This is a genomic window from Actinomadura sp. DC4, assembly GCF_030406325.1.
GTDB lineage: Bacteria > Actinomycetota > Actinomycetes > Streptosporangiales > Streptosporangiaceae > Actinoallomurus.
Genome location: NZ_JAUEQY010000027.1, coordinates 112,952 through 154,783, shown reverse-complemented (window position 1 = coordinate 154,783; position 41,832 = coordinate 112,952). Strand labels below are relative to the sequence as shown.

Sequence of the window (41,832 nt, the reverse complement as noted above, 5' to 3'; positions counted from 1 at the left end):
CATCCACCCGCGACAGCTCCGAACCATCCCCGCGGACCACCTCGTCCAGCGACCAGTCCACATGCGGCGCCAGAGCCTTCTCGCACTCGGCCATCCGCGCCGCGAACACCGGCGACTCCTCCAGCAGGCGGGCGCCCATCCCGGCCCACTGCGAACCCTGGCCGGGGAACACCAACACCGGGCCGGGGCCGATCTGTCCGGCCACGCCCGTCACGACGTCCGGATGCGCCACGCCCCGCGCGAGCGCCTCCAGGGCCGCCGCCCGGTCGTCGCCCACGACCACCGCACGGTGCTCGAACGCCGACCGGCTCCGCAGCAGCGACCAGCCCACCTCGGCGGGCGAGGCGGCCACCAGCTCCCGCAGGCGACCGGCCTGCGCCCGCAACGCGGCGCCGCTGCGGGCCGACACCACCCACGGCAGCACTCCGCCGGCGCCGTCGACCGGCTCCGGCTCCGTCTCGGGGACCTCTTCCAGGACCAGGTGCGCGTTCGTACCGGAGATGCCGAAGGACGACACCCCCGCCCGGCGCGGGCGGCCGGCCCGCGGCCACTCCCGGCCCTCCGTCAGCAGCCGCAGGCCGCTGGTCTCCCAGTCCACGTGCTCCGAGGGCTCGTCGATGTGCAGCGTGGCCGGCAGGACGCCGTTCCGCATCGCCATCACCATCTTGATCACCCCGGCGACACCCGCGGCCGCCTGGGTGTGCCCGATATTGGACTTGACCGACCCCAGCCACAGCGGCCGGTCGGCGGGACGGTCCGCGCCGTACGTCGCCAGCAGCGCCTGCGCCTCGATCGGGTCGCCCAGCGTCGTTCCCGTGCCGTGCGCCTCCACCGCGTCCACCTCGGAGGACGTGAGGCGGGCGTCCTCCAGGGCCCGGCGGATCACCCGCTCCTGGGCGGCGTCGTTGGGGGCGGTGAGCCCGTTGCTGGCGCCGTCCTGGTTGACCGCCGAACCCCGTACGACCGCCAGCACCCGGTGGCCGTTGCGGCGCGCGTCCGACAGACGCTCCAGCAGCACCAGGCCGACGCCCTCGGAGAAGCCGGTGCCGTTCGCCGCCGCGGCGAAGGCCTTGCAGCGGCCGTCCGGGGCCAGGCCCCGCTGACGAGAGAAGTCGACGAACGCGGTCGGCGTCGCCAGGATGGTGACGCCGCCCGCCATGGCCAGATCACAGTCGCCCCGGCGCAGCGCGTCGCAGGCCAGATGCATCGCGACCAGCGACGACGAGCACGCCGTGTCGACCGTCACGGCGGGGCCCTCCAGGCCGAGGGTGTACGCGACCCGGCCCGAGATGACGCTGGCGAGGCTGCCGGTGGCGATGTAGCCCTCGATCTCGTCGGGCGTGCCGGACCCGGTGTGATAGTCCTGGCTGGAGATGCCGGCGAAGACGCCCACGCTCGTCCCCCGCATCGAGTGCGGGTCGATCCGGGCCCCTTCGAGCAGTTCCCAGGCGGTCTCCAGCAGCACGCGCTGCTGCGGTTCCGCGGCCAGGGCCTCACGGGGGCTGATCCCGAAGAACGCGGCGTCGAACCCCGCGGCGTCCTCCAGGAAGCCCCCGTTCCGTACGTAGGTGGTGCCGGGGTTGCCGGGGTCCGGGTGGTAGAGGCCGTCCAGGTCCCAGCCGCGGTCGGCCGGGAAGTCGCCGATCGCGTCCCGTCCCGAGGCCACCAGCTCCCACAGGTCCGCGGGAGAGCTCACGCCGCCGGGGAGACGGCAGGCCATGCTCACCACGGCGAGGGGCTCCCGTGCCCGGTCCTCCACCTCGCGCAGGCGCTGCCGCGTACGGCCGAGGTCGGCGGTGACCCGCTTCAGGTACTGGCGGAGCTTTTCCTCCGTGGTGGACATCAGTCCTCACTCCCCGTGGAAGATCCGAGTTCCCGGTCGATGAGCTCGAACATCTCGTCGTCGGACGCCGACTCCAGCGCGTCGTCGTCGACGTCGCCGCCGGAGTCGCCCAGCTTCCACAGCAGGGCCTCCAGGCGCTTGGCCAGCCGGTTGCGCGTGTCCCCCTCGGGGCCGAACCGGTCGATCACCGCCTCCAGCTTGTCCACCTCGCCGAAGACGGGGGCCGACGGATCCGCCTCGGCCGGGACCAGCCGCTCGCGCAGATGACCGGCGATGGCCGCCGGAGACGGATAGGTGAAGGCGAGGGCGGCGGGCAGGCGCAGCCCGGTGGCCGCCGCCAGCCGGTTGCGCAGCTCGACGGCGGTCAGCGAGTCGAAGCCCAGGTCCTTGAGCTGGGTGTCGGCGCGCAGCGCGTCCGGATCGGCGTGCCCGAGCACGGCCGCCGCGTTCGTCCGTACGAGACCGAGCAGCAGGGAGAGCTGGTCGTCGGAGGACAGCCCGGCGAGCTGCCCGGCCCAGTCGATCCCCCGGTGCCCGTTCTGGACGGCCCGGCGGGCGCCGCCGTCCGAGCCCAGGGCGCGCAGCAGGGGCGGCAGGGTGTCGGCGGGCCGGCTCGCCACGTCCAGGTTGATCGCGACGAGGTGCGGCCTGCCGTGCTCGTACGCGCCGTCCAGCAGCGCCAGGCCCTGCTCGTCGCCGAGCGGGATGATCCCGCTGCTGCTCATGCGGTGCAGGTCGGTGTCGCTGAGTTCGCCGGTGATGCCGCTGGCCGACTCCCACAGGCCCCAGCCGATCGACAGGCCCGGCCTGCCGGCGGCGCGGCGCCGGGTCATCAGGGCGTCGCAGTACGCGTTGGCGGCGCCGTAGTTGGCCTGGCCGGGGCTGCCCGACGTGGCCGCCGCCGAAGAGAACACCATGAAGAAGCTCAGCCGCAGGCCGGCCGTCGCGGCGTCGAGGTTGGCGGCTCCGCCGGCCTTGACCCGCCAGACGTCGGCCATCTGCTCGGGGGTCAGCGCGGTGACCAGGCCGTCGTCGACGATTCCCGCGGCGTGGACCACGCCGGTCAGCGGGTGCGCCGGGTCGATCCCGGCGACCAGGTCGCGCGCCTCCGCCGGATCGCCGACGTCGGCCGCCACGATCGTGACCTCCGCGGGCAGGCGGGCGGCCAGCTCGGCCGCGCCGGGCGCGTCGGGCCCGCGGCGGCTGACCAGCACCAGATGCCGGACGCCCCAGGTCCGTACGAGGTGCTCGGCCGCCAGCGCGCCCAGCGTGCCGGTGCCACCGGTGATCAGTACGGTGCCCTCGGGGTCGATCGCGGCGGGGACGTCCAGCACGAGCTTGCCGGTGTGCCGGGCCTGGCTCATGAACCGGAACGCCTCACGTGCCCGCCCCAGCGGCCACGCCTGCACCGGCAACGGCCGCAGGCCGCCGGACACGAACAGCTCCCGCAGCTCGGCCAGCATCGACGCGATCCGCTCGGGCGACGCGTCGGTCACCAGGTCGTAGGCCCGGTACCAGACCTCGGACACCTCACGGATGTCGGTCTTGCCCATCTCCAGGAACCGCCCGCCCTCGGCCAGCAGGCGCAGGGACGCGTCGGTGAACTCGCCGGCCAGGCTGTTGAGCACCACGTCCACGCCCCGGCCGCCGGTGGCCGTACGGATCTTCTCCTCGAAGTCCAGGTCGCGGGAGGAGGCGCGATGGGCATCGTCGATCCCCATCTCCTCCAGCAGCGTGTGCTTGGCGGGCCCGGCGGTCGCGTACACCTCCGCCCCCAGATGCCGGGCGATCTGCACCGCCGCCCGGCCGACGCCGCCGGTCGCGGCGTGGATCAGCACCGACTCGCCCGGCGCCAGCCCGGCCAGGTCGACCAGGCCGTACCAGGCGGTCAGGAACGCCACCGCGATGCCGGCGGCCTCCCGGAAATCCCAGCCGTCCGGCATGGTGACCAGGCTCCGCGCGTCGGCGACCGTCACCGGCCCGAACGCCCCGCCGAACAGGCCCATGACCCGGTCGCCGGGCGCCATGCCGGTGACGCCGGGACCGGTCTCCAGGACAAGTCCGGCGCCTTCTCCGCCGATGCCGCCGAGGTTCGGGATCATGCCCAGCCCGATGAGCACGTCCCGGAAGTTGATGCCGGCCGCATGGACCGCGACGCGTACCTGACCGGTCTCCAGCGGCTCCAGCACCTCGGGGCAGGCCGCGACCGACACGTCCTCCAGCGTCGAGACGTTCTCCGCGACCAGCCGCCACGCCCGTTCCCCGGCCGGGCCGGTCAGCTCACTCGGCGTGCCGGCGCGTACGAGACGCGGCATCAGCACGCGGCCGTCGCGCACGGCCACCTGCGGTTCACCGGCGGCGAGCGCCGGACCGGCCTCCGCGCCTTCGTCGAGGTCGACCAGGACGAACCGGTCGGGGTTCTCCAGCTGCGCGGAGCGCACCAGGCCCCAGACCGCCGCCGCGTCCGGATCGGGAGACTCCCCCACCGCGCCCCGGGTGACGACCGCGAGCCGCCGGTCGCCGGCCTCGTCGTCGGCCAGCCAGTCCCGTACGGACCGCAAGGCCTCGTCCGCCGTCGCGGCCTCGGCGATCGCGAACTCCTCCGCCGAGGCGGCGTCCGTTTCGGGGGCCGGCAGCCACTCGACCGCGTACAGGCCGTCGACGCCGCGGGTGCGGAACTGCCTCGGGTCGACGGGCCGCATCGCGAGCTGCTCGACGCCGAGCACGGGCGACCCGGCGGCGTCGGTCACCGTCACCCGGAGCCCGTCCCCCTCGGCGGGAGACAGCCGGACCCGTACGCCGCCGGCCTCCCTGGCCCAGAGCGCGACCCCGTTCCAGGCGAAGGGCACGTAGGTGCGGTCGTCATCCGGCCTGGCCGCCAGCAGCGCCGGGTGCAGCGCGGCGTCGAGCAGTGCCGGGTGGAGGCCGAATCCGGCCGAGTCCGCCGTCTCGGGCAGGACGATCTCGGCCAGCAGGTCGTCGCCGTCGCGCCAGGCCGCGCGCATGCCCTGGAACGCGGGCCCGTACTCGTAGCCGGCGTCCGCGACGCGCTCGTAGAACCCGTCCACGGCGAGCGGCTCGGCGCTCGCCGGGGGCCACTGGCCGCCGAGCGCCTCCGCCGTTCCGGCGGGCTCCGGCGTCAGCAGGCCCTCGGCGTGGCAGACCCAGTCGGCCTCGGGGCGGGAGAAGATCCGTACCTGCCGGCGGCCGTCCTCCTCGGCCGGGCTCACCACGATCTGGATCGGGAGGCTGCCCGACGCTGGGAGCACCACCGGCGCCTGCAGGGTCAGCTCCTCCACGCCCGCGCAGCTCACCTCGTCGGCCGCGCGGAGCGCCCATTCGACCAGGGCGGTGCCCGGCAGGAGGACGGTGCCGAGGATGCGGTGTTCGGCGAGCCAGCTTCCGCTGTCGGCGCCCGGGAGCCGGCCGGTCAGGACGTGCGTGTCGCCGTCCGCGAGCCGTATCGCCGCGCCGAGGAGCGGGTGCCCGGCCGCGTCCAGGCCGAGGCCGGTGGCGTCCCCGGCCCGTCCCTGCCCGGCGGCCAGCCAGTAGGTCCGGCGCTGGAAGGGGTAGGTGGGCAGGTCGACGATGCGGGGCGGCGGGTCGGCGGGGAACCACGGGGTCCAGTCCACGTCCACCCCGCCGGCGTGCAGCTCGCCGAGGGCCGCGCCGAGCGCGATCGCGTCGGGCCGCTTCGCGTTGAGTACGGTCAGCGCCCTGGCGTCGTCCGCGGTCTGCTGGACCGCCGTGGCCAGGACCGGGTCCGGTCCCAGCTCCACGAAGACCCCCGCGCGATCGGCGATGGCCGACACGGCGGGGTGGAACCGCACCGGCTCGCGTACCTGCCGCACCCAGTAGCCGGGCTTGGTGATCTCTTGACCCGCCGGCTCGCCGCTCAGGTTGCTGACCAGCGGGATCGACGGCTCGGTGAAGGACAGCTCGCCGATGGCGGCCGCGAACTCCTCCAGCATCGGCTCCATCAGCGCCGAGTGGAAAGCGTGGCTGACCGACAAGCGTTTGGTCTTGCGGCCCCGTTCCTTCCACTCGGCCTGGACCCGCTCGACCAGGTCGGCCGGGCCGGAGACCACGACGCTGCCCGGTGTGTTCAGTGCCGCGACGCTCACGCCTTCGGGCAGTTCGAGCTCGTCGGCGTCGGCCTGGACGGCGACCATCGCGCCGCCCTCGGGCAACGCGCCCATCAGCTTCGCCCGCGACCCCACGAGCCGTGCGGCGTTCTCCAGGTCCATGACCCCGGCGACGTGCGCGGCGGCGATCTCACCGATCGAGTGACCGATCACCGCGTCCGGCCGCAGCCCCATGGACGTGAGCAGCCGCGCCAGGCTCACCTCGACGGCGAACAGTCCCGCCTGCGCGTACGCGGTGTGGTCCAGCACCTCGGCCGGGCCCTCGAACACCACGTCCCGCAAGGGCCGTTCCAGGTACGGGTCCAGCAGGCCGCAGATCTCGTCGAACGCGCTCGCGAACAGCGGGAACCGCTCGTACAGGCCCGCACCCATCCCGACCCGCTGGGAGCCCTGGCCGCTGAACAGCCACACCGGCCCGCCGCTGACCGGCTCCACGACGCCGGCCGAGGCGAGCCCTTCCAGCAGTTCCTCGCGCGACTCCCCCACCGCCACCAGACGGTGCTCGAACGACGACCGCGACCGCAGCAACGACCAGCCCACGTCGACCGGGTCCGCGTCCACCCCGGCAAGCGCGCCGACCTGCGACTCCAGCGCCTCCGGGCTCCGCGCGGACACCACCCACGGCACCAGGCCGCCCCGCCCGGTCTCCTCGACGGGCTCGGTGCCGGCCGCCTCGACGATCAGGTGCGCGTTCGTCCCGGAGGCGCCGAACGAGGACACCCCCGCCCGGCGCGGACGATCTCCGTCCGGCCACGAGACGGACTCGGTCAGCAACCGCACCCCGCCCTCGGACCAGTCCACGTGCGGGGACGGCTCGTCGATGTGCAACGACACGGGCAGTACGCCGTGCCGCATCGCCATCACCATCTTGATGACCCCGGCCACGCCGGACGCCGCCTGCGTGTGCCCCATGTTCGACTTGATCGAGCCCAGCCACAGCGGCCGGTCCTCCCGCCGGTCCCGCCCGTACGTCGCCAGCAGCGCCTGCGCCTCGATCGGGTCGCCCAGCGTCGTCCCGGTGCCGTGCGCCTCCACCGCGTCCACGTCGGAGGTCGCCAGCCCGGCGGACGCCAGCGCCTGCCGGATCACCCGCTCCTGCGACGGCCCGTTCGGCGCGGTGAAACCGTTGCTCGCGCCGTCCTGGTTGACCGCCGAACCCCGCAGCAGCGCCAGCACTCGATGACCGTTACGCCGCGCGTCCGACAACCGCTCCAGCAACACCAGACCGACACCCTCACCCCACCCCGTACCGTCCGCCGAAGACGAGAACGACTTGCACCGCCCGTCCCGGGCCAGGCCCCGCTGCCGGGAGAACCCGGGGAAGAGCCCGGAGGTCGCCATCACGGTGACCCCGCCGGCGAGGGCGAGGTCGCACTCGCCCTGGCGCAGCGCGTTGGCGGCCAGGTGCATGGCGACCAGCGACGAGGAGCACGCGGTGTCCACCGTCACCGCCGGTCCCTCCAGGCCGAGGGTGTAGGCGACCCGGCCGGAGATCGCGCTGCCCACTCCGGGCATCACGTAGCCCTCGAGCCTGGCGTCGCCGTCGGCCGCGCCGTTGGCGTAGTCGTGGTACATCACGCCCGCGTAGACACCGGTCGGCGTGCCGTCGAGCGAGGCCGGGTCGATCCCCGCCCGCTCAAGGGTCTGCCAGGCGGTCTCCAGCAGGAGCCGTTGCTGTGGGTCGGCCGCCAGCGCCTCGCGCGGGCTGATGCCGAAGAACTCGGCGTCGAACTCCCCCGCGTCGTAGAGGAATCCGCCTTCGCGGGTGTGGCTGGCCCCCGGCTGGTCGGGGTTCGGGGCGAAGAGCCGTTCCAGGTCCCAGCCGCGGTTGGCGGGGAACTCCCCGATCGCGTCGCCGCCCGAGGACACCAGCTCCCACAGGTCCTCCGGCGAGCCGACGCCGCCGGGATACCGGCACGCCATCGACACGATCGCGATCGGGTCGGCCGCCGAGGCGACCGCCCGTACCGGGACGACCGGGGCGTTCTCGCCGTCCAGCCGCGTGCCGAGGTACCGGGCGAGGGCCCGCGGGGTCGGGTGGTCGAAGGCCAGCGTCGCCGGCAGGCGCAGTCCGGTGGCCGCCGTCATCCGGTTGCGCAGCTCCACCACCGTCAGCGAGTCGAACCCGAGGTCCTCGAACTTGGCGTCCTCGCGCACCCCCTGCGGGGAGGCGTGGCCGAGGACGGCCGCCACGTGCTCACGGACGATGCCGGCGAGCACCTCGGAGCGGGCGTCGGCGTCGAGCCCGGCCAGGCGCGCGGCCAGGGCGGGTGCGCCGCCGTCCGCGGCCGCCCGCCGCCGGGTCCGCCCGGCCAGGCCGCGCAGCGCCGGCGGCAGTTCGTCGGCGGAGGCCCCGGCGACGTTCAGGTCGGCGGCCACGACGTTGGCCTCATCGAGTCGCCAGGCGGCGTCCAGCAGGGCCAGGCCGCGTTCGGCGGACAGCGGGCGTACGCCGCGGAGCCTGGCCAGGTCGGCGGCGGTCAGGTTGGCGGAGACGCCGCTGGCGTCGGCCCACAGACCCCACGCCACGGCCATGCCGGGCAGGCCGGCCGCGCGGCGATCGGCCATCAGCGCGTCGCAGAAGGCGTTGGCCGCCGCGTAGCCCGCCTGGCCCGCGTTGCCGATGACGCCGGCGGCCGAGGAGAAGACCCAGAAGAACCTCAGCGGCAGTTCGCGGGTCAGCTCGTGCAGGTTCCAGGCGCCCAGGGCCTTCGGCCGCCAGACGTTCTCCAGGCGTTCCGGCGTCTGGGAGGTGAGGACCGCGTCGTCGACCACCCCGGCCGCGTGGACCACCGCGGTGAGGGGGAACTCCTCCGGGACGCCGGCGAGCGTCTCCGCCAGTGCCTCCCGGTCGGCGACGTCCACGGACGCCACGTCGACGTGCGCCCCGAGGGCGCCGAGCCGTTCGCGCAGCTCCGTCACGCCCGGCGCCTCCGCGCCCTGCCGCGACAGCAGCAGCAGTCGGCGTGCGCCGTGCTCCCGTACGAGGTGCTCGGCCACCACTCCGCCGAGCATGCCGGTGCCGCCGGTCACGGCCACGGTCTCGTCCTCGGTGAGCGGTGGGGGCGCGCCGGCGTCCTCCGCGCGGCCGGCGGCGTGCGCGAGGCGCGGCACCAGGACCTGGTCGCCGCGCGCTCTGAGCTGCTCCTCGCCCGCGGCCAGCCCCCGCCGTACGGCGTCCGCCACGTCGGCGTCGCCGTCGGCGTCCACCAGGACGAACCGGCCGGGGTGCTCGGCCTGGGCACTGCGGATCAGGCCGTGGACCGCGGCCTCGGCGAGCCCGCCCCGGGTGACGAACGCCAGCACGGCGTCGGCCAGCCCCGGCTCGGCCAGCCATGCCTGAGTCGACGCGAGGACGCGTTCGGCCGTGGCCCGCGGGTCGTCCTCGGTCCCGTGCACCTCGGCGAGCATCACCTCCGGCGGGCCGGCCTGGATCGCCGCCTCCACGAGTTCCGGTCCCACCGGCTCGGGGCCCCGTACGGCGATGCCCTCGGCATCGGCGCCGGCCTCGCCGAGGGGCGTCCAGTCCAGGGTGAACAGGCCGCTCGCGGCGCGCCGTGCGGCGGGCCGGAACCGGCCGGCGTCGACCGGCCGCATCCACAGCGCCTCGACGGTGAGCACCGGCTCGTCCGCCGGGTCGGTCACCAGGACGCGCAGGACGCGTTTGTCCTGCTCCTCGCCTTGGGAGAGGCGTACGCGCACGGTCGTGGCGCCGACCGCGTGCAGTGACACGCCGTTCCAGACGAACGGGATCCAGACCTTCTCATCGGTACGGCCGGCGAGCAGCGCCGGGTGCAGCGCCGCGTCGAGGAGCACCGGGTGGATGCCGAAGCCGTCCTCCTCCCCGGCGGCCTCGGGCAGTTCCACCTCGGCCAGCAGGTCGCCCTCGTGCCGCCAGGCCGCGCGTACGCCCTGGAAGGCTGGGCCGTAGTCGTATCCGGCCGCGGCCGCGCGCTCGTACAGATCGTCGACTCCGAGCGGCTCCGCGCCAGGCGGGGGCCATGCCCGCGGCTCCATGTCGCCGGGCACCTCGTGCGGACCGAGCGTCCCCGAGGCGTGGCACTCCCACCCGTCGGCGTTCTCATCGTCTCGCCGCGAGAAGATCTGCACCTCGCGGCGGCCGCTCTCGTCGGCCGCGCCGACCACGACCTGGACGCGCAGTCCCTCGGGGCCGGGTAGTACGAGCGGTGCCTGCAGCGTCAGGTCCTCGACGGTCGCGCAGCCGACGCCGTCGGCGGCGCGCAGCGCCCACTCGACCAGGACCGCGCCGGCCACCACCGTCGTCCCCGAAACCACATGGTCGTTCAGCCACGAGCCGCCCGAACCGCCGAGACGGCCGGTCAGGAGGAAGGCGTCGCCCTGGGCCAGCTCCACGGCGGCGCCCAGGAGGGGATGGCCCGCGGGGGTCAGGCCGAGGCCCGTGGGGTCGCCGCCCTTCTTCCAGCCCGACGACCAGTACCGCTGCCGCTGGAAGGGGTAGGTGGGCAGGTCGACGATCCGGGGCGGCGGGTCGGCGGGGAACCACGGGGTCCAGTCCACGTCCACCCCGGCGGCGTGCAGCCGCCCCAGGGCCTGTCCGAACGCGATGGCGTCGGGCCGTTCACCGTCGAGCACGGCGAGCGCCCTGGCGTCGTCCACCGTGTGCCGGACCGCCGCGGTCAGCACCGGGCCCGGTCCCAGCTCCACGAAGACCCCGGCCCGATCGGCGACCGCCGACACCGCCGGGTGGAACCGCACCGGCTCGCGTACCTGCCGCACCCAGTAGCCGGGCTCGGTGATCTCCGCACCGGCCGGTTCGCCGCTCAGGTTGCTGACCAGCGGGATCGACGGCTCCGCGAAGGACAGTTCACCGATGGCGGCCGCGAACTCCTCCAGCATCGGCTCCATCAGCGCCGAGTGGAAAGCATGACTGACCGACAACCGCTTGGCCTTACGGCCCCGCTCCTTCCACTCGGCCTGAACCCGCTCCGCGAGATCGGCAGGCCCGGAAATCACCGTGCTGCCCGGCGTGTTCAGCGCCGCGACGCTCACGCCCTCGGGCAGATCGAGCTCACTCGGGTCGGCCTGGACGGCGACCATCGCCCCGCCCGCAGGCAACGCGCCCATCAGCTTCGCCCGCGACCCCACCAACCGCGCCGCGTTCTCCAGGTCCATGACCCCGGCCACGTGCGCGGCGGCGATCTCACCGATCGAGTGACCGATCACCGCACCCGGCCGCAACCCCATCGACAGCAGCGACCGCGCCAGACTCACCTCGACCGCGAACAACCCCGCCTGCGCGTACGCCGTGTGGTCCAGCACCTCGGCCGGACCGTCGAACACCACGTCCCGCAACGGCCGTTCCAGGTACGGGTCCAGCAGGCCGCAGATCTCGTCGAAGACGCTCGCGAACACCGGGAACCGCTCGTACAGGCCCGCACCCATCCCCACCCGCTGCGAACCCTGGCCGCTGAACAACCACACCGGCTCACCGCTGACCGGCTCCACGACGCCGGCCGATCCCAGGCTCGCGAGCAGTTCCTCCCGCGACTCCCCGACCCCCACCGCGCGGTACTCGAACGACGACCGCGACCGCAGCAACGACCAACCGACGTCGACCGGGTCCGCGTCCACCCCGGCCAGCGCGCCGACCTGCGACTCCAGCGCCTCCGGGCTCCGCGCGGACACCACCCACGGCACCGCGCCGACCGGCCCGGCCTCCTCGCCGGCCTCCTCGCCGACCCCCTCGACGATCAGGTGCGCGTTCGTCCCGGAGATGCCGAACGAGGACACCCCCGCCCGGCGCGGACGATCTCCGTCCGGCCACGAGACGGACTCGGTCAGCAACCGCACCCCGCCCTCGGACCAGTCCACGTGCGGAGTGGCGTCCGCGGCGTGCAGCGTGGGCGGGAGCACGCCGTTGCGCATCGCCATGATCATCTTGATCATGCCCGCGACGCCGGCCGCGCCCTGCGTGTGCCCGATGTTGGACTTGACCGAGCCCAGCCACAGCGGCCGGTCCTGTGAGCGGCTCCGCCCGTACGTCGCCAGCAGCGCGTCGGCCTCGATGGGGTCGCCGAGAGGAGTTCCGGTGCCGTGCGCCTCGACGGCGTCCACCTCGGACGGGGAAAGCCGCGCGTTCGCCAGCGCCTGCCGGATGACGCGCTGCTGTGAGGGGCCGTTCGGCGCGGTCATGCCGTTGCTCGCGCCGTCCTGGTTGACCGCCGAACCCCGCAGCAGCGCCAGCACTCGATGACCGTTACGCCGCGCGTCCGACAACCGCTCCAGCAACACCAGACCGACACCCTCACCCCACCCCGTACCGTCCGCCGAAGACGAGAACGGCTTACACCGCCCGTCCCGGGCCAGGCCCCGCTGCCGGGAGAACCCGGTGAACACCTCGGGCGTGGCCATGACCGTCACGCCGCCGGCCAGGGCGAGCGTGCACTCGCCCTGCCGGAGCGCCTGGGCCGCCAGGTGCGTCGCGACCAGCGACGAGGAACACGCCGTCTCGATCGTCAGCGCGGGGCCTTCGAGGCCGAGGGTGTAGGCGACCCGGCCCGAAAGGACGCTGGGGGCGTTGCCCGCGTAGCCCTCGGTCGTTCCCTCTCCGCGCGCGCCGTCGCCGGTGGTGGCCGTCCCCACGTACACGCCGGTCGGGGTGCCCTTCAGCGAGGCGGGGTCGACCCCGGCCCGCTCCAGGAGCTCCCACGCCGTCTCCAGGAGCACCCGCTGCTGAGGGTTGGCGTCGAGCGCCTCGCGCGGGCTGATCCCGAAGAACGCGGCGTCGAACTGGTCGGCGTCGTCGAGGAAACCACCGTCGCGTACGTAGCAGGTGCCGGGGTGGTCGGGGTCGGGGTGGTAGAGGCCGTCCAGGTCCCAGCCGCGGTCGGCGGGGAACCCACCGATCGCGTCGCGGCCCGTGGAGACGAGTTCCCACAGGTCCTCCGGCGACCGCACGCCGCCCGGGAACCGGCACGCCATCGCCACGACGGCCACCGGCTCGGTGTGCTGCTCCTCGACCTCCTGCAGGCGCTGCCGCGTGTCGTGCAAGTCGGCCGCGACGCGCTTGAGGTATTCGACGAGTTGCTGTTCAGTCGCCATTCGAGGTCACCCAGCCACTAGCACGTTGATGACAGTCCGAGTTCGTCTCTGATGAAATGCCGCGGCCGCACGCCGGTTCTCATCGTCGGCGGCAGGGCTAAAGGAACACTGAACCTCGGCCGTCACACACATCTGCACGCCGTTGACCTGCGGAGATAGACTTCCGTCATGAGCTTCCGGCAGATGGAGTATCTGCTGGCCGTCGTCGAGGAGGGTTCGTTCACCCGGGCGGCACAGCGGCTCTCCGTCTCCCAGCCCGCGCTGTCACACCAGATCCGCGCGCTGGAGCGCACCGTCGGGCATCCGCTGCTCGAACGCCTCCCGGACGCCGTACGGCTGACGCCGATGGGCCGAGCGTACCTGCCGCACGCGGTCGCGGCCCTGCACAGCGCCGGGGAGGCCCAGCACGTCGGGCGGCCCCGCGGGGACCTGGACCGGATCGGGCTGCGGATCGCCACGCTCTACTCCGTCGCGCTCGGCATCATCCCGCCGGCCGTCCTGGCGTGGCGACGGCTCTACTCCGACGCCCACGTCGAGCTGCTGGAGTTCGGCAACAGCGGCGACCTGGCCAACCTGATGAATTTCGGCGGAGCCGACGTCGCGGTCAGCGCCGCGCCGCTGCACTGGGACGGGCCCGTGTGCGTGCTGGGCCGGGAGGATCTCGTCGTGGTGCTGGCCGCCGACGACCCGGTGGCGGCCGACGGCCGTCGTACGATCCGGCTGAGCGAGCTCGCGGAACGCCCGTGGGTGCTCTACGCGCCCGACAACGGGCTCGCGGCGGTCGTCGCCCAGGCCTGCTCAGTGGCCGGGTTCATCGCCCGGCCCGCGGTGCACACGCACCACACCTCGACGGCCGTCCAGCTGGCCGCCGCCGGGCTCGGTCCGGCGCTGGTGCCGAGAAACATGATCGAGGCCGATTTCCACGGGGTTCAGCTGACCCCGGATCCGCCGGTGCACCGCGAGATCGTGGCGTTCACCAGCACGGCCGAGGTACCCCACATAGCGGCCTTCATCGACATCCTGATCGAGTACGGCGCCGTCCGGTCACGCATGCCCCGTCACACCGGCTGAGCCGGAGAGGCGGTAGAGGATCTCCCCGGCGTCGTGCACGACGAGCGTGCCGGGGTCGCGCGCCCACTCCTCGATGTCGATCGAGGCCGGGTCGAGGTAGGACAGCGACAGGCCGCGCGTGGTCTCGGCGTCGATGCCGGTGGCAAGGGTGACCTCGATCCGGCAGTGCTCGCCCTCGGCCGGGTCGTACGTGCCCCCGCCGCGCAGGTGCGTGGAGTGGGCCAGCACGCCCCACGGCATCTTCTCGAAGCGGTCCCACTGCTTCACGAAGTAGTCACGGCAGTGGTAGCCGACGGCCCCGATCGCCTCGCCGTGCGTACGGCTGACCTCCGTGACGTGCGGGGCGTACAGCACGACCTGGCCGCCGTCGGCGACGACCGGCTCCACCTTGTACATGCCCTTGGCCGCGGTCCAGATCTCGTCGTAGCGCCGCGACACGAGGGACAGCACCCGCTGGACCGGCGCCGAGAGGTACTTCACGTCGACCTGGGCCGCGACGTCGGCGGCGGCCGCCCAGGCGTCCTCGGTGCCGCCGTACGTGATCGCGTGCAGGTTCGTGGTGCCGGACTCGACCACGAGGCCGAAGCAGCGCAGCTCGCTCGGCACCTTGGCGGCGGCTCGGTTGATCAGCGCGCGTACGGGCGTGACGCCGCGGGTGCCGATGATCTCGGCGCTGGTGATCAGCGCGCCGAGCCAGTGCGAGACGTCGATGACCTCCTGGCCGGAGACCCCGGGGAAGAGGTACTTGTTGCCGCCGGAGAAGCCCACGACCTCGTGCGGGAAGACCGGCCCGACGACGAGCGTGACGTCGCTTTCCACGACGGCGCGGTTGATCCTCACCTCGACCGGGTCGGTCAGCCGCCCCTGGGAAAGCTCCGCGAGCTCCTCCCCCGTGATCGTCCCGACCGAGGTGAGCATGGCCGGGTCCCACCACTCGTGGTTACGGACGGTCACACCCGGATAGCGCCGCCCGCTCTCGCCCGGCGGGTGGCCGAGCAGGGCGGCGAGCCGCTCCTCGCTCATCGCCGGGTGGGTGCCGAGGGCGACCATGAACGTCAGCTCGGCGGCACGCCCGTGCAGGGCGGCGTGCACGCCGTCCAGCAGGTCCGGCAGCGGGCAGCTGCGGGTGGCGTCGGGGACCAGGACGCACACCTTCTTACCGGTGTAGTCGTCCTCCGCCAGCGCGGAGCGGACGAACTCCGCGACGGCGGCCGGGGCCAGGATCTCCTGCGGAGAACCGAGAACACGGGCCATGAGGGGGCTCCCTTCCGGCGGAGTCGGGCACGTCCCAGTATCACCGTACGGTCCGGCCCGCGGCGATCACCGTACGGACGTCCAGCGTGATGTCACCCGGCCGCCAGGCGAAGGTGATCAGGTCGGCGGGCGCGCCCGGCCGGAGCACCCCCCGGCCGCCGGTGAAACGGCCGGGGTTGGCGGTCGCCAGGCGCAGCGCGTCGGACAGCGTCAGGTCGGCCAGGGTGATCGCGGTCGCCACCCCGTCGGCCAGCGAGCGGGACGCGCCGGCCAGGAACGGCGTGCCGACGCGGGACAGCCGGCCCGTCTCGGACAGCTCCACCTCTCCGCCGACCGGCGTCCGGTAGCGGCCCGGCGGCATCCCGGCCAGCGACGTGGCGTCCGACACCAGGTGGGAGCGCTCGATCCCCTTGGCGCGCAGCATGGCGCGGAACGGGTCGGCGCTCAGGTGGTGCCCGTCGGCGATGAACCCGGCCTGCAGCCGGTCGTCGGCGAGCTGGGTCCACAGGTGGTTGGGGTGCCGGGGAAGCGTGGCGTACGTCGCGTTGCCCAGGTGGGTGGAGAGGACGGCGCCGGCGTCCGCGGCGCGGGTGATCTGCTCGGGCGTGGCGTGCGTGTGCCCGACGGCGCAGCGGACGCCCATCCGGGTGGCCTGGGCGATCAGGTCGATCGCGGCGCCGTCGTGCGGCGAGACGGTGATCATGCCGGCCAGGCCGCCCCACCGGCGCAGCTCGCCGGCGTCGGCCGGCCGGACGCTCCCGGGGTCGTGGGCGCCGCGCGGCCCGTCCTCGGGCGACAGGAACGGGCCCTCGACGTGCGCGTACGGGATGGCGTGCGCGACGAGCGGGTCCGCGGCGCGGGCCCGGGCGATCATCGCCAGCGCGGCGGCGATCCGCTCCTCGGGCGCGCTGACCAGGGTCGGCACGACGGTCGTGACCCCGGTTCGGCGCACCGCGCGTACGAGGTCCGCGACGGTCTGCTCGTCCATGTCGGGGGCGTTGACGTCGTGCCCGCCGAAGCCGTTGACCTGAAGATCGACCAGGCCGGGCGCGAGCCAGAGGTCCGACGGTTCCGGTGCCGGGGCGATCGCGGCGATCCGGCCGTCCTCGACCGTGACCCGGAGGGTCCGTCCGCTCGCCGGGTCGCGGCCGGTGATCGTCCGCGCCCCATCAGAGGGCATCGGGCGCGGACTCCTCGTCGAGGTAGATCGTGCAACGGGGGTGGGTGCGCAGCGCGCTGGCCGGCATCCGCCCGTCGATCGGGCCGTGCAGCGCGGCGTCCACGGCCGCCCGCTTGCGCGCGCCGGGCACCATGCAGAAGATCTCCTCGGCCGCCAGCAGTGCCGGGACGGTCAGCGTGATCGCCCGGTGCGGCACCTCGTCCAGGTCCGCGAAGCAGCCGTCGTCCACCTGCTGCCGGCGGCTGACATCGTCCAGCTCCACGATCTTGACCAGGGAGGGGTCGTGCAGGTCGGCGGGCGGGTCGTTGAACGCCAGGTGCCCGTTGACCCCGATGCCCATGCAGGCCAGGTCGACCGGCGCGGCGGCCAGCAGCCCGGCGTACGTCTCGGCGGTCACCAGCGGGTCCCCACCGGGGTCGATCAGGTGCGCCCTGCCGATCGGAACACGGTCGAAGAGCACCTCACGCAGCCAGGTGCCGAACCGCTGCGGCGCGGCCGGATCCAGCCCGAGATACTCGTCCATGTGGAAGGCGGTCACCCGGCTCCAGTCGATGCCGGGCCACCCGGCCAGCGAGCGGAGCGTGGCCTCCTGGCTCGGCGCCGAGGCGAAGATCATCCGCACTTCGGGCCGGGCCTCCAGCCGCCGGATCAGCGCCGCGGCGATGTCGGACGCCGCGGCCTCGCCCAGCGCCTCGGGGCCGGGCAGCCGGCGGAGCCGGGGTTCGTGAACCTTCTCGCGCGCCACAGGCATGTTTCTCCAGCTCGGGAACACCGGCCACGATAGAACCACCGAACCGGAGGCGACGCGCCGGGGTGCGGCCTGCCCGCCCGTACGGGCGGGGGGTGACGGGCCGGGCCGGGGTGCGGCTTGGCCGCCCACACGAGCCCGAGCCCCCGCGCCGCGATGCGGCCAGCAAGCCGGGGGCTGCCGCGCCGGGGCGGGGTCTGCCCGCCCGCACAAACCGAAGGTCATCGCGCCGCGACACGGCCCGCCCGCCCACACGAGCCAGGGGTGACAGGCCAGGGTGCGGCCGCCCGCCCACACGGGCCGGGGTGACGCGCAGAGGTGGGGGGGTGGCCGTCCGTCCGTACGGGCCGCGACGGTGGGGGACTCCGTCGCGGCCCGTACGACCACGTGACCGTGGGGGCGGTCAGTCGGATCATGACCGGGGGGCCATCCGGTGGAGAGCCTGGGGGGCGGCGACTCGCTTTGTTCCTCCGACTACACCCCTACCTTCGCCTGCCGGGGGGTCCATCGTCAGCGCGGCCAGCCTCCATTTCGGTGCCATGCCAGCGGTAACGCCCATCTTCCAGGTGGCCGTGATGCGCCAACGGACACGTTGGCGCGTGCCGCGCCTCAGCCGTAACCACCGTCGCTCCGCGTTACAACTGTCCCACCCCTGTGCACCCCCTAGTACCCCCTTATCCGCTCCGTGGAGGCCACTAAGGGCTGACCGGGCGGCGCGAAGCCGACTAGCGTTCTTCAGGGCCGCGCCGACAGGAAGGACGTCACTTCACCATGACGACACTGCCCACCGCCCCCGACACGTGGATCCGGCGCTACCACCAGGCCCCCAACGGCACCGTGCAGCTCGTCTGCTTCCCCCACGCCGGGGGGTCGGCGAGCTTCTACTTCCCGGTGTCCACGGCGCTGTCGCCGGGGGTCGAGGTCTCGGCCGTGCAGTACCCCGGCCGCCAGGACCGCCGCGCGGAGCCCAACATCGACAGCCTGCCGGCCCTGGCCGACGCGATCTTCCCCGTCGTACGCCCGCTCGCGGACCGGCCGCTGGCCTTCTTCGGCCACAGCATGGGCGCCCTGCTCGCGTACGAGGTGGCCCTGCGCCTCGAGGCGGACGGCGCTCCCCCGCTGACGCGGCTGTACGTCTCGGGCCGCCGCGCGCCGTCGAGATACCGGCCGGACGCCGTCCACCGGCAGGGCGACGCCGGGATCGTCGCCGAGCTGCGGCGGCTCAGCGCGACCGACTCCGAGCTGCTCGGCGACCCGGAGACCCTGGAGATGATCCTCCCGGCGATCAAGAGCGACTACAAGGCCGTCGAGACCTACGAGCACACGCCCGGCCAGTCGGTGAGCTCCCCGATCTACGCGCTGATCGGCGACGACGACCCCAAGGTGACGGCCGAGGAGGCCAACGCCTGGGCCGAGCACACGACCGGCTCGTTCGAGATGCGGACCTTCCCGGGCGGCCACTTCTACCTCGTGGACCAGAGCGCGGCGGTCATCCGCCTCATCGCGACGGACCTGTCCACGAGCCGCCGTTCCTGAGGCAGGAAACGCCTCCCACTGCGGCGACGTGGGTGATCGCTGGGCCCCAGCCCCCGGGAGCCCCGGCGAGACCCGCGTCGTCCAGCACCGCCCCCTCGCCGGCGACGGCCGCCGTTACGCCGACCCGCGCCGATGACGCCGGTGACCTTCCCTGGCGACGTTCTCATCGCCTGCCAAGCGCACTGAACGCCGCCGGTGACGCTCTTCACGTCGTGTAAGGGGAAATCCGCACCCACCTCGACGACGAGGAGTCAACGCGGCCAATCCCCCTCTGCAGCGACAAAGCACCCTTCCCGAGGCCGGGCGTTTCGGCCAGTGAACAAATAAGCGATCGTTCTTGGCCATCTCACCGCGAATCCCCAGGGAGAACAACAGGGACGGGCCGATCCGGAAGTGACCGGCGGACCGACCCAACCGGACAAAACGGAATCACGAAAAAGTTCCCGCGACCTCGCACTCTCCGAGCGCACTTATACCTTCGCCGTTTGCATCTTTCAGAGCAACTTTCACGAAAGCCCGCCGCGGCCCGCGGAGTGGCGCCGCGCGTCCTCGCGAGAGCAGATCACCCCGACCCCCGCCAGGGCGGCTTCAGTTAAGTCGCCTTACCATTCCACACAGGGCGGCGGCGCCGGATCAATGCCGCCGGGTGAGCAAATTAACATGGCCGGATAATGCCACTCAGTCCTCGATCCACTCATGCGACGCGGCGAGCGCGATGACGCGTTCACGCAAACGTACGATCTGTGCCCCGGTGAGTTCCGGAACGGCCTGGATGAACGCCTCGGTGAGCTCCTGGCGGAAGTCGGCGGTGGAGAGGATCTCACAGGTCGCCTCCTCGTCAGGCCCCCGCTCCACCCGTGCCGGCGCAGGCCTGGGCGGGCCCGAGGGGCCGCCGCCGGCGGCGGCGCCCGGAACGAGCCGAACGTCGTAGCCCTTCAGGCCCCGCCCGCTCTCCATCACCTCGAACTCGACGTTCACCCCGGGCGAGAACACCCATTTATCGTCGAGAAGATCGTTCACGTGAACGAATACGTCCTCGCCACCATCCTCAGGTGCGACGAAGCCGTATCCGCGCACTTCGTCGAACCGCACAACACGTCCCCTGGCCACCGCGCCAACCCTCTCCATGAGCGAGTGTCGCGGACGATTTCCAAATTGATCGTTTTTCACCGGCCGCAACCCCACTGCCCGTCGTCGGGACAAGCCTACGACCCAGCGTATCGAGGGCGTTCACCGGCCCCGAGTACCACACGTCACAGCGGTGACAACAGTGGATTCTGCGACGTCGGCGATGATGCCCTTTGTGGCCGTTTTGAGGCACCTGTTCCGATGTGACTCTGATCGTCCGGTACTTTGACGTCCTATGGTCTGATTATCTACCAATGACCCGGCTGCGCTATGTATCCGGGCGAATACCGCCTGTTCCTTGCGTTGACCATAGTTGTGATGCAAACTGACAACTAGTGGACCGTGCTAAAAAATAGTCGATTGTTCAATTAGCTCTTGGGCGGTCGCTCGCATACACGCAGAGGTGATGTCGCCAGGGCGAGAACGCAACACGTGCCGCCGCCGACCCGCCTGGCAGGAGCAAAGGGAATAATGGCCCTATCGCTGTTCGCGCACACTACTCGCAGCACCGCAACGAAAGCCCTGAGGCGGGCTCGTCACGCCGCCGTCGAGCACACCGTCTTGTGCGGGAAGGGCGGATCTCCAGTGCACCGTCAGCGCCGGAGCCCATTCAGAGGACTAATCCAATGAGCCTGGTAGAGCGCGACAGTCAGCTCTCTCAGTTAACACAGCTCTTCAGCTCCTGCCAGCTCGGCCAGGGGGCCGTCGCCGTCGTCAGCGGCCCGGTGGCCGCCGGCAAGAGCCAGCTTCTCTACACGTTCGCCAGCCAGGCCATCCAGGAAGGCGCCGTTGTCCTGTGCGCCAGCGGCTCTCTCGCCGAGAGCTCGCTGCCCCTGGGCATGCTCGGCCAGCTCCTCCAGAACGCCACCCGGCCACCGGATGACAAGCCGGCGGACGTGGGCGAGCCCAGCCACATCTCCTCGGTCCTGCCCGCGCTCGAAGCGGGCGAGCAGGAGCGCGTGACCGCGATGGAGCAGGTCCGGGAGGCGCTTCTCGGCGTCGCACAGGACCGCCCGATGATCATCGGCATCGACGACGTGCACGACGCGGACATCTTCTCCCTCCAGTGCCTTCTCTACTGCGTGCGCCGGATCAGGTCGGCTCGCGTCCTGGTCATCCTCACGTCCACCGAGTCGAGGCTGGAACGCTCCACTCCCTTTATCGAACTCCTCCGGCTTCCGCACTGTCATCGGATCCGATTGTCGCCTTTGTCCGAGTATGGGGTGGCCACGGCCCTTTCGGAGCATCTTGACTCCCGTGTCGCCGAGCAGTCCGCGTCGGCCTGGCACAAGGCGAGCGGCGGCAACCCTCTCCTGCTCCGCGCGCTGATCGACGACCACCAGGTCCCGGCCGGGCCGGCCCCGGACAAGCAGTCCGTCTCGCCGCTCGCCGGCCGCTCGTACCGCCAGGCGGTGCTCAGCTGCCTGAAGCGCGACGAGTCGGGGATGCTCAGAGTCGCCCACGGCCTGGCGATCCTCGGCGAGGACGCGACACCGAAGCTGGTCGGCGAGCTGACCGGCATGGACCCGATCTCGGTCAACGAGTCCATCCACGCCCTGGAGTCCGCCGGCCTGCTCGGCGCCGGCCGGTTCCGTCACCCGCACGCCCGGGTGGCCGTCCTCGCGAGCCTGGCGCCCGAGGACCGCGCCCACATGCACCAGGACGCAGGACGCCTCCTCTACAACACGGGGGCCGCGGCCGTCGTCGTCGCCCGCCACCTCATCGCCGCCGACGACGTCCCGGAGCCGTGGGCCTCGCCCGTGCTCCGCGAGGCCGCCCGGCACGCGCTCACCGACGACCGGCCCGAGCTCGCCGTCGAGTGCCTCGAGCTGGCCGACCAGGTGACCTGCGGCGGGTCGGAGAGCACCGCGATCAAGGCGCTGCTGACCGCGGCGGAGTGGCGGATCGACCCCGCACGCGCGCTGCGCCACCTCCCGGGGTTCGTCGACGCGCTCCGCGCCGGCACCCTCAACGACCGCTACGTCGTCGTGGCGATCAGGTTGCTGCTCTGGCACGGCCACCTCGACGAGGTCATGGCCATGCTGGAGCACATCGCCGAGCGCGCCGAGACCGAGGCGCCGCCGCACTCCGTACGCGACTGGCTGAAGGTCCTGTGCCCCCCGCTCCTGTCGCACGTCGCCCTGCCGGAGCCCGAGCCCGCGGCGCTCCGGTCGTTGACCACCCCCGTCGAGACGGCCGCCGCCACCGCGCTGAGCTCGGTCCTGTCGGGCGACGCCGGCGGCGACGGGGTCAGCAAGGCCGAACAGGCCCTGGAGTCCCTCCGGCTCGACGACTCGGCGCTCGAACCGATCGTCACGTCCCTGCTGGCCCTCATCTACGCCGACGAGCTCGACAAGGCGACCACCTGGTGCGACGGCTACCTCGAAGAGGCCGCCGTACGCGAGGCGCCGTCGTGGCGGGCCCAGCTCAGTGCCGTACGGGCCGAGATCGCGCTGCGGCGTGGTGACCTGGCCGGCGCGGACCGGCACGCCTGGCAGGCGCTGCAGCAGATGTCGTCGGCCGCCTGGGGCGTCGGCATCGGCCTGCCGCTGGGCAGCCTGATCCAGGCGAGCTGCGCTCTCGGCAAGGCCGAGGACGCCGAGCTCGCGCTCGGCACCCCGACGCCCGAGTCGCTGCTGAAGAGCCGTTACGGCCTGCACTATCTGTACGCGCGGGGCCGGCACCACTTCTCGGTCAACCGGTTTCGCGCCGCCCTCAACGACTTCCAGACCTGTGGCGAGCTGATGGTCGCCTGGGACATGGACCTGCCCGCGTTCATCCCGTGGCGGTCCGAGGCCGCCGCCGCCCACCTGCGCATCGGCAACCAGGCGCGGGCACGGCAACTCGTCGAGGCCCAGCTGGAGCGCCCGGGCGCCGGCCAGGGCAGGGTCCGCGGCATCACGCTGCGCCTCCTCGCCGCGACCAGCGAGCTGAAGGGCCGTACCGCGCTGCTGCGGGAGTCGGTCGACATCCTGAACGACTGCGGCGACCGGTACGAGCTCGCGCACTCGCTCGCCGACCTCAGCCAGGCCTACCAGGCGCTGAACCAGCTGAGCTGGGCGCGTTCGACGCTGCGGCTGGCCGCGCAGGCGGCACGCGAGTGCCAGGCGGAGTCGCTGCTGGACACCATCGTCGCCGCCGAGGAACCCTCTCCCCCTCAGCCGGACCAGGACCCGGCCGCCGAGGAGGGCATGGCCCCGCTGAGCGACGCCGAACGCCGGGTGGCCATGCTCGCCGCCCGCGGGGACACCAACCGCGAGATCGCCCGGCGGCTCTACATCACCATCAGCACGGTCGAGCAGCACCTCACGCGGGTCTACCGCAAGCTGAACGTCGCGGGACGTGAGGATCTGGCGGTCCGCCTCCACGCGGTCACGACGGTGGCCTAGTCCGGCGGCCCGAGATCGGGATCCAGGCGGGTGGACGGGTGACGGATACTGGCGTCGTGCGGGGTGACGACGAGGAGTTGCTCCCTGGTGGCCGGATGACGCAAGGCCTCGTGCGTCGTGGCGATCGGGTGTTGCGGCCCTTGGGGTCCTGGTCACCGGCGGTGCATGAGTACCTCCGTCATCTGGAGAGCGTGGACTTCGCCGGTGCGCCCCGCGTCCTCGACGTCGAAGAGGATCGGGAGGTGTTGACCTACCTGGACGGGGAGGTGGCCGTCGACCCTGCCTGGCAGCCGGGCCGCGGGCACCGCCTCCCGGACCACGCCCGTAGGGATGAAGCACTGATCGCCGCAGGCCGGTTGATCAGCGAACTCCACCAGGCCTCACGCGGGTTCCATCCCATGCACACCGACTACCGCTTCCATCCCTGCCCGCCTCGCCCCGGCCAGATCATCTCCCACGGTGACCTCGGCCCCTGGAACACCGTCTATCGCCAGGGCCTGCCCGCGGCGTTCATCGACTTCGACAGCGCCGGGCCCGTTGACCCGGTGGACGAACTCGCCGCAGCGGCGTGGAACTTCGTACCCCTGGCGCCCGGCCGGCTCCTGCAGGAGGCCGGATTCGACCCGCTCCCCGACCTGCCGGCCCGCCTGCGCCTGTTCGTCGACGCCTACGGCCTGCCGGACCGCCGTGCCATCCTGCCCGCACTGCAACGCAGCATCCTGCCCGCCGTCGAGCGCGTCACGGCCCGGCCACTGTCCCCGGCCGAGACCGCCGATTCCCTGGAGTATCTGGCCCGGGAGCTCCGTTGGCTGCACACCGTGGTCCCCGTTCTCGAACGTGCCCTGTGACTCCGACGACCAGCGGACGAGTCGGCGGCGGGCCGTCGCGATTTAAATGGTCACGATATATGCGGTGAATCAGCCCCTAATTGACCCCTAGGATGAGGTCCCCTTAGGGGCTGACTATCCCCTCTATCCGGAATAGGTTGGAACTGTCAAGCTCGAACGAGCGGGCCGATGACTCGCTTTGCCTCCGATGGCGACGTGAGGGAGGAGTGCCGGCATGGAAGAGCTCATCAACGTTTCGTTGGAGGGCGGACCGGAATCCATACCGCGAACGGTCAGCGTCGAAAGGTCGAAGTTCCAGGACGGAAAGCTGAAAATCGAGCATCTCGGCGGCTACGAGCACTTCGAGCGCGCCGTCTCGGGTGAGGGCGGCGTGAGCGGAGGCCCGGACGGCGCCCTGCCAGAGATCTTCCGGTGGACGCTGCGGACGAAGATCGCCGAGTGACCCGGCGTTCGTGACCAGCGGCCCATCGGGCCCCTGATCGGGCACGTCTCCGCCAGCGTCGTCGGAGGCGTGCCCGATGTGTTTCGCCCGCCGGATCCCGGTCCGCGACGCCGTGAGTGACCAGTGACGCACCCGTCTTCGGAAGGGTGCGTCTTCTCACCCCGGTAGCCCAATTGGTAGCGAGGCAACGGACTTAAAATCCGTCAGGTGTGGGTTCGAGTCCCACCCGGGGTACTCCCGCCTTTTCGAGAAAGCACACGGCAGCCATTACCTGACGCGACGATGAACGGTCGGACGCCGCGTACGGAAAAGGATCCGCACGCGGCGTTCTATACGAAGTGTCAGACCGCCCATTCCAGTTCGTAGTCGGCGGTCAGAATTCCCTGCTGGAGCTCCTGCAACGCCCGGCAGGGCTCCAGTCCCAGCTCATCGTTGATGGTCTGCCGGACCGACCGGTAGACCTCGAGCGCGTCCGCCTGGCGTTCGGAGCGGTAGAGCGCGAGCATGAGCTGACGGGAGAACGCCTCCCGCAGCGGGTGCTCGGCGGTGAGGGAGTACAGCCGCCCGACCAGCTCCCGGTGCCGGCCGAGCTCGAGCTGCGCGTCGATCAGCATCTCGGTGCACTCGAGGCGCGTCTCGCTCAGCCAGGTCACGAATCCCTCCACGATCGGCCCGTAGGACAGATCGCCGAGCACCGGGCCGCGCCACATCTCCAACGCGTTCTCGAAACAGGCGCTCGCCTCTTCGTACCGGCGGTCCCGTATGTGGTCCCGGCCCCAGCCGACGAGCCGCAGGAAGGACTGGTAGTCCAGCTCGTCGGTCCCGCTGCGCAGGACGTACCCGGGCGGCCGGGTCACGACCGGGCTGGCGGAGCTGCCGCAGCGGTTCAGGAACTTGCGGAGCTGGGAGACGTACACATGGATGCCGGCGGTCGCCCGGCGCGGCAGGCGGTCGCCCCAGATCTCCGTCATCAGCTGCTCGGTGGCGACCACCTCATCCGAGCGGATCAGCAGCACCGCGAGCAGGGTCTCGATCTTCTGTGCGCCGATGGTGGCGCTCTTGCCCTCGTCGCCGACGACGCGAAGGGGTCCCAACAGCTCGTATCTCACCGAGTTCTCCTGTTCGCGAGTGGCGCCCGCCCAGGTGCGGGACGGTGATGGCACGGTCCAAACGTGGATGTGACAGTCGGCGACAGAAACCTTGTGCCACGCGGGGGTTGGCTCATTGTTCTTCCGTCCGGTTCACAGTGGGATGTTCCCGTGGCTTCCGCGGACCGCGGCGGCCGCCGCGAACGCCTCGGCGAGTCTGCGGCGCGAGTCCGCAGGCACGATCACCTCGTCGACGACCCCGATGTCGAGCGCGCGGATGACGCCCCCGGAGCCGCGTTCGTGTTCCTCGACCAGGCGGGCGAGCAGCGCCGCCCGATCGGCGTCGTCGGCGGCGGCGGCCAGGCTCCTGCGGTGCAGGATGCCGACCGCGGCCTCCGCGCCCATCACCGCGATCTCGGCCTCCGGCCAGGCGAAGACCCGGGTGGCGCCGAGAGCGCGGGAGTTCATCGCGATGTACGCGCCTCCGTAGGACTTCCTGGTGATGAGGGTGATCCTCGGCACCACCGACTCCCCGAAGGCGTACAGCAGCTTGGCTCCGCGGCGTACGACCCCGTCCCACTCCTGCCCGACGCCGGGCAGGTAGCCGGGCACGTCCACGAGGACGAGCATCGGGACGCCGAACGCGTCGCACATGCGGACGAACCGCGCCGCCTTCTCCGCGCTCAGCGAGTCGAGGCAGCCGGCCTTGCGCAACGGGTTGTTCGCGATCACCCCGATGGTGCCGCCGCACAGCCGGCCGAAGCCGACCACGAGGTTGGGCGCCCAGCGGGCCTGGAGTTCGAGGAAGGAGTCGGGGTCGAGGATCGCGCGCACCAGCGGCCGCACGTCGTACGCGCGGCGCGCCGAGTCGGGGAGCAGCCCTCGCAGGTCGGGCCCTGCCTCGCAGCGGTTCGGGTGGAAGACGCCGCGCTCGGCCAGGAGCAGGGTGGTGCGGCGCGCCTGGTGGATCGCGTCGGCCTCGGAGTCGGCCACGACGTGGACGACGCCGGACCTGCGCGCGTGGGTGTCGGGGCCGCCGAGGCCGGTCATGTCGACGTCCTCGCCTGTGACGCTGCGTACGACGTCGGGCCCGGTGACGAACACGCGGCCCTCGTCCGACATGATCACGACGTCGGTCAGCGCCGCTCCGTACGCCGCGCCGCCGGCCGCCGGGCCGAGGACCACGGAGATCTGCGGCACCTTGCCGGAGGACCGGATCATCGCGGCGAAGACCCGGCCGACACCGTCGAGCGCGTCCGCGCCCTCGGCGAGCCGCGCTCCCCCGGAGTGCCACAGGCCGATCACCGGGCTGCGCTCCCGTACCGCCGTGTCGATCGTGTCGACGATGCGGCGGCAGCCACGGGCGGTCATGGACCCGCCCATCACCCGAGCGTCGGTGCTGTAGGCGCGTACGTCGACGCCGCTAATGCGGCCTTTCATCGCGAGCACGCCGCAGTCATCGCTTTCATGAAGCGGCACCGCTGAATTAACGTCCAAAAGACGCGAAAGGCGGAGCGCGGGATCTCGATAATCTCCCGTGCCCTCATCGAGAACGAGCTGATCCGTCGTCACTTGCACCACCGCGCCGCGACCGATCGGATCATTGACATGCAGCAACCATAGAAACTAAAGGGACGATTACGCCACCCCTAACTCGCCCCCCTACCCGCGGCCCCTACCAATCAACTCGCGAAGTAAGGGTGGCGCGGGGAACCATCGTGTGACCCCTTCCGGCGGCCGCGCGGGCTCAGGTCTTCGCCTTGGCGGCGTACACCGCCTCGGAGTCCCGCCAGTACAGGACGTCCCCGTACGCGACCAGGCCTTCGGACATCTCGGTGGGGCGTCTGCGCAGCACCTTGCCTGTGACCTGGTCCAGCGACACGATGGCCGACAGGCTCGCGAGGTGCACGGCCCCGGGGGTGATGGCCGGGCGCTCGTAGGTGGCGTTCAGGCCGCCCTCGTGCCAGCGCTCCGCGCCGGTGGCCGTGTCGAGCGCGAATAGCGTGTCGTTGTCGAAACAGAAAGCCGTGTTTCCGCTGACCACGGGCAGCAATGCCGGCGCACTGAAGCTTTTTCCGCTGAAGTGGTGCTGCCAGCGAAGCTTTCCGTCGCGTGCTCCCAATGCCGCCAAACCGCCGCGGGCGTCCGCGAGATACAGGACGTCACCGACCACTGACACGGCGGAGGGGGCGCCGCCGGACGTGGTCAGAGTGGTCATTTTCCATTTCTGCTCGCCCGTGGCGGCGTCCAGGGCGAACAGGAGATTGCCTCCCGTCACGACGTAGAGAATGCCGCCGGAGAGGATGGGGGCCGATTCGACCTGTGGCGGCAGCGGGCCCGACGCGTCGAGCGTGTGCCGCCAGCGGGCCCGCCCGGTCGCGGTCTCGATCGCGAACACGATCCCCCTGCTGGTGCCGATGTAGACGGTCGTGCCGCCGGCGACGGGGTTCGCGTTCACCGACTCGCCGGTGTTGAACGCCCAGCGCCGCTGGCCGGTGACGCCGTCATAGGCGACGAGGCCCTCTTCGGAGTCCCTCCCCCCGGCGAACAGCAGGCCGCCACCGACCACGGGCTCGGGGTCCATGGTGATCAACTCGGCCATCACGTACCACAGCTGCGAGCCGTTCGACCGATCGATGCCCTGGAAGGAGTTCGGGCCGTTGGTGTAGACGACCCGGCTGCCGGCGATGACGTACAGCTCCTGGCCGGCGGTGGGAGGCTGCACGCCTCGGGCGGTCCAGCGCGGCTTGCCCGTCTTCGGGTCGAGGGCGACGAGGTTCTTGCCGTCGATGTCCTCGGTGACGAAGAGCATGCCGCCCGCCATGACCGGGCCGCTGGTGGCCTCCCCGCTCGGGGGCTTGTAGGTCCAGGTGCCCTCCGGCGGCCGGTTCGCCCGGTCGATCAGCACCGCGGCCCCGCCCGCCAGGACGGCGGCGCCCGCGAGTCCCGCGCCACCGAAGATCAGCGTCCGCCGGCCGAGGCCGGGACGCGGCGGCGAGGGCAGGGGTACCGGCCGGGTGATCTCCGCCGCGACCGTCGGCGGAAGCCAGCCGACGCCGTAGGGGGGAGCCGGCGACGCCGTGGCGAGGCGTTTCAGGACGTCTTCGGGGGTGGGCCGGCGCTCCGGGTCCTTCTCCAGGCAGGCGGTGATGAGCGCGCCCAGCTCCGGCTCGGTGACGCCCTCCAGCCACGGCGGCTGGTGGACCACGCGGTAGAGCAGGTCGTGCGGCGCGCCGAAACCGAAGGGCCCGTGGCCGGTCGCCGCGTACGTCAGCACGGCGCCGAGGGAGAAGACGTCGCCGGCCGGGCCGCTCTCCGCGCCGGTGGCCTGCTCGGGCGACAGGTAGCCGGGCGAGCCGATGGTGGCGCCCGTACGGGTCACCGCGCTCGCCTCGGCCGCCCGCGCGACACCGAAGTCGATCACGCGCGGTCCCTCGGGCGTGAGGAGGACGTTGGACGGCTTGAGGTCGCGGTGCACGACCCCGGCCTTGTGGATGCCGGCCAGCGCCTCGGCCAGGCCCGCGCCGAGCGTGGCCACGGACCAGGCCGGCAGCGGGCCGGACCCCTCCACGACCCGCTGGAGCGAGTATCCGGGCAGGTACGCGGTGACGAGCCAGGGTGTCGGCCCGATCGGATCGGCGTCGATCACCGGCGCGGTGAACGCCCCGCTGACCGCGCGCGCCGCCGCGACCTCGCGGGCGAACCGCGCGCGGAACTCGGGGTCCCCGGCGAGCGCGGCGTGCACGACCTTGACCGCGACGGTACGGCCGCCGGCCGAGCGCCCCAGGAAGACCGTGCCCATGCCGCCGGATCCCAGCCGGGCCAGCACCTGGTAGCCGCCGACCGTACGCGGGTCGGCGGGACGCAGTGGTTCCACTCAGGCTCCTTTTGCGGTGTACGCGTAGATCCGCCCGGTTTCGCAGGCGACGTGGACGAGGCCGTTCGCGATGGCGGGTTCGCCGCGGACCTCGCCGCCGATCCCGCCCTCCCAGCGCACGCGCCCGGTGGCCGCGTCGACGGCGGTGAGGCCGGACCCGGCGGAGAAGCAGACCAGCCCGTCGCCGACGGCCGCCCGGCCGACGCTCTGCTCCCCCGTCGGGACGCTCCAGCGGGTCTTGCCGGTCGCGGCGTCCAGGGCGTTCATGTTCCCGCTGCCGTCCGCGACGTACACGACGCCGCCGCTGACGTACGGCAGGCCGATGCTGGTGCCGCCGACGAACTTCCAGCGCTGTTTGCCGTCGGCCGCGCCGAGGGCGTACAGCTCGCCCTCCTTGTCGGCGCAGTACACGACGCCGTTCGCCGCCACAGGGGCGACCGCGCCACCGGGCATCGACGCCTTCCACCGGGTCTTTCCGGTCACGGCGTCCAGGGCGTACAGCGCCGTCGTCGTGTCGGCGAAGACGGTGCCGCCGGTCGCGAACGGGCGTCCGCTCAGGACGTTGCCGATGGCGCGGCTCCAGCGCGCGGCCCCGGTCGCGGCGTCCACCGCGTGCAGGGCGCCGTCGCCGCCGCCGATCCAGACGAGTCCGCCGCTCACCGCGGGCATGCGCGCGTCGAACGGGACCGTGAACCGCCAGTGCTCCTGGCCGGTCACGACGTCGAAGGAGTAGAGGAGGCCGTTGGTGTCCGGCCAGCCGACGTACAGGCGGCGCCCGGCGATGACCGGCGTACGCCACGTGGCGGCGCCCGCGCCCCGGTCCCCCACCTTGTGGTGCCAGCGCTGTTTTCCGGTGCTCGCCGTCAGGCCGTACAGGTTGCCCTCGTCGCCGCTGACGACGACGATGCCGGAGCCCACGCCGAGACCGTCGTAGGGGTCGCCGGGAAAGCTCCGTGACCAGCGGCGCTTCGGCTCGCCGGGCGTTGCGGTAGGGGTGGGGGTGGGGCTGAGGACGATCGGGGACGGCGACGCGGCCGCGTCTGAGCCGCCCGTACGGGTCAGGAGGGCGACCGCGACACCGCCGGTGGCGACGGCCGCGACGGCGCCGCCGCCCAGCGCGAGGAACCTGCGCCGGCCCGGCGCGGGCAGCGTCGCCGGCTGCTCCGCGCGGGCGATGCCGTCGGCGACGCTGTCGGGCAGCCAGCCGGTGCCGTGGAGCACCTCGGCGGCGGGCGCGTGCGCGGCCAGCCGGCCGAGCACGTGGCCGGGGTCCGGCCGGTTCCAGGGGTTCTTGTCCAGGCAGGCGGCGAGCAGCGCGCGCAGCTCGGGATCCTGGACGCCGTCCAGCCGGGGCGCGTCGTGCACGACCCGGTAGATCAGCGCGGGCGCGCCGCCGCGCCCGAACGGGCTCTCACCGGTGGCCGCGAAGGTCAGCACCGCGCCGAGCGCGAAGACGTCACTGGCCGGCCCGGTCGCTCCCCCGACGGCCTGCTCGGGCGCGAGGAACCCGGGCGAGCCGACCACCGAGCCCGTACGGGTGACGACGGCCGCGTCGGCGGCGTGCGCGATGCCGAAGTCGATCAGCCGCGGCCCGTCGGGGGCGAGGATCACGTTGGCGGGCTTGAGGTCGCGGTGCACGACGCCGACGCGATGCACCGAGACGAGGGCCTCGGCCAGGCTCGCGCCGAGCGCGTACACGGCCGGAATCGGGAACGGCCCGTGCCGGATGACCGCCTCGTGCAGCGTCATCCCGGGCAGGAAGGCGGTGACGAGCCAGGGGCTGCGGGCGTTCGGGTCGGCGTCGATCACGGGCGCGGTGAACGCCCCGCTGACCGCACGCGCCGCGGTGACCTCGCGGGCGAACCTCGTACGGAACGAGGGCTCGTCGGCCAGCTCGGTGTGCACCAGTTTGATCGCGACCGGCAGCCCGGCCGGGGAGCGGCCGAGGTAGACCGTGCCCATTCCTCCGGCCCCCAGCCGTCCCAGCAGCTGGTAGCCACCGATCCGCCGCGGATCCTCCGCCTGCAGCGGGTCCATCGCGTTCCTTCCACGCAGATGCCACGCCCCCGTCGCGCGCGCTGTCCGTGATCATGCCAGCCGGGGCATGGGTCCGGTTTGCGCATTGCGAGAATTTTTGTCCGTTCGCTGGCAATGTGGGGCGCGTTCGCGGCGCAGACCGGCGCGACGCTTTCAGCCGCTGCCAGGCGGCGAGGTCTCCAGGAATCCTCCGACCGCCTCGGTGAAGGCGTCCGGTGCGGTGACCCAGGGGTAGTGCGCTCCGGGCAGCACGACGCCGGTCCCGCGCGGGAAGATCCCGGCCAGCTCGGCCGCGTGCGCGGGCAAAGGTCCCGGATCCCGCTCTCCCGCGATCACCAGGACCGGCGCGGTGACTCTCGCCAGGCCCGCCCGGGTCTTCCCGGCCGCGGGCATGCCGGTGTGGAAACGCGTCGCCGCCTCGGCCGAACGTTCGGCGAACCGGGTGGCGTGCGCTTCGGCGGTCTCGTTCCACGGGCTGTAGAAGAACGGCTGCGCCCGCAGGCGCCGGCTCTCATCGCCCGCGTCCCACGCCTTGAGGTCGGGCAGCCGGCTCTCGTACCAGCTCTCATCGGCCCGGCGCTCGATCTGGGCGTACCACTGCTCATCGGTTATCTCGATCCCGGCCGGATGGACGCTCGGCGTGACCAGCACCAGGTGACCGATTCGCTCGGGATACCGGGCCGCGTACAGCAGCGCCAGCCCGCCGGCCGCCGAATGCCCGAGCAGGTCCATCCGCTCCAACCCCAGATGGACGCGCAGCGCCTCGACGTCCGCGACCATCCGCCCCATCGCGTACGTTTCCGGATCAACCGGCGCCGCGGACTCGCCCGTCCCCCGGTTGTCCAGCAGGAACAGCCGGCGCCGGGCCGTCAGGCCGCCGAGATCCCCCAGATACCCCGAGGACCGCCCCGGCCCGCCCGGCAGGCAGACCAGCGCCGGCCCTTCTCCCCGCTCGTGGCAGACGAGCACGGTTCCGTCATATGACGCGAAACTGACCATGCCCGTGATCTTCGCATCGGACCCGCATCGCGAGAATTTCTGTGGGCGGTGTCGATTTCGGCGGTGCTCGCGTGTCGTCTCTGTGAATCACGGTTCAGAGAGGACTTGATCATGGCCGAACGTTTCGAAGTGACGTGGGAGGGCGCGCTGCCCGCGAGCCCGCAGGCGGTGTGGGACGCGTTCACGGCGCACACCACCGGATGGCTCTGGGAGATCGCGTACGAACCGCGCCTCGGCGGCGCCGAGCAGGGGCTCAGCGGGGGCGGCGGCACGGTCACCGCGTGGGAGCCGCACCGCCACTTCACCACCGCCGCGTCCGGCGGCTTCAACGAGCTCGACTACGTGCTGGAGCCGCAGGGCCCGGGGACGTACCTGCGCTTCCGGCACCGGGGTGAGTTCGGCGAGGACTACGACCTCAACCTCGACGCCTGCCGGCGGCACACGGCGTTCTACTACCACTCGCTCGGGGAGTACCTCCGGCACTTCGCCGGGCAGGACGCGGCGTACACGACCTTCGACGTGCCGTGCGGGTTCGCGGAGCTGCGCCGGGCGCTGGGGGTGGCCGGCGGGGTGAAGGTGGGCGACCGCGTACGGTCGGGACCGGTCGACGGGGTGGTCGACTACGTGACCGACACGTTCCTGGGTGTACGGGGCGCCTCGGCGCTCTACCGTTTCTACGGCCGCGACCGGTGGGGGTGGCCCGTCGGCGTGGGGGTGCACGAGTTCTCCCTGAGGTCCTGGCTTTCCGAGGTGGTGGCGTGATGACGCAGTACGCGGTGCTGATCTTCGAGGGTTCGGCCGACCTTCCACCGGAGGTCGTGGAGGCGCACGAGCGGTTGCCCGAGCGGATCGCCGCCGCGGGCGGCCGGATCGTCGCCGGGCTCGCGCTGTCGCCGAGCGACACGGCGACCTCCGTACGGGGCGACCTGATCACGGACGGCCCGTTCATCGAGACGAAGGAGGCGATGGCCGGGGTGTTCGTCCTGGAGGCCCGCGACCTGGACCACGCGCTGGCGCTCGCCCGCATGACCCCGGTCGTGGACGGGGGCGTCGAGGTACGGCCGATGGCCGGCTTCGTGGTCACGTGAGCGACGTCCCGGAGGCGGTCGCCGCGGCGCACCGCCGCGAGTGGGCGTACGTGCTCGCCGCGACGGTCCGCCTGACCCGCGACCTCGACACGGCCGAGGACGCCGTGCAGGACGCGTACGTCCAGGCGCTGCGCACCTGGGAGACGGACGGGGTGCCGTCACGGCCCGGGGCGTGGCTGACGACGGTGGCCCGGCGGAACGCGCTGAACGTCATGCGGCGCGGACGGACGCTGACGGCCAAGCTCCCTTTGCTGCTGGGCCCGGAGGAGGCCGACATGGAGGCCGCGGTGGAGATCGAGGTGGAGATCGACACGATCCCGGACGACCGGCTGCGGCTGATCTTCACGTGCTGCCACCCGGCCCTGGCCCGTGAGGCGCAGGTCGCTTTGACGCTGCGGCTGGTGTGCGGGGTGGCGACGCCGGACATCGCGCAGGCGTTCCTCGTCCCCGAACCGACGATGGCCGCCCGCCTGACGCGGGCCAAGAAGAAGATCGCCGCCGCGCGCATCCCGTACGCCGTGCCCGCGGCCGGCGATCTGCCGCCGCGGCTCGACGCGGTCCTGTCCGTCGTCCACCTGCTCTACGCCACCGGGCACACGGCCCCGTCGGGCGGCACTCTCGTACGGGACGAGCTGACCGCCCGCGCCGTGGACCTGGCCCGCATGCTGCGGCTGCTGCTGCCGGCCGACCGGGAGGTCGCCGGGCTGCTCGGGCTGCTGCTGGCCAACGAGGCCCGCCGCGCGTCACGGACGTCGGCCGACGGGCGGCTGCTGCGGCTGGACGCGCAGGACCGGTCACTCTGGGACACGTCGCTGGTCGCCGAGGCCGACCGGCTGGTGGTCTCGGCGCTGACCGGGGGTCCACCGGGGCGCTTCGCCCTGCAGGCCGCCATCGCCTGCCTGCACGCCCAGGCGAGCTCGTACTCCGCGACGGACTGGCCGCAGATCGTGACGTTGTACGACGCGCTGCTGCGCGTGTGGCCGTCGCCGGTGGTGGCGCTGAACCGGGCGGTGGCGGTGTCGATGGTGTCCGGTCCGGAGGCGGCGCTCGCGGAGATCGCGGCGCTGGAGGAGGACGGGCGGCTGGCGGGCTACCGGTACCTGCCGGCGACGAAGGCGGACCTGCTGCGCCGCCTGGGCCGCGACGCGGAGGCGTCCGAGGCCTACCGCGCGGCGCTGGCGTTGAGCGACAACGCCGCCGAGCAGGAGTTCCTGAACGACCGCCTTCAGTCGTCCTGAGCCCGGCCCGCGGACCCGCACGGCTCAGACGCCGGCCCGTGCGGCATTCTCGTCGCATGACCGAAAGAAGAGGCGCGGTTCGTACGCGCGGCGTTCGGAGTGATCTCGTGCTGCGGCCGGATCGGCAGAAGGCGCTGGTCACGCTGGTCGCGCTCGCGGTGATCAGTGTGGGCATCGTCGCCGCTGTTTTGGCCGGCGACGCTCCGACGGTGTTCGCCCCGGTCGTGGGCGGCCTGTTCGCCGTACCGATCGTCCTGGTGGTCACGGCCCTCGTCCGCGGCCGGATCACCCTTACGGCGCAGGAGATCGTCGTACGGGGCCTGGGCACCCGGCGCCGGTCACGCGCACACGTCACCGAGGTGGTGCGGGCGACCATCTCCGCGCCCCGCGCGGGAGCCACCGACAACCTGTTCCTGCTCGACGCGCACCGCAAGCCGGTCATCAGGGTGTCCGACACCAACTACACGCGCGGGCAGCTCGACCGGCTGGTGGACGCACTCGGCGTGCCGTGCGGCGGTCCCCGCGGCCCGGTCAGCGCCCAGCAGCTCGCCGAGGCGTACCCGGGCCTCGTGTCGCGGGCCGAACGGCATCCCTACCGGGTCGCCTTGGCGGGCTTCGCGCTCGGCGTGGTCATCGTGCTGGCGGTCGTCGGCGTCGCGTTGGTGTCCTGACCGCGGTCAGGCCGTGGCGGCCGAAGCGCCGGGGGTGTTCAGGGCGATGACGGTGGTGGCGGCCGCGCAGATCAGGCCCGCCAGCAGTACGGCCGCGTCTCCCGCGTACGTGCAGGCCAGGACCGCGACCGCCGTCACGGGCAACGTCGCCTGTGCGGTGCCGGAGGCGTGGTGGCGGATGTGGATCAGCCACACCATGGCGAGGTAGCCCGCCGTGGGCACCGTCACCGCGGCGTTGGCGCTCACCGCGGAGATGTGGGCCTCGCCGATGGCGTGCTCGACGACGACCTCCAGACCGGCCCCGATGGCGGCCGCGGCGGCGAAGACCACGTAGTGCCCGTACCCCCAGGGGATCGACTGCCGGTTCGACCTCAGGTACGTGTGCGCGGGTACGGCGAAGTAGATCCACCAGGCGGCGAAGACGATGAGCAGCCCGCCCGCCGCGGTCGGCAGCAGCGTGTCCAGTGCGTGGTGCTCGTCGAGACCGGACTTCACCGCCACCGTCGCGGCGGCGATCGTCTCGCCCAGCACGATGATGGTGAACAGGCCGTAGCGCTCGGCGATAATGTGCTCCGGATGCCAGGAGGTCTGGTGGTCGCGCTCGGCGATGACCGGGACCGAGAGTTCCGCGAGGGCCAGGAGCGCGAACACCCACCTCTGGCCGTCCGCCGGGGCGAAGAGCAGCCCTACCCAGCCCGCCTGGCACAGCAGGAGACCCGCGGCGTACCGGCGCGTGGTGCGGGCGGCCGCCCCCGTCTCTCCTCGTGAGGCCCGGAGCCACTGACTCGTCAGCGCCGCGCGCATGAGGATGTAGCCGACCACGGTCAGCGTCCAGTCCCCGTCGTCGAACGCGCGGGACACCCCGGCGGCGAACACCAGGACGCCGGCCATCTGCAGCAGGGTCAGGAGCCGGTACGGGACGTCGTCACAGTCGTACGCGGAGGCGAACCAGGAGAAGTTCATCCACGCCCACCAGATCCCGAAGAACACGAAGAGGTAGCTGAGGACCCCGCCGAAGTGGTTCTCCGCGAGGGCGTGGACGAGGCTGATCCCGGCCTGGGCGACGGCGACCACGAAGCACAGGTCGAAGAAGAGCTCCAGCGGCGTCGAGGTCCGATGCGCCTCATCCCGCCGCCGCGCCGTCATCCGGGCCACGATCCGCCCGGTTCGCTCGGTCGGGCTACTGACACTCATCGACTGACTCCTGGGACGTACGGCGCGGGGTGGTCGCCCGAAAGTATCCGAAAACCAGCCCCTGACCAGCGTCAGGGACGGCCACGGCCCACAGGCGGGCCGATCCGCAAAAGTACGGATTCCCGCGAAACACTTTCTGTCAGGAAGACAAAAAGCTACTCTTCCCCCATGACCGACGACCCGTGGGTTACGCCCGTCGTCATGATCGCCGTCGACCTGGTGATCCTGACGCTGCGCGAGTCGCGTCTGCAGGTGCTCCTCATCGAGCGCGGCGTCGATCCGTACAAGGGCGCCCAGGCCCTGCCGGGCGGCTTCCTGCGGCACACCGAGGAGGACCTCGCCGTCGCGGCTCACCGGGAGCTGTCAGAGGAGACCGACCTCGACGTCGAGACGCTGCGGCTGGAGCAACTGGGGGTGTACGGCGAGCCCGGCCGCGACCCCCGCGGACGGGTGGTGTCCGTCGCCTATCTCGCGATCGCGCCGCGCCTGCCGGAACCCACCGCCGGCACCGACGCCGCCGACGCCCGATGGCAACGGGTCGACCAGGTGCTCTCCGGGGAGCTGGCGCTCGCCTTCGACCATCGCCGGATCGTCACCGACGGCGTCGACCGGGCCCGCGTCAAGCTGGAGCACTCCGCTCTCGCGACGGCGTTCTGCGGGCCGACCTTCACGATCACCGATCTGCAGGACGTGTACGAGGCGGTGTGGGGCATCCCCCTCGACCCCAGGAACTTCTACCGCAAGGTCCAGAAGACCGAGGGATTCATCGTCGCGGCCGGTACGGAGCGGAAGGCCGCGACCGGCCGACCGGCCCGGCTGTTCAAGGCCGGCCCGCGCGAAGTCCTCTATCCACCGATGGTCCGGCCACCCGAACCGAGCACGAAGGAGCCGCACAGTGAGCCGTAGTCCGGTCGTGATCCTCACGGCACTGGACCTGGAGTACCAGGCCGTCCGCGAAAAATTAGTCGACCCACGCCTGCGCAAGCACGCGCAGGGCACCCGTTTCGAAGTCGGACGGCTCGCCGGCGGCCGGTGCGAGGTGGCACTGGCTCACGCCGGCAAGGGCAACCAGTCCGCCGCCGTGCTCGCCGAGCGCGCCATCGCCGCGTTCACGCCGGCCGCCCTGCTGTTCGTCGGGGTCGCCGGCGCCCGGCGCTCCCACGTCGCGCTGGGAGATGTGGTGGTGGCCACGCACATCTACGCCTATCACGGCGGCACGAGCGAGGACGACGGCTTCAAGAGCCGCCCCCGCGTCTGGGAGACCTCCCACGCCGTCGACCAGATCGCCCGGCACGTCGCCCGGAGCGGCTCCTGGGCGCGCGATCTTCCGGGCGAGACCCCCAAGGTGCACTTCGGGCCCATCGCCGCCGGCGAGGTCGTCCTGGACTCCGCGCACTCCGCGCACGCCCGCTGGCTCGACGGCAACTACAACGACGCGCTGGCCGTCGAGATGGAAGGCGCCGGTGTGGCTCAGGCCGGGCACCTGAACCGAGCGCTCGTCGCCGTGATCCGGGGAGTCAGCGACCGGGCCGACGGCACGAAAGAGGACACCGACCGGGCGCGGTGGCAGCCACGCGCGGTCGCCGGCGCGGCGGCCTTCGCCGCGGTCCTGGCCGACGGCCTGGCCGACGAGGACAGCGGACGACCTGCGGAAACGGGAGAACACATGCCGGGGACCAACCAGAACATCGCCAAGGGAAACGCCTTCGTGGGAGTGCAGGCCGGCACCGTGTACGGCGGTGTCCGGTTCGACTCCGGGCCGCGCCCGTACGGCGACCTCACGGGAGCACTCGTCGACCTGCGCGGCCGGCTCAAGCGGGCGCGGGCGGTCGGCGACCTGGACCAGGACACGTACGACGCGGCCGAGGCGGAGCTCACCTCCGCCGACGAGGCGCTCAGGACGAACACGCCGGAGGGCCGGGTCACGCTGATGCTCGCGCTCAAGAAGATCCGCGGGCTCATCGCCGACGTGGCCGAGCTGACCGCCGTGGTCACGGCCGCCATCGCCCTGGCCCGGGTGTTGTCGTGACGGGCCCCGACCCGACCGTGATCAATACCGCCGAGGACTCCTACGTCGGCGTGCAGGTGGGAGTCGTTCACGGCGATCTTCACTACATGGTGCCCCCGGGCGCCTCGCCCGAGCAGAAGTTCAGGGTCGGTGTGCGCTTTCTCGACGGCAACGTGCCGAGCCGGGGAAGAGAGCTCATCCACGAGGCCGTCATGGCCGAGTACCACACCGACGAGGTCTGCTTCTACTGGCTTCTCTCCCTGGTCAGCGGCCGGACGTGGAACGAGCTGTCCGACGACGAGGTCGCCATCCTCAAGAACAAGCACCGCGTGATCGGCCTCACCGGTGACGACGGGTGGACGGCCGGCGTACGGATGATCGATCGCTTATTGGACTTCGCGGAGAACCCCGAAAACGACCTCCACGCGCTGTTGGCGGAGTTCGACAAGCTCGACGACGCTCAGCGCACCCCGATCCTGAAACATCTGGAGATGTTCCTGGACGGGCCGCTCCAGGACCGCATGTGGGAATTGGCCCTGGCCCAGGCCGAGCGGGACCAGACGGCGGGCGACCGGGCGGACCGCGTCTGGATGTTCTTCCAGCCGGACCCGGCCGAGCCCCGGCCCCGCGCGGTGGCCGACGCCGAGATCCCGGTCGCCACGTGGATCCACGTCGTGGCCGCGACGGCGGTCTTCGTCGGAGCGACGGTCCACCTCGGTTATCTCCTGGCGCGGGCGGGACACGTCTCCGCCCTCCTCGTGTACGTCCTGAGCCTCCTCGCCGGCCACGTCGGGGCGGGCAGCGGCATGGACTGGCGCTTCCGCGTGGTGCGACGCCGCGCGAAGGACGCGGAGTACGGCGGATCCCGGCACCGCCGGAACAGCGCGCCCGCCGGGGGTTTTGCGCGCAGAGTCGACGACCGTTTCGCTCACTACTTCGCCAGGTACGTCCCGCGTGGAATGGACCGCCAGGTCTGGCTGGCCGAGACCGCGGGGGTCCGCCAGAGCATCCGCGACGAGATCGTCGAGACCTTCCGGGAGCAGAGAACGGGTGCCGAGAGGCTGCACTGGCTCATCCGGCACCGGGTGCGCGACGTCGGAGACCGCTGGCAGAACGGCACCCTGCGAAGCTACCGGACCGACCTAGCGACGCCCCTGACCACCCGGTTCACGGCGATCCTCGGTCTCGCCCTCCTCGCCGCGGGATGGACCTGGGCGGTGGGCGACGCGGTGGCCGACAGCCCCCTGAGCGCGGCGCGCTCGGCGGCCGTCGCGCTGATCGGCGCGTGCGTCGCCGCCCGCGCCCGGCTCCACATCACCCTGGAGAGTCGCCGGGCCGTCCACGACCGTCTCGAGAGCCGGCGGACGCTGGAAGGGGACAGGGCCGCGTACGACAGATGGCGCAAGAGGCTGGCAGGCAAGCCCGGAGACGCCGAGATGGCGGCCTGGCTGGACTGCGACCGGAAGATGCTGCTGAGTGAGGCGTTGCGGCACTACCGGCTGACCATGAAGAGCGTCATCGCCTACGCCTTCGTCGAGACACGCGCCGCTTCGTCGAAACGCGCGCGGATCAAGCGCGGCCCCTGGCGGTACGAGGGATATGACTTCCTCGTCTTCCTCCTGACCGCCGACGGGGTGCGCCAGCTCACCGCCCGGCTCGACTTCGCGCACGGCAGCTTCCACGACCGGCACCGGACCAACTACCGCTACGAGGCGGTCGCGGCCGTACGGGTGGGCCAGGCGGACGACGACAGGCGCACGTTCGAGCTCTCGCTCGTCAACGGGCAGGAGATCGAGGTCCAGGTCATGGACCCGGGGATGGAACAGCTCGAGGACGGTGAGAGCCTCGGGGAGGTCTCCAGAGCCACGCTGGACGCGGCGGGCTTCCAGCACACCCTCCACGTACTGGAAGGAATCGCCGCGGAGGGGAAGCGGTGGATCGCCCGGGAGTCCCAACGCGGAAAGGCTCGCGCGAGGACATTCGCGGACACCATGCGGGACCCGGAGTCCTGAGCCGACAGGCCTGCCGTGCCAGGTCATGCCGGGGGCATAGCCTCTGAGCCAGGGACGGCCGGGCCGCCGCTCGACGCCCGCACCGTCGCAGGAGGCGCTGGACCTGCTCGCGAGCCGAGCGAAAGGAAGGCACGTGGAGTTCCTGAACAAGCAGCCGACCGTGAAGGCGCCCGCCGAGAGGTTCACCGGCGACGTCTGGCTCGACGTCGTGGTCAAGGGTGAGCCGCCGTCCCGTATCCGGGTCAACGTGGTGCGGTTCGCGCCCGGGGCCCGGAACGCCTGGCATCGGCACGCGGTCGGTCAGACCTTGCACGTCACCGAGGGGCGTGGGCTGATCCAGGCGCGCGGTGAGGAGATCGTCGAGATCGGTCCCGGCGACACCGTCCACACGCCGCCGGGCGAGTGGCACTGGCACGGTGCGGCGCCCGGTCACTTCATGACCCACCTCGCCATGTGGGAGGCGCCCGAGGACGGGCCCGAGACCGAGTGGGGCGACCTCGTCACCGACGAGGAGTACGGCGGCTGAGAACGGCGCCGTCCCGCGCTCAGAAGGTGGCGATCGGGTTGACCGGGCTGCCGGACGTGCCGGCGAAGCGGACCGGTGCGACCGTGAGGTGGAAGTCCCACTGGCCGAGCTCGGCGGCCGTCGTCGCGCACGCCTCCAGGTCGCAGTTGTCGAGCAGCCACAGCCCCATCGCGACGAGGCTCACGGCGTGGACCGGCATCAGCACGTCTCCGTACCCCGACGGCTGGACGTCCTGAGGGGTGTCGGCGCCGATCAGCGCGACCTCCCGTTCGTGCAGCCACGGCAGGCAGGACGCGTGCCAGCCGGCCTGTGAGAAGCCGCCGGACTCCCCCGCCTCGTGCCGGGCGCGGCCGTAACCGGTCCGTAGGAGCACGGCGTCGCCGGATCGCACCCGTACGCCCTGGCGGCGCTCGGCCTCCTCGAGGTC

Annotated in this window: 26 protein-coding genes and 1 tRNA gene (1 of these 27 running past the window's edge); 14 read left to right on the top strand and 13 right to left on the bottom strand. The window is 72.3% G+C overall.

Translation table 11 applies throughout. From position 1 onward, the window contains the following. The coding region (locus QWU11_RS35555) for a type I polyketide synthase (protein ID WP_290118895.1) at positions 1-1,843 on the bottom strand (1,843 nt) is incomplete at its 3' end. Further along, on the bottom strand, positions 1,843-13,071 hold the full coding sequence (locus QWU11_RS35550; RefSeq protein WP_290118894.1) for a type I polyketide synthase: 11,229 nt from the start codon (positions 13,069-13,071) through the stop codon (positions 1,843-1,845). The genes QWU11_RS35550 and QWU11_RS35555, both read right to left, overlap by 1 nt. Before the next feature lie 168 nt (positions 13,072-13,239). On the opposite strand from QWU11_RS35550, the gene QWU11_RS35545 reads away from it, so the two are divergent. Continuing rightward, positions 13,240-14,142 carry a LysR family transcriptional regulator gene (locus QWU11_RS35545; RefSeq protein WP_290118893.1) on the top strand — a complete coding sequence of 301 codons (903 nt, stop codon included), beginning with the start codon at positions 13,240-13,242 and terminating at the stop codon, positions 14,140-14,142. Here QWU11_RS35545 and QWU11_RS35540 read toward each other — a convergent pair. The 3 genes from QWU11_RS35540 to QWU11_RS35530 are packed head-to-tail and all read right to left on the bottom strand — an operon-like array spanning position 14,116 to position 17,327. Then, positions 14,116-15,396: a lactate racemase domain-containing protein gene (locus tag QWU11_RS35540; protein ID WP_290118892.1), complete on the bottom strand. Its 1,281-nt coding sequence runs from the start codon at positions 15,394-15,396 to the stop codon at positions 14,116-14,118. The two genes, QWU11_RS35545 and QWU11_RS35540, sit on opposite strands and share 27 nt — an antisense overlap. 40 nt (positions 15,397-15,436) lie before the next feature. Beyond that, positions 15,437-16,576 carry an amidohydrolase family protein gene (locus QWU11_RS35535; RefSeq protein ID WP_290118891.1) on the bottom strand — a complete coding sequence of 380 codons (1,140 nt, stop codon included), beginning with the start codon at positions 16,574-16,576 and terminating at the stop codon, positions 15,437-15,439. Then, positions 16,566-17,327 (bottom strand): glucosamine-6-phosphate deaminase, encoded by a 762-nt coding sequence (locus QWU11_RS35530; protein WP_290118890.1) that lies wholly within the window; start codon positions 17,325-17,327, stop codon positions 16,566-16,568. The genes QWU11_RS35535 and QWU11_RS35530 overlap by 11 nt, the downstream gene beginning before the upstream one ends. A 768-nt stretch (positions 17,328-18,095) precedes the next feature. On the opposite strand from QWU11_RS35530, the gene QWU11_RS35525 reads away from it, so the two are divergent. Beyond that, positions 18,096-18,860, top strand: coding sequence for an alpha/beta fold hydrolase (locus QWU11_RS35525; RefSeq protein WP_290118889.1), 765 nt, complete (start codon positions 18,096-18,098; stop codon positions 18,858-18,860). Between the two features lie 678 nt (positions 18,861-19,538). Here QWU11_RS35525 and QWU11_RS35520 read toward each other — a convergent pair. Then, complete coding sequence (locus QWU11_RS35520) at positions 19,539-19,952, bottom strand: cold shock domain-containing protein (RefSeq protein WP_290118888.1); 414 nt, start codon at positions 19,950-19,952, stop codon at positions 19,539-19,541. A gap of 662 nt (positions 19,953-20,614) precedes the next feature. On the opposite strand from QWU11_RS35520, the gene QWU11_RS35515 reads away from it, so the two are divergent. The 4 genes from QWU11_RS35515 (at position 20,615) to QWU11_RS35500 (ending at position 24,901) form a co-directional block, all read left to right on the top strand. Next, positions 20,615-23,377 (top strand): LuxR family transcriptional regulator, encoded by a 2,763-nt coding sequence (locus tag QWU11_RS35515; RefSeq protein WP_290118887.1) that lies wholly within the window; start codon positions 20,615-20,617, stop codon positions 23,375-23,377. Positions 23,378-23,538: 161 nt separating this feature from the next. Then, complete coding sequence (locus QWU11_RS35510) at positions 23,539-24,225, top strand: phosphotransferase (RefSeq protein ID WP_290118886.1); 687 nt, start codon at positions 23,539-23,541, stop codon at positions 24,223-24,225. A gap of 214 nt (positions 24,226-24,439) precedes the next feature. Beyond that, positions 24,440-24,667, top strand: a complete 228-nt coding sequence (locus QWU11_RS35505; RefSeq protein WP_290118885.1) for a DUF5988 family protein — start codon at positions 24,440-24,442, stop codon at positions 24,665-24,667. A 158-nt stretch (positions 24,668-24,825) separates the two neighbouring features. After that, positions 24,826-24,901: transfer RNA gene (locus QWU11_RS35500), tRNA-Leu, on the top strand. Between the two features lie 107 nt (positions 24,902-25,008). Here QWU11_RS35500 and QWU11_RS35495 read toward each other — a convergent pair. The 5 genes from QWU11_RS35495 to QWU11_RS35475 all read right to left on the bottom strand — a co-directional run bounded on the left by QWU11_RS35495 (position 25,009) and on the right by QWU11_RS35475 (position 32,668). Continuing rightward, the gene (locus tag QWU11_RS35495) at positions 25,009-25,776 is read right to left on the bottom strand and encodes an AfsR/SARP family transcriptional regulator (RefSeq protein WP_290118884.1); all 768 of its coding nucleotides are present in this window, start codon (positions 25,774-25,776) and stop codon (positions 25,009-25,011) included. A 132-nt stretch (positions 25,777-25,908) separates the two neighbouring features. Continuing rightward, positions 25,909-27,327: a carboxyl transferase domain-containing protein gene (locus QWU11_RS35490; RefSeq protein WP_354670927.1), complete on the bottom strand. Its 1,419-nt coding sequence runs from the start codon at positions 27,325-27,327 to the stop codon at positions 25,909-25,911. Between the two features lie 175 nt (positions 27,328-27,502). Continuing rightward, a complete protein-coding gene (locus QWU11_RS35485; protein ID WP_290118882.1) occupies positions 27,503-29,632 on the bottom strand; it encodes a PQQ-binding-like beta-propeller repeat protein in 2,130 nt (709 codons plus the stop codon). Continuing rightward, the gene (locus QWU11_RS35480; RefSeq protein ID WP_290118881.1) at positions 29,633-31,669 is read right to left on the bottom strand and encodes a PQQ-binding-like beta-propeller repeat protein; all 2,037 of its coding nucleotides are present in this window, start codon (positions 31,667-31,669) and stop codon (positions 29,633-29,635) included. Between the two features lie 153 nt (positions 31,670-31,822). Next, complete coding sequence (locus QWU11_RS35475) at positions 31,823-32,668, bottom strand: alpha/beta hydrolase (protein WP_290118880.1); 846 nt, start codon at positions 32,666-32,668, stop codon at positions 31,823-31,825. A 111-nt stretch (positions 32,669-32,779) separates the two neighbouring features. On the opposite strand from QWU11_RS35475, the gene QWU11_RS35470 reads away from it, so the two are divergent. The 4 genes from QWU11_RS35470 to QWU11_RS35455 are packed head-to-tail and all read left to right on the top strand — an operon-like array spanning position 32,780 to position 35,665. After that, positions 32,780-33,430, top strand: coding sequence for an SRPBCC domain-containing protein (locus QWU11_RS35470; protein ID WP_290118879.1), 651 nt, complete (start codon positions 32,780-32,782; stop codon positions 33,428-33,430). Next, positions 33,430-33,756 carry a YciI family protein gene (locus tag QWU11_RS35465; RefSeq protein ID WP_290118878.1) on the top strand — a complete coding sequence of 109 codons (327 nt, stop codon included), beginning with the start codon at positions 33,430-33,432 and terminating at the stop codon, positions 33,754-33,756. The genes QWU11_RS35470 and QWU11_RS35465 overlap by 1 nt, the downstream gene beginning before the upstream one ends. Next, positions 33,753-34,994 (top strand): DUF6596 domain-containing protein, encoded by a 1,242-nt coding sequence (locus QWU11_RS35460; protein WP_290118877.1) that lies wholly within the window; start codon positions 33,753-33,755, stop codon positions 34,992-34,994. The genes QWU11_RS35465 and QWU11_RS35460 overlap by 4 nt, the downstream gene beginning before the upstream one ends. Positions 34,995-35,050: 56 nt before the next feature. After that, positions 35,051-35,665 carry a hypothetical protein gene (locus QWU11_RS35455; protein WP_290118876.1) on the top strand — a complete coding sequence of 205 codons (615 nt, stop codon included), beginning with the start codon at positions 35,051-35,053 and terminating at the stop codon, positions 35,663-35,665. A gap of 6 nt (positions 35,666-35,671) precedes the next feature. Here QWU11_RS35455 and QWU11_RS35450 read toward each other — a convergent pair whose 3' ends face one another. Then, complete coding sequence (locus QWU11_RS35450; protein WP_290118875.1) at positions 35,672-36,859, bottom strand: low temperature requirement protein A; 1,188 nt, start codon at positions 36,857-36,859, stop codon at positions 35,672-35,674. Between the two features lie 168 nt (positions 36,860-37,027). Between QWU11_RS35450 and QWU11_RS35445 the strand changes: the two genes are divergently transcribed. The 4 genes from QWU11_RS35445 (at position 37,028) to QWU11_RS35430 (ending at position 41,405) form a co-directional block, all read left to right on the top strand. Continuing rightward, positions 37,028-37,765 (top strand): NUDIX domain-containing protein, encoded by a 738-nt coding sequence (locus QWU11_RS35445; protein WP_290118874.1) that lies wholly within the window; start codon positions 37,028-37,030, stop codon positions 37,763-37,765. Continuing rightward, positions 37,755-38,888 carry a 5'-methylthioadenosine/S-adenosylhomocysteine nucleosidase gene (locus QWU11_RS35440; RefSeq protein ID WP_290118873.1) on the top strand — a complete coding sequence of 378 codons (1,134 nt, stop codon included), beginning with the start codon at positions 37,755-37,757 and terminating at the stop codon, positions 38,886-38,888. The genes QWU11_RS35445 and QWU11_RS35440 overlap by 11 nt, the downstream gene beginning before the upstream one ends. Beyond that, positions 38,885-40,879, top strand: a complete 1,995-nt coding sequence (locus QWU11_RS35435; RefSeq protein ID WP_290118872.1) for a hypothetical protein — start codon at positions 38,885-38,887, stop codon at positions 40,877-40,879. The genes QWU11_RS35440 and QWU11_RS35435 overlap by 4 nt, the downstream gene beginning before the upstream one ends. Before the next feature lie 133 nt (positions 40,880-41,012). After that, positions 41,013-41,405, top strand: a complete 393-nt coding sequence (locus QWU11_RS35430; RefSeq protein ID WP_290118871.1) for a cupin domain-containing protein — start codon at positions 41,013-41,015, stop codon at positions 41,403-41,405. Positions 41,406-41,424: 19 nt separating this feature from the next. On the opposite strand, the gene QWU11_RS35425 is transcribed toward QWU11_RS35430, so the two are convergent. After that, positions 41,425-41,832, bottom strand: partial view of a cyclase family protein gene (locus QWU11_RS35425; RefSeq protein WP_290118870.1) — the 3' portion only. It continues 531 nt past the right edge of the window; only the last 408 of its 939 coding nucleotides appear in the window; its start codon lies beyond the right edge, outside the window — the gene reads right to left on this strand; its stop codon occupies positions 41,425-41,427.

What these genes read in the sequence shown, in the direction of transcription:
- QWU11_RS35550 (WP_290118894.1), bottom strand. Translation starts at nt 13,071, where the DNA reads ATGGCGACTGAACAGCAACTCGTCGAATACCTCAAGCGCGTCGCGGCC.
- QWU11_RS35545 (WP_290118893.1), top strand. Translation starts at nt 13,240, where the DNA reads ATGAGCTTCCGGCAGATGGAGTATCTGCTGGCCGTCGTCGAGGAGGGT.
- QWU11_RS35540 (WP_290118892.1), bottom strand. Translation starts at nt 15,396, where the DNA reads ATGGCCCGTGTTCTCGGTTCTCCGCAGGAGATCCTGGCCCCGGCCGCC.
- QWU11_RS35535 (WP_290118891.1), bottom strand. Translation starts at nt 16,576, where the DNA reads ATGCCCTCTGATGGGGCGCGGACGATCACCGGCCGCGACCCGGCGAGC.
- QWU11_RS35530 (WP_290118890.1), bottom strand. Translation starts at nt 17,327, where the DNA reads ATGCCTGTGGCGCGCGAGAAGGTTCACGAACCCCGGCTCCGCCGGCTG.
- QWU11_RS35525 (WP_290118889.1), top strand. Translation starts at nt 18,096, where the DNA reads ATGACGACACTGCCCACCGCCCCCGACACGTGGATCCGGCGCTACCAC.
- QWU11_RS35515 (WP_290118887.1), top strand. Translation starts at nt 20,615, where the DNA reads ATGAGCCTGGTAGAGCGCGACAGTCAGCTCTCTCAGTTAACACAGCTC.
- QWU11_RS35505 (WP_290118885.1), top strand. Translation starts at nt 24,440, where the DNA reads ATGGAAGAGCTCATCAACGTTTCGTTGGAGGGCGGACCGGAATCCATA.
- QWU11_RS35480 (WP_290118881.1), bottom strand. Translation starts at nt 31,669, where the DNA reads ATGGACCCGCTGCAGGCGGAGGATCCGCGGCGGATCGGTGGCTACCAG.
- QWU11_RS35475 (WP_290118880.1), bottom strand. Translation starts at nt 32,668, where the DNA reads ATGGTCAGTTTCGCGTCATATGACGGAACCGTGCTCGTCTGCCACGAG.
- QWU11_RS35470 (WP_290118879.1), top strand. Translation starts at nt 32,780, where the DNA reads ATGGCCGAACGTTTCGAAGTGACGTGGGAGGGCGCGCTGCCCGCGAGC.
- QWU11_RS35465 (WP_290118878.1), top strand. Translation starts at nt 33,430, where the DNA reads ATGACGCAGTACGCGGTGCTGATCTTCGAGGGTTCGGCCGACCTTCCA.
- QWU11_RS35455 (WP_290118876.1), top strand. Translation starts at nt 35,051, where the DNA reads ATGACCGAAAGAAGAGGCGCGGTTCGTACGCGCGGCGTTCGGAGTGAT.
- QWU11_RS35450 (WP_290118875.1), bottom strand. Translation starts at nt 36,859, where the DNA reads ATGAGTGTCAGTAGCCCGACCGAGCGAACCGGGCGGATCGTGGCCCGG.
- QWU11_RS35445 (WP_290118874.1), top strand. Translation starts at nt 37,028, where the DNA reads ATGACCGACGACCCGTGGGTTACGCCCGTCGTCATGATCGCCGTCGAC.